Raw genomic sequence first — 57671 nt, 5'->3', positions numbered from 1 at the left:
CAACGCCCGGCTTAACTGGCTCTTCGTAGTTCACTTCCGCGTACATCTTTTGTGCCGCATCTGACGTCAGGTACTCCATCAGTTTCTGTGCGTTTTCTTTGTTTGGCGAGTATTTCGCCATTGCCATACCGCTGATGTTCACATGTGTGCCGTCAGCTTTTTGGCCAGGGTAGTTCAGGTATACGCTCTCTGCCCATGGGATTTGCTTCTCGTCGGCCAGCATTTTACCCAGGTAGTAGCTGTTACCCAGAGACACGTCACACAGACCTTCAGAGATCGCTTTGACTTGTGCACGGTCGTTACCCTGTGGTTTACGGGCCAGATTCGCTTTCACGCCTTCCAGCCATGCTTTTGCTTCTGCTTCGCCATGGTTAGCGATGATAGAGGCAACCAGGGAAACATTGTACGGATGCTTACCAGAGCGTGTACAGATTTTTCCTTTGAATTCAGGCTTCGCCAGATCCATGTAGTCAAAATCCGCACCCAGTTGACCTACACGGTCACGGGAAGAGTAAACCGCACGAGAACGCGTAGTCAGGGCAAACCAGCGGTCTTCACCATCACGGTATTGTGCAGGTACGTTTTCATCAATGATGTTGCTATCAACAGGTTGAACCAGATCTTTATTTACCAGCTCCATCAGACGAGAGATATCAACGGTCAGCAGAACGTCAGCCGGGCTGTATTCGCCTTCCTGCTCAACTTTCTCAGCCATACCTTTCTTAGCAAACTTCACGTTTACCTTGATACCTGTCTCCTTGGTGAACTGGTCAAGCATTGGCTCAATCAGAAACGGCTGACGGTAAGAGTATACGTTCACTTCCTCTGCAGCTTGCGCTACGCCTGTACCCATAACTCCAAACATCAGTGCTGATGCTGTCAACAGCTTTTTCATATCCTTGATTCCCTAAAGTGCAAATTCAAATGAGAACGTTTATCAATGCGATTAGTATACACACCAAATATGCGTATGCAATACGTTATGTAACCGATAAATAGCAAAAAGCCCCGCATCCAAAGGATGCAGGGCTTGGTAAGCACTTAGAAATGTTACATATTATTTCACGCTAACAAACTCTGGGTAAGCATCTACACCACAGTCGTGGAAGTCCATGCCTTCAAGTTCTTCTTCTTCACCTACACGGATACCCATGGTGGCTTTCAGCACTGCCCAAACCGCCAGGCTTGCACCGAATACCCAAGCAAAGATAACTGCTGCACCGAAGATTTGTGCGCCGAAAGTCGCGTCAGCGTTGCTGAAAGGTACTGCCAGCAGACCAAACAGACCACAAGTACCGTGCACAGAGATTGCACCTACTGGATCGTCAATCTTCAGTTTATCCAGACCAACGATACTGATAACAACCAGTGCACCAGACAGACCACCGATAGTCAGTGCCGCAACTGGAGATGGTGACAGTGGGTCAGCAGTAATCGCTACCAGACCAGCCAACGCGCCGTTCAACACCATTGTCAGGTCAGCTTTACCCCAAGTGGCTTTACACACTGCCAGTGCAACGATGGCACCCGCTGCTGCTGCCGCATTAGTGTTCAGGAAGATTTGACCAACTGCTGTTGCGTTTTCAAAGTCTGAAACCATCAGCTGCGAACCACCGTTGAAGCCGAACCAACCGAACCACAGGATGAAAGTACCCAGGGTTGCCAGTGGCAGGTTTGAACCTGGAATTGGGTAAATTTGACCGTTCTTGCCGTATTTGCCTTTACGTGCACCCAGCAGGAGAACACCCGCCAGTGCCGCTGCAGCACCCGCCATGTGAACGATACCTGAACCTGCGAAGTCGCTGAAACCTGCTTCTGACAGGAAGCCACCGCCCCACGTCCAGTAACCTTCCATTGGGTAGATAAACGCAGTCAGTACAACAGAGAACGCCAGGAAAGCCCAAAGCTTCATACGCTCAGCTACTGCACCAGAAACCACAGACATTGCAGTCGCTACGAAGACAACCTGGAAGAAAAAGTCAGATTCAAGAGAGTGGTCCGCGCCTTCGCTTTGAGTACCAATCAAGGCACCAAACGATGGCAGCCAGCCGCCTTCCGTGTTGTCAACATACATGATGTTGTAACCCACCAGCAGGTAAGTCGTACATGCAATTGCATACAGACAAACGTTCTTAGTGAGAATTTCCGTGGTGTTTTTAGAACGCACCAGACCAGCTTCCAGCATGGCAAAACCTGCCGCCATCCACATTACCAGTGCACCTGAAATTAAAAAGAAAAAGGTATCGAGCGCATAACGCAGCTCTGTCACAGTTGTAGTCAGTTCCATCTTTCTTACTCCCCTAAACCCTTAAATCGCTTCTGCGTCCATCTCGCCAGTACGAATACGTACAGCTTGCTGGAGGTCATAAACAAAAATCTTTCCATCGCCAATCTTGCCGGTCTGTGCCGCCTTGCTGATGGCTTCAATAATTTCGTCAACGTTTTCGCTGTGTGCTGCAATTTCCAGCTTCACTTTAGGCAGAAAATCCACTTGGTACTCCGCACCGCGATACAATTCGGTGTGGCCTTTCTGACGACCAAAACCTTTTACCTCTGACACTGTCATCCCATCTACGCCGACTTCAGCCAGTGCTTCACGCACATCGTCGAGCTTGAAGGGTTTGATAATTGCGTTGATCAATTTCATTACCGTCTCCTTGAACCAGAATTTAATTGTGTTCTGGTCAAGTAATAAACAAATGGCGTGCCAGTTTTTTATTTTATTATTATTCAGACACTTACTGTTAAATTGTAAATTCAATGATTTTTAGTGCACCATATTGGTGCGTATAATTCACCGCAATCAGGCAATACCGGGGAAAGTTGAGGGGTACGCACCAAAAAGTTGCGTCAGGAAAGTTAGACAAGGGAAGGATAAAAGATTGGGCTAACGGTCATCCATTACCGTTATCTATAAATATCAGATAGTTAGCGGCCGTAGCGACGAATAAAATCTTGCCAGGCTTCAAGCACCAAAAGGAGGTCTTCTGGTCCACAAAGCGACACGCTTTCCTCTTCATAGGTATGCAAATCAACATCTGGCATCTCTTCTTCGCTGTCTTCGAGCACGATATTGGCCTGCACCAGGGCTTCTTCCTGTGTCAGTTGCAAGTGGAACACTTTACCTGAGCGTGTCCATTCACCACCTTGTTCCATCACTAGCTTCAGATTTTCCAAAACTTCATCAATGGCATCATGGTCTGTCCCAAGTTCATCAACGAGCCAGCGCCCCAGTGCCTCATGCCCCATTGATAGCTCAGCATGAAAGCTATCGTCTAAAGTATTGCGTCGAAATTCGTAGTCCACGTGTACCCTCCGATCATTGAGAGGCCATTGTTTATATTCTCTAATAAGATGCAACGCGTTTTTTCACTTATGAAGTTCACATATTTCACCAACAATAAGCACGCTACTCATTGCGAAAAGTAATCTATGGGAAATATCAATATCCTTTCATAGCTATCCATGAAGATTACGCCAGACCTAGCCAACGCCATTGTCCAACGCGCGATAAAGATCATAAAAAATGCCCTGAATGTCATGGATGAGCATGGTTACATCATTGCCTCTACCGATCATTCTAGGCTTCATCAACGCCACGAAGGCGCGATTCTGGCACTATCCGAAAAGCGCACTATCGAAATCACTGACGAAATGCAGCACAACATGTGGGGCGTAAAACCCGGTGTTAATCTGCCCATATTTTTTAAGGATCAAGCCATCGGGGTAATTGGGATATCGGGAAGGTTGGAGGATGTCAGACAGTATGGTGAGCTGGTTAGAATGGCCGCCGAAATGACGGTTGAGCATGCACACGAATTGGAATTGTTAAGGTGGAGTGAAACCAGAAAAGAAGAATTTGTTCAGCAGTGGTTACAATACGAAACCAACGAAGATCATTTGCGTTCGATTGCCGCCAAACTTAACGTCAATATGGATACGTCATTCGGCATTGCACTATGCCAGCATCCGATTGACATTGACCAACGCACCATCACCAAACAGCTCTCCCAGATCAATCCACACATTCTCAAGGCCAGCTGCAACAGCATGACTTTGGTCATTCTTGTTCCCCTTCAAGGCAAGAAACAGGAAGCGCTGCACACACATTGGGAGAAAAGTAAGAAGCGCCTGCTAGAAGAGATGAAAAACACTGACAAATATCGCTGGGTATTCAGCACTCCAGCTCATTTCATTGGTGGAGTACGCAGCGCTTTTTCCGGATTATGTTCTTTGCTCAACGGTCTGCCGGAAACTGAGCATTTAGCCAATATGTCTGATTATCCGCTTGCCGCCCTGCTTAATCCGATTTCCGAAACTTGGCAACTTGAACAAGTCGACAATATTCTCCAAACCATTACCGATAAAAATCCGGTTCTGTTGAGCACACTGCAAACGTGGTTCCTCCAGAACAGTGATATAGATAAAGCTGCTTCTTCGCTTTCCATTCACCCTAATACGGTGCGCTATCGCCTGAGGCAGATCGAGGAATGTACCGGTTTTGTACTGACAAACTTTCAGCATAAAGGGCTTCTTTATGCTGCTTTGACTATCAGGCCGACCTCACAATGGATTGTTATATTAAACAAAAAATAACGAAAAACAGCTAAGTAATTTGTATTTAAAAACATAGTTTTCATCAATATCAGTCTGGAAAATACACACGATAACAACATAACAAATGCCATTACCCTACAAGGAGACTCACCCATGGAACTCGTTATCGTGTTATTGGTAGCCATCGCCTTTGTGGTGCTATCAACGTCCAAGTTTAAAATTCACCCCTTTCTCGCGTTACTTGGCGCCGCCTTTTTAACGGCCCTACTTTCAGGTTTGCCATTGAGTAGCATCGCTAAAACCATCAGTGGTGGCTTTGGCGGTATTCTGGGATACATCGGTCTGGTGATCATGCTGGGTACCATCATTGGTACCATCCTTGAGCGCTCTGGCGCTGCTATCACAATGGCAGATACCATTATCAAACTGCTTGGTGATCGCTTTCCCAGACTGACCATGTCACTGATAGGTTATCTGGTATCCATTCCCGTATTTTGTGATTCAGGGTATGTGATTCTGAACTCACTGAAACGCGCCATGACCAAGCGTATGGGCGTCTCAGCTGTCGGCATGAGTGTTGCGCTGGCAACCGGCCTGTATGCCACACACACTTTTGTTCCACCAACTCCAGGCCCTATTGCCGCAGCCGGTAACCTCGACCTGACAAACAATTTAGGGCTGGTCATTGGTTTAGGTCTGATTGTGGCCGCAGCAACTGCGTTGGCAGGCCTTGCTTGGGCAAATTATGCATCTTCACGCTACGAGTGTGGTGAAGATGACGAAGTAACAGAGAGTTACGAAACGCTCAAAGCCCGCTATGGGAAATTACCAACAGCTGCTCAGGCCTTCTCCCCTATCTTGATCCCTATAGTCCTCATCTGCCTCGGTTCGATCGCCAATTACCCAAGCGCTCCTCTTGGTGACGGCACATTAAAAACCGCACTGGCTTTCCTGGGGTCACCGCTTAATGCACTGGTTGTTGGTCTATTCATCGCCCTGCCACTGGTGAAAACATCGGAAGATAAACCAACGAAAGGTGAAGCACTGACTGCCCAGGTTTCCGATGCGATTTCTACTGCTGCTCCAATTCTGCTGATCACGGGTGCAGGTGGCGCATTCGGTGCCGTGCTTAAAGCAACAGGTGTGGGGCCTCAACTGGGCGAAACGCTCTCTACTCTGGGCATCGGTCTATTTATGCCATTTATCGTGGCCGCCGCTTTGAAAACAGCGCAAGGTTCATCAACTGTTGCTTTGGTCACCACATCTGCACTGGTTGCACCGATGCTAGGCGACCTAGGATTAGCGACCGAAATGGGACGCGTACTGACAGTGCTGGCAATTGGAGCTGGAGCAATGACAGTCTCACACGCCAATGACAGCTTCTTCTGGGTCGTCACCCAGTTCAGCAAAATGTCGGTGAGCACTGCATACCGCGCGCAAACCATAGCCACCCTGATACAAGGTCTGACGGGTATTGTCACCGTCTATATTCTTAGTTTAATACTTCTGTAATTTGTTTTCTGGAGCCCAAGAATGCATGTCGTCATTGCCCCTGACTCTTATAAAGAAAGCCTGAGTGCCGCAGAAGTCGCTCAGGCCATAGAAAACGGCTTCAAGACCGTTTTTCCTGCTTGGCGTTTCACCACACTGCCCATGGCAGACGGTGGCGAGGGTACCGTGCAATCACTGGTTGATGCCACAGGCGGCAGTATTATTCAAGTCAGTGTCACAGGCCCACTTGGTAAACCCGTTGAAGGCTTCTTTGGCCTACTGGGTGATAGCGAAACCGCTGTTATCGAAATGGCTGCAGCATCAGGTCTTCATTTGCTTCCATCCAAAGAGCGCAACCCTCTGGTAACCACCAGCTTCGGTACGGGTGAACTGATTAAAGCAGCCCTGAACAATGGCGCTAAGCACCTGATTGTCGGTATCGGCGGCAGCTCAACCAACGATGGTGGTGCAGGTATGGCTCAGGCACTTGGCGTTAAACTGTTGGACAAAGACGGACAAGCGATTGGCTTTGGTGGCGGCGCATTGGCAAGTCTTCACACCATCGATTGCAGCGATGTCGACCCCCGCCTCAAGAACGTAAAACTTGAAGTCGCTTGTGATGTCGACAACCCACTGTGCGGTGAAAAAGGCGCTTCGGCGGTTTTCGGTCCGCAGAAAGGTGCGACACCAGAGATGGTCAAAACGTTGGATGCCAACCTTGCTCTCTATGCTGACATAATGAAATCAGAGCTTGGCAGTGATGTAAAAAATAGCGCAGGTGCCGGTGCAGCAGGTGGTATGGGCGCTGCGTTGATGGGGATTTTCCATGCTGATCTGCGCCCAGGTATCGAAATCGTCATGGATGCCGTTAACCTGTCAGAGCAGCTGAAAGATGCAGATCTGGTCATCACAGGCGAAGGCCGTATCGACAGCCAAACCATTCACGGCAAAACCCCAATTGGTGTGGCGCGCTGTGCTAAGCAATTTAATCTGCCAGTCATCGGCATCGCAGGTAGCATCACTCAAGATAGCGTTGTGGTGTATGACCATGGGATTGATGTGTTGTTCAGCGTGGTATCAGGTGCATGTACCTTGGAAGATGCGCTGGCTAATGCCAAAGAGAATGTTGAACTGACCGCTCAGAATGTAGCGAGAACATTGAAGCTAGGCTCTAAGTCCTAATCTCAGGAAATCAGTATCCCCCATAACGAACAAAGCCTCCCAATTGGGAGGCTTTCTTTTATCAGTTATTCAAGCATTAAACCGCTGCTTGGATAATCACTTCGTCCGCTTTCTTGGTGTATTGATCCATGCGGTGGAAGTTCAGGTAACGGTAGGTATCTGCCGCTGTCGCATCAATTTGCTTCGCGTATTCCAGATACTCTTCAACCGTTGGGATACGACCCAGGATAGCACCCACAGATGCCAGCTCAGCAGAAGACAGGTAAACGTTCGCACCTGTACCCAGACGGTTCGGGAAGTTACGGGTAGAGGTAGACAGTACGGTTGCCTTATCAGCAACACGCGCTTGGTTACCCATACACAGTGAACAGCCCGGAGTTTCGATACGTACGCCAGCTCGGCCATAGATACCGTAGTAGCCTTCTTCAGTCAGCTGGTCGCGGTCCATCTTAGTCGGTGGAGCGACCCAAAGACGGGTTTCCAGCGTGCCACCGAATTTATCCAACAGTTTACCTGCTGCACGGAAGTGGCCGATGTTGGTCATACAAGAACCGATGAATACTTCATCGACCTTGTCGCCAGCAACGTCAGACAGCAGACGTGCATCATCTGGGTCATTTGGCGCACAAAGGATTGGCTCGTTGATTTCAGCCAGATCAATTTCGATCACTTCTGCATATTCTGCATCTGCGTCAGCTTCCATCAGCTCTGGGTTCGCCAGCCATGCTTCCATCGCAGAGATACGACGTTCGATGGTACGACGGTCGCCGTAGCCTTCGCTGATCATCCACTTCAGCATCACGATGTTAGAAGACAGGTACTCTGCCACTGACTCTTGAGACAGCTTCACAGTACAACCTGCAGCAGAACGCTCTGCTGATGCATCAGACAGTTCGAATGCCTGCTCAACCGTCAGGTGCTCAACACCTTCGATTTCAAGAATGCGGCCAGAGAATGCGTTGATCTTACCGGCTTTCTCTACGGTCAGCAGGCCTTGCTTGATGGCGTAGTAAGGGATCGCATGTACAAGGTCACGCAACGTGATACCTGGCTGCATTTCGCCTTTGAAACGAACAAGGATTGATTCAGGCATATCCAGAGGCATTACACCTGTCGCCGCTGCGAATGCAACCAGACCAGAACCTGCTGGGAATGAAATGCCCAGTGGGAAACGGGTGTGTGAGTCACCGCCGGTACCTACAGTATCTGGCAGCAACATACGGTTCAGCCATGAGTGGATAACACCATCACCCGGACGCAGGGAAACACCGCCGCGGTTCATGATGAAATCTGGCAGCGTGTGGTGAGTGTTCACATCAACTGGCTTAGGATACGCCGAAGTGTGACAGAAAGACTGCATAGTCAGGTCAGCAGAGAAGCCCAGACATGCCAGATCTTTCAGCTCATCACGGGTCATAGGACCGGTGGTGTCCTGAGAACCGACTGTAGTCATCTTAGGCTCACAGTAAGTACCTGGGCGGATACCTTCAACGCCACATGCCTTACCAACCATCTTCTGACCAAGGGTAAAGCCTTTGCCAGAGTCAGCCACTGGTTGTGGACGACGGAAAACGTCAGATGGCTCCAGACCCAGTGCTTCACGCGCACGGTCTGTCAGACCACGACCGATGATCAGAGGAATACGGCCACCTGCACGTACTTCATCGTAAAGTACGTCAGTTTTCAGGGAGAACGTAGACAGGACGTCGTCAGAGCCGTGGCTGCGAACTTCACCTTTGAACGGGTAGATATCAATCACATCGCCCATGTTCAGCTTGGAAACGTCCAGCTCGATTGGCAGTGCGCCAGCATCTTCCATGGTGTTGAAGAAGATTGGAGCAATTTTGCCACCCAAACAGAAACCGCCTGCGCGCTTGTTTGGAACGTTTGGAATGTCATCGCCCATGAACCAAAGTACAGAGTTGGTCGCAGACTTACGGGATGAACCCGTACCGACAACGTCACCCACGTAAACCAGTTGGTGACCTTTTTCTTTCAGCGCTTCGATTTGCTTGATAGGACCAACTACGCCTGCTTGGTCTGGATTGATACCGTCGCGTTCGTTTTTCAGCATCGCCAGTGCGTGCAGTGGGATGTCTGGACGAGACCAAGCATCCGGTGCTGGTGACAGGTCATCAGTGTTGGTTTCGCCCGTCACTTTAAATACGGTCAGGGTAACTTTTTCAGGAACATTCGGCTTGGAAAGGAACCACTCAGCTTCCGCCCAAGACTCCATCACCTGCTTCGCAAATGCGTTACCCGCTTTCGCTTTTTCTTCTACATCGTAGAAAGCATCGAACATCAGCAGAGTGTGAGAGAGCGCTTTAGCCGAAATTGGTGCCAGTGCATCATCATCCAGCAGAGCGACCAGGGATTCGATGTTGTAGCCGCCTTGCATGGTACCAAGCAGTTCAACAGCGCGCTCTTTGCTAATCAACGGAGAGCTATCTTCGCCCTTCGCGACAGCAGACAAGAAGCAAGCTTTGACATATGCCGCTTCGTCTACGCCTGGTGGGATTCGGTTTTCCAGCAAATCAACGATGGTGCTTTCTTCACCGGCAGGTGGGTTCTTGAGCAGTTCAATTAGGGCTGCGGTTTGCTCCGCATCAAGTGGTTTAGGGACGATGCCCTGAGCAGCACGTTCTTCGACGTGTTTACGATAGGCTTCAAGCACGACGTTTTCCTCATATTGCGGTCCGGCCGTCGCGGCCAGACATCCTTGGAATTAAGCTCGGCTAGCAGGCACCGAATGAAATGTAGGAGGTAACTATCTTTCTGTGGTGCCCTGCATAACGAAGCTGGCATGTTATCACTTTTTAACCAAATTTTAAATTCCAGGCATGGAATGAAACATTTGATTTATCAGTGAGAACGAAGCAGTCACTTCGCCCTCTGTGTCCTTTAGAAGTGGGACCCGACTATAAAATAGAACGAATCGAGATCATTTTCTGTACGACCATAGGCGACAATGATGGGTCCCAATGGTGAATCGACCCCAGCAAATATACTGCCTGCCGTGTAAAACGGTATATCTTTTAGTGAAAAATCTGGGTTGTTCCACACTCCACCGTACTCAAGGGAAGTCCCTAAATACACAGGAGATTTAAACAAACCAAAGTCGTTATCCAGCAGGCGATAGCGGTAAACCAACGCACTGTAAGCGATATTGTTCGCCCAGAGCGAATCCCTTGGAATACCTGACAGGTTCAGAAAGCCCCCAAGCTCGTGAGGTTCAATAAGCACATTCCCGACACGCGAGTTGATGGTGCCGTATTTTGCTTTGCCGTAAAGGGTATGTTTTCGCCAGGTCTGGGCGTAAATCCCTTCCACGTTCAACACTGCCGCTTCGCTTTCTTCGCGATCATCCTGATAATCGACCTTGTCCTTTGCATAACCCAGAGAGGCGTCGATATATCCACCGATGTTTGGAAACACCCTGTTATCCAAGGTATCTAGCGTAAAGGAGAGATAGGGCATCGAACGTTCATAATCGCTCGTCAGGGACAGGCTGTTCGCCAACTTCTCTTCACCATAAACGTGACGGTAACCAAGCTTGAACTCTCCCCAAAGTTTTGGCTGCCAACCTACGCTGGCGTCCCCAATCACTTCGCTGTAGCGAGTACCGATAGCAAAGCTATCACTACCCAATACTGGCTCTTGGTCACCACGGTAATAGGCATTGCGCTCTCTTACCTCCAATCCGCCGAGTATTTCAGCGAAGAAAGTCTGCTCCGCAGAAAACGGTATATACAGCTCGGCTTGGGCTTTCTTGTCAGAGCCCAACTCAAAGGTGGATCGCAGCTCTGCACCATAATCAGACAGCCCTGTGGTATTGATGCTGACACCCGCAGAGAAATTGGTGTCTGACTCGAAGTTATCTTCAAGAGCAAAGCGGAAGTCGACAAAATTCGGCCCCCAGCTCTTTTCGGCCACATCAACGACCAATACGTTTTCCTTGCCTTCCTGTTCAAGGTGGTAACGCACGGTTTCAAAACGGTCGAGGGCGTAAAGATTCTGCACCGATTTCTCGAGGTTTTCGGAATCCATTTTGCCCGTTTGTAGGTTTAGGCGAGCTTTAAGCACTTCGTCAGAAAAACTGGTGTCGTTATTAATCACGATGCGGTCAACGTCCAGCGTATCCCCATAAAGCATCAGTCTGCGGCGCTTTTGTTTCTCTTCCACATACTCCTGATACTCGCCAGAAGTCATGCTGATCCTTTCCAGAGCATCGCGGTTGACCATGGCAATCTCATAGCCTTTCTGCAGCGCTTCCGGCACACGATCAAATTCGGTGGTTTCCATGTCCCCGACATCAGGCGTCAGTAGGAAATCGCCTTTATCCATGTTAGAGATTTGCTTTTCCGTACTCTGGCGAACCATAAAGTTCACCAATTGGTTCATAACCTGAAGGTAAGAGCCAAGCTCTTCCGCTGGGTAATAGTCGGTACTGATATCAACGGCAATAACTATATCTGCGCCCAGTGCTTTTGCCACATCCACTGGCAGATTATTCACGGGACCGCCATCAACGAGATAGTGGCCTTCGAGCTCTACGGGAGGTAACGCCCCCGGAACCGCCATACTCGCCAGCATGGCTTCGGTCAGTTGACCATCACCGATCACCACAGGGATCAGGCGTTCAATGTCTGTGGCCACAGCGCGGTAAGGCACCACCATTTGGTCAAACGATTCAAAGGAAGGCAGATTGCCCGTCGACTCTCGAAGAATACGGATCATATTCTGACCCTGTACAACCCCTTGGGGTGTTTTTAGACTTTTAAAGTCGAAGCCAAGGTTAGTGGAGAGGTTGTAACGATCTTCATGTTCTTTGTCGCGGATGCGCCTATCACCCCGGTAAACCCTGTCTTGATAACCTTCATTCCAATCCAAGGATTCCATCATAGCGCCGATTTCATCCGCGCTCATGCCCGTGGCATAAAGTCCACCTACATAGGCACCCATACTGGTACCGGCAATGTAGTCGACAGGGATATGCATTTCTTCCAATGCCTTAAGCACACCCACGTGCGCCGCGCCTTTCGCGCCTCCCCCACCAAGCACTAATCCAACTGTTGGTCTTTGAGAATTATTTTCCGCAAACGCTAAAGATGCAGACAGCATGGCCGACAACAGAATCACTGCAGTAACCAACCTGCCCTTTAGAAGCCTAATCAACATTTTTTGCTGCCTTGCAATTTTGATGTTCCTTAAAAGCGACACATAACGCCGAGCTCATATCGGCACCACGGAGAAAAGTATGAATTTCACGCGGTTAACTATAAAACAGAAACTCATTTTCGCGATGATCTCAGCGGTTATCGCATCCACCACCCTCGTCAGTTTCCTGAGTCTCACCAAAGCCCACGATATGCTAGAGGCGCGTCTGCTCGACAATGAGCTGCCGCTACTTCTCACCAATATCCGTGAAGAAGTGGAGCAAAGTGTCACCCAACTGAAAGCCGCCGCAGAGCAACTGGCCAGCATGCCAATGATGGCAACCGCCGTTCAGGCTGCGGGAGACCCTCGCGCGAAATCAGATATCGTCGACACCCTTCAGTCACTTAAACAACAATACCAGTTAACGGATGCTTCTGTCGCCAATCGTGCAAACGGTGACTACTGGAACCAGGACGGCTTTCTACGCCAGCTGAAACCAGAAGACAGTTCCTGGTTCTTTAAACTGGTCAGCAGCGGCAAAGCACGCACCACCAGCGTATACCGGGAAGATAACGGCGACCTGAAGCTGTTTGTAAACTACCAACAGCTTAACGGCCCCCTATTGGCTGGTCTGTCCCGCTCGATGGATAAAATGGTCAGCTTTTTGAACCAGTTCAAAGTTGAGCAAAGCGGTTTTGTGTTTATGGTTTCTCGCGATGGTCGTGTGCAATTGCACCGCGACAGTGTCCACATGGGCAACAGTAACATCGCGCAGATGTATCAGGAAAATGTTCGCGACCTGTTAATTCAACGTGACTTTAACCTGATTGAAGCCTCAACTAATGAACGTAATGTTCTGTTGGCCTCCAGCTACATCCCATCTCTTGACTGGTTTGTCGTGGCGGAAGTACCTACCGATGAGGTTTACGATGAGCTTACCAGTACTGCCCAGCAAATTATCCTGCTGTCCGTCTTGGTGTGTGCGCTGATTGCCATAGCAGCCGTTTTCCTTGCATCAACCATCACCCGTCCTATCTCCGATCTGGCGAAAGTTTTCCGCGATATCGGTGAAGGTGAAGGCGACCTCCGCCAACGTCTTGAAGTCAAAGGCAACGACGAAATCGGTCAGCTTGCGCAGGGTTTCAATGGTTTCGTCAGCAAAATCCATCAGGTGGTGGGTGACGTAGCAGCTACCAGTCAATCACTGAACAACTCAGCATCTGTCGTGGCTGAACAAGCACAAATGACCCAGAATCAGAGCCAAAGTCAGCGTGACCGTACCATGTTGGTGGTTACTGCCATTAATGAAATGGGAGCGACGGTAAACGAAATCGCGGCCAATGCTGCCCATGCGGCGGATTCAGCCAACAATGCCGCGAATGAAACGGCGACGGGCCAGAGCGTGGTCATGTCGGCGCAAGATAATATTCAGCAGCTGGCCACTGACATGAACAACATGGCAGAAGTGATCCGCAAACTGGCAGGCAACACTCAGCAAATCGGCGGTATTCTGGACGTGATTCGTGGTGTTTCGGAACAAACCAATTTACTGGCGCTGAATGCAGCGATTGAAGCGGCACGCGCTGGCGAACAAGGACGTGGCTTTGCGGTTGTTGCGGATGAAGTGAGAAGCCTTGCCAGCCGCACTGCGGAATCCACCAATGAAATCCAGACCATGATCGATGATCTGCAGAAAGAAGCGCAATTTGCGGTTGAAGCGATGGAGAACAGTCAACAGCTGACTTTCCAAGGCGCGGATGCCTCACAGAATGCCTCTTCAGCGCTGATGCAAATCAACGAGCAAATCGTCCTGATTTCAGACATCAATACTCAGGTGGCGACAGCGACGGAAGAACAATCTACCGTTGTTGCAGACATCAATCGCAACATCGAAGACATTAACGAAACTACCCAGCAAACCGCAGATACTGCTGAGAACATGGCGCGTGCCAGCGATGAATTGCGCGAACTTTCGCATACACTCGATGAACTGGTAAAACGCTTTAAACTTTAAGCGTTGCCAACAAAAAGCAAAAAACGCCGCAATTGCGGCGTTTTTTTGTGCGTGAAAACTTAGACTCTGAAAGCGCCAACCACACTGTCGAGTTGTCGGCTTCTTTGCGCCAGATTCAGGCACACACCTTCCACTTCTTCCAGGTTATCGTGCACTTGCTTACCGTTTTCCACGATACCGTGAATGTTGCGGTTAATGTCTTCCGAGACTGTCTTTTGCTGAGAAGACGCTGCTGCAACCTGACTGTTCTGGTCATTGATGGTCACAATCATGGTGGATACCGCATCCAGGTATTCGGAGGTTTGCTGGATTTGAGAAACGGTCTTCTGACTCGCTTCGCTGCTCTCATCCATAGCTACCACGGCATTCTTGGTGCCTGTTTCAAGACGCTCAATCATTTCGCGGATCTCTTCCGTACTTTGCTGGGTCTTGTTCGCCAGCACACGCACTTCATCGGCAACAACGGCAAAACCTCTGCCCTGTTCTCCCGCACGTGCCGCTTCAATCGCTGCATTCAATGCCAGCAGGTTGGTTTGTTCCGCGATACCACGGATCACGTCGATGATTGACGCAATGCTGTCGACATCATTGTTCAAGGTACCAATGGTCGATTGTGACTGCTCAATACGCTCACGAAGAGACGCCATCGCGCTCACAGTGCTCGCAAGGCTATCCTGCGCTGCGCCCACTTCCTGCGTGGCAGTATGAGTCGCTTCTGCTGCTTCCGAAGCGTTTTCGCTGATCTGGAAGCTGCTGGCACTCATTTCCTGCACCGCAGCGGCGATCATGTCGCTTTCACGTTGTTGACTTTCTGTTTGTGTCACACTGCTTCGCATCGCCGTTTCAATCTGCTCTGTTTGAGCACGGACATCATGAGAAGCATCAACAACCTGCTTAATACTGGTTTGTATCTTGCTGACAAATTCGTTAAATGCGTTGCCAAGTTGTCCAATCTCATCCTGCGATTGCACCGACAGTCGCTGCGTCAGATCGCCGTCTCCAGAAGCAATGTTTCTCAGTGCTTCCAACATTTCATTCATTGGCTTCATCAGCATTCGGGACAGCACTATCCCGCCAACCAGGGCCAAAATAAGCGCAGCAAGCGTGCCACCAACAATCAAACGCTCAGCACTGATCGTGGACGTAGCAATCTCGCCGGATACGCGTTTGCTTGCCGATTCAATCGCTTTTTCAAGGATTTTTATGTCATTACGAAGGCTTGCAAAGTCACTTGAAAGCGCTTGGTGCTGTTGGGCATAGCGCGCTTTTACTGTTGAAGGATCACTGATGAGCAACTCAAGCTCATCTAGCCAACGCTCTGTATTCTGCGTTAGCCGATTGAGCACTGCCTGTAAGGAACGATCAACAATGCCCAAATCAATCAAAGATTGGAATGACTGCATACGCTTTACTGCTAGCGGAGCATTTTCAAAAAATTCAAACTGTTGCGATTTAACGGTTTCTGGCGATACGCCTCGCGCCAGTAAGCCTTCTAAGCTTCCCATTGATTGGTAAAGATCTCGATAAGCATCTTCGATGTCAGTGAATGTGGGTTGAAGCTGCCCATTAAGCTCTTCGTTGAGCGTAATTTGCCTTTCAAATGTCTGATAGGACGCCACTAGGACGCTGGTAAAAATGGTACTGACAAACGCAAGCGGTATAAATAGCTTGGTCTTGAACGAGAGTTGGCTAAACGCAAACATGGGGACCTCAAACTGCAAAAACGGTTGATAGATATTGTTGATAAAGCAAAAAGTAGGGCTGACAGAAAAGCTGTATTGAACACAACTCTGTCAAAAAGGGGAGCCAAAAGGCTTACGCTAAATCAGACAAGCACACGATCAATGTCCGCAATATTATGCGTTTTTTCAATTATTCAGAAACATTATCAAACACTTCTTTGACCTAATCGAAATAAAAGTACACTGACCTTTTAAAAGGTTCAAGGCTGGTTCAAAAAGGACTAACATCAAGTTGTTACAGGTGCATAGTAATATCAACACAAAGCCTATGTTACTGTTCACTAAGAATAAAAAAAGCGCCTCCTAAGAGACGCTCTTCAATTCAAGAATCAGAAATTATTTTTTCTTCTTCACCGCTTTCGCGTTTGGCAGGTCAGTAATCGTACCTTCAAACACTTCCGCAGCCAGACCAACAGACTCGTGCAGAGTCGGGTGAGCGTGAATGGTCAGTGCGATGTCTTCAGCATCACAACCCATCTCGATAGCCAGACCGATTTCGCCCAGCAGTTCGCCGCCGTTGGTACCAACAATCGCACCACCGATAACACGGTGAGTGTCTTTGTCGAAGATCATCTTTGTCATACCGTCTGAGCAGTCAGACGCGATTGCACGGCCAGATGCAGCCCATGGGAAGGTAGCAACTTCGTAGTTGATGCCTTGTGCTTTCGCTTCTTTCTCAGTCAGACCAACCCAAGCCACTTCTGGCTCAGTGTACGCAATAGATGGAATCACTTTCGGGTCGAAGTAGTGCTTCTTACCAGCGATAACTTCAGCTGCTACGTGACCTTCATGAACACCTTTGTGAGCCAGCATTGGCTGACCTACGATGTCACCGATCGCGTAGATGTGCGGTACGTTAGTACGCATTTGCTTATCAACGTTGATGAAGCCACGCTCATCAACTTCAACGCCAGATTTCTCAGCGTCCAGCAGTTTACCGTTAGGTACACGGCCGATAGCAACCAGTACTGCATCGTAACGCGTCGGCTCAGCAGGTGCTTTCTTGCCTTCCATCGTTACATAGATGCCGTCTTCCTTCGCTTCAACCGCAGTCACTTTGGTTTCCAGCATCAGGTTGAACTTCTTGCTGATACGCTTGGTGAAGACTTTAACGATGTCTTTATCTGCTGCTGGGATAACTTGGTCGAACATCTCAACCACGTCGATTTGAGAACCCAGCGAGTGATAAACAGTACCCATCTCCAGACCGATGATACCGCCACCCATAACCAGCATTTTCTCAGGAACTTCTTTCAGTTCCAGTGCATCGGTAGAGTCCCAGATGCGTGGATCTTCATGCGGGATAAATGGCAGTTCGATTGGGCGAGAACCCGCAGCGATGATTGCGTTGTCGAAGTTAACAGTGGTCGCGCCATCTGCACCTTCAACCACGATGGTGTTAGGGCCGGTAAATTTACCGTAGCCATTAACCACGTTCACTTTACGCATCTTAGCCATGCCGCCAAGACCGCCAGTCAGTTGGTTAACAACTTTCTCTTTCCATACGCGGATTTTGCTGATGTCTGTAGTTGGTTCGCCAAATACAACACCGTGATCAGCCATCGCTTTTGCTTCTTCGATAACTTTCGCTACGTGCAGCAGTGCTTTCGATGGGATACAACCCACGTTCAGACACACACCACCCAGCGTGCTGTATTTTTCTACCAGAACGGTGTCCAGACCCAGGTCTGCACAGCGAAACGCCGCTGAATAACCTGCAGGACCCGAACCCAGTACGACGACTTGGGCTTTGATTTCTTTACTCATTCTGACCTCGTTGTAGTCTTATATCCCTGACTAAGAGTTTTATTATCTTGGACCATTTGTTTCACTGCGCGGTACATCTAGCCTCGCATTTGGCCTGACAGTTTACAGCCCTGTTAAAAAGCTGAAAAATAAAAACCCATAGCCTGTGAGCTGTACATCAAATCAGCGTTCGCCATATGCAGACGAACGCTGATCGGGGGAGTGTTGCCTTACAGTACCAGACGGCGAATGTCTGACAGACACTCGTTCAGGTAAGTAATGAAACGTGCACCGTCTGCACCGTCGATCACGCGGTGATCATACGATAGAGACAATGGCAGCTGCAGGCGAGGCGCAAATTCTTTGCCGTTCCATACAGGTTTCATTTCTGACTTAGACACACCCAGGATTGCAACTTCAGGCGCATTCACGATTGGCGTGAATGCAGTACCACCGATGCCACCCAGGCTGGAAATAGTGAAACAGCCACCTTGCATGTCAGCTGCGGTCAGCTTGCCAGCACGTGCTTTCTTCGATACTTCCATCAGCTCAGAAGACAGCTCATAGATACCTTTCTTGTTCACATCTTTGAAGACTGGAACAACAAGGCCGTTTGGCGTGTCTACTGCGATACCAACGTTAACGAATTTCTTCAGGATCAGGCTCTCACCGTCTTCAGACAGCGAAGAGTTGAACGTTGGGAATGCTTCCAGCGCTTTCGCAACAGCTTTCATGATGAACACCAGTGGGGTGATCTTCATGCCAGTGTCTTTCTTCGCTTCGATAGCATTTTGTTCTTTACGGAATGCTTCCAGCTCAGTGATGTCAGCGTTGTCCCACTGAGTCACGTGAGGGATCATTACCCAGTTACGGTGCAGGTTCGCGCCAGAAATCTTCTTGATGCGAGAAAGAGGTTGAACCTCAGTTTCACCGAACTTGCTGAAATCAACTTTCGGCCAAGGCAGAAGACCCAATGCAGCGCCGTCACCTTTACCAGAAGCAGAAGCCGCCGCACCAGATTCCAGACGCTTAAGCGCATCTTTCACATAGTTCTGAACGTCTTCTTTCAGGATACGGCTCTTACGGCCTGTACCTTTCACTTTCGACAGGTTAACGCCAAACTCACGAGCCAGGCGACGAACAACTGGAGACGCGTGAGCGTACTCGTTGTTTTCCTGGAAATCACCGGTTGCTGCTGGCGCAGAAGCTGCTGCAGGTGCCGCCGCAGGAGCTGGAGCCGCTGCAGGTGCAGATGCTGCTGGCGCTGCCGCCGCTGGTGCTGCGCCAGCCACTTCAAACACCATGATCAACGAGCCAGTAGACACTTTATCGCCTGCTGCTACTTTGATTTCTTTCAGTACGCCTGCGAATGGTGCAGGGACTTCCATAGAAGCCTTGTCACCTTCGACAGTGATCAGTGACTGCTCTTCTTCGATGCTGTCGCCGATTGCTACCATGATTTCGGTCACTTCGACTTCGTCACCACCGATGTCCGGAACGTGAACTTCTTTCACGCCGCCAGCGACTGGTGCTGCCGCAGGAGCTTCTGCTGCTGGAGCCGCTGCAACTGGTGCTGCGCCTGAACCTGCAGTCTCGAAAACCATGATCAGTGAGCCGGTAGACACTTTGTCACCCGCTGCTACTTTGATTTCTTTCAGAACACCAGCGAAAGGAGCTGGTACTTCCATTGATGCTTTATCGCCTTCAACAGTGATCAGAGATTGCTCTTCTTCAATGCTGTCGCCAACCGCTACCATGATTTCAGTGACTTCTACTTCGTCGCCACCGATATCTGGTACGTGAACTTCTTTCAGCTCAGCCGCTGCTGCTGGAGCAGGTGCCGCTGCTGGAGCGGCTTCTGCTGCAGGAGCAGGTGCAGCTTCAGCTGCACCCTCGGCTTCGAAAATCATGATCAGAGAACCGGTAGAAACCTTGTCGCCTTCTGCGATTTTGATTTCTTTAACCACACCGGCCTGTGATGCAGGTACTTCCATCGACGCCTTGTCACCTTCAACGGTGATCAGCGACTGATCTTCTTCAACTTTGTCACCAACGCTAACGAGGATCTCAGTAACTTCAACCTCATCGGCACCGATGTCTGGTACGTTAATTTCGATTGCCATTTGATATATGCCTCTTACGCGTACAGTGGGTTCACTTTCTGAGTGTCGATACCGAACTTCTCAATGGCTTCAACAACCACTGATTTCTCGATGTCACCACGCTTCGCCAGTTCAGTCAGCGCAGCAACGACTACGTAGCCAGCGTTAACTTCGAAGTGACGACGCAGGTTCTCACGGCTGTCTGAACGACCGAAGCCATCAGTACCCAGCACGCGGTAAGACTCAGCAGGAATGAACGCACGAACTTGGTCCGCGTAGTTCTTCATGTAGTCAGTCGCAACGATAGCAGGCTCAGTACCCATCACTTGTGCAATGTATGGGACTTGCGCGTCTGCCATTGGGTTCAGCATGTTCTGACGATCACACGCCTGGCCATCACGTGCCAGTTCGTTGAAAGACGTCACGCTGAATACGTCAGATGCGATGCCGTAATCCTTGCTCAGGATGTCAGCCGCTGCACGTACTTCGTTCAGGATGGTGCCTGAGCCCATCAGCTGAACTTTCGCTTTGTCACCCGCGTAGGCTTCCAGCTTGTAGATACCCTTACGGATACCTTCTTCAGCGCCTTCTGGCATTGCTGGCTGCGCGTAGTTTTCGTTCATCAGCGTCAGGTAGTAGAACACGTTCTCTTGCTTTGGACCGTACATGCGACGGATACCGTCTTGCATGATCACTGCAACTTCGTAAGCGAAAGTTGGGTCATAAGAGATACAATTAGGAACGGTACCCGCCATGATGTGTGAGTGACCATCTTCGTGCTGAAGACCTTCACCGTTCAGCGTTGTACGACCTGCAGTTGCACCCAGCAGGAAGCCACGTGCTTGTTGGTCGCCAGCCATCCACGCCATGTCGCCAACACGTTGGAAGCCGAACATTGAGTAGTAGATGTAGAACGGGATCATTGGCAGATCGTTGGTGCTGTATGATGTTGCCGCAGCAACCCATGAAGACATTGCACCCAGTTCGTTGATACCTTCTTGCAGTACCTGACCTGACGTTGCTTCTTTGTAGTAAGAAACGATGTCGCGGTCTTGTGGGGTGTAGTTCTGGCCGTGCGGGTTGTAGATACCGATTTGACGGAACAGACCTTCCATACCAAAGGTACGCGCTTCGTCCGCAATGATTGGAACGATGTTCTTGCCCACGCCTTTGTCTTTCAGCAGCACGTTTAGTGCACGTACGAAAGCCATGGTGGTAGAGATGTCACGCTTTTGCTCTTCCAGCAGAGGTTGGAACGCGTCCAACTGAGGCAGAGTCAGTTCTTCAGTGAAGTTAGGCAGACGCTTAGGCGTGTAACCTTTCAGCGCTTGACGACGAGCGTGCAGGTACTGGTGCTCCGCAGAACCTTCTTCCAGTTTCAGGTAAGGCAGTGCAGCAACGTCTTCGTCAGACAGCAGGTCTTGCAGACCCAGGCGGTCACGCAGGTGCAGAACATGGGTCATATCCATTTTCTTAACCTGGTGCGCAATGTTCTTACCTTCAGCTGCTTCACCCATGCCGTAACCTTTAACGGTCTTAGCCAAGATCACTGTTGGGCGATCTGAAGTTTCTTGTGCGTTTTTGAATGCTGCGTACAGCTTCGACGGCTCGTGACCACCGCGCTTCAGCGCGAAGATCTCTTCGTCAGTCATGTCAGCAACCAGTGCTGCAGTCTCTGGGTATTTGCCGAAGAAGTGTTTACGAACGTAAGCACCATCTTTTGCTTTGAACGTCTGGTAGTCACCGTCAACGGTTTCATTCATCAGTTGAAGCAGTTTACCGGTGGTGTCTTTCGCCAGCAGTTTGTCCCAACCGCTACCCCAAACAACCTTAACAACGTTCCAGCCAGCACCTTTGAACAGACCTTCCAGTTCTTGGATGATCTTGCCGTTACCCATTACTGGGCCGTCCAGGCGCTGTAGGTTACAGTTGATCAGGAAGCACAGGTTATCCAGCTTCTCACGAGCTGCGAAAGAAATCGCGCCGCGTGATTCTGGCTCATCCATCTCACCATCACCCAGGAATGCGTATACGCGCTGGTTGGTAGTGTCTTTCAGACCACGACCGTTCAGGTACTTCAGGAAACGAGCTTGGTAGATAGCAGAGATTGGACCCAGACCCATAGATACGGTTGGGAACTGCCAGAACTCAGGCATCAGTTTAGGGTGTGGGTAAGAAGAGATACCTTTACCGTCTACTTCCTGACGGAAGTTATCCAGTTGCTCTTCAGTCAGACGACCTTCAACGAATGCACGCGAGTAGATACCCGGTGAGATGTGACCTTGGTAGTAAACCAGATCGCCACCGTCCACCTCGTTAGGTGCGCGGAAGAAATGGTTGAAACAGGTCTCGTAGAATGCAGCTGAAGATTGGAAAGACGCCATGTGGCCGCCCAGTTCCAGATCTTTCTTAGATGCGCGCAACACGATCATAATCGCGTTCCAACGAATGATAGAACGAATACGACGTTCCAGGTTTACATCACCCGGGTATGCAGGCTCTTTGTCTGCTGGGATGGTATTCACATAGTTGGTGGTGATGCCAGTTGGCATATCAACACCGTCAAGGCGCGCCTTTTCCATAACTTGCTCAAGCAGGAACTGGGCACGTTCTACACCTTCTTCACGAACGACTGATTCAAGAGCTGCTAGCCACTCTTGGGTCTCTAGTGCGTCCACGTCATTTTTCATGACTTCAGACATGGCGATCTATCCTTTCGTTGATTGACTCGTACAAAACTAATGTTGTCGCAGCTGAAAAAAACGGTTCCTGACAACTCCTCAAAGCTGTCGGGATCCGCTATTCCAACTCGTCCTTGCGTTGCTGTATCCGGCGAAGAGAACGTTCAATTCGACTCTCCTCACGGCCCAGATCCAGCAGGGTTTCCTCGATAAAGGCCAAATGTGCATGCGATGCCTGGCGGGCTTTTTCCGGCTCACCAGCGGTAATCGCCTGAACAATATTGGCTCTGTGCTTGGTTACTTTCGCGACGACATCTTCACGTCGGTTCAGTAACTCAAAGTTTTGCAAAATGTTTTGCTCCAGCAATGGCGCCAGACTGCGCATGATATGCAGTAGAACCACGTTATGTGATGCCTCGGTAACGGCAATCAGGTATTTCATAACGGCGGCGGCTTCGGCTTTTAAATCACCAAGCTGCTGGGCTTCGCGAATGCTGTCGTGGCATGCACACACTCGCTTTAAATCTTCATCAGTTCCACGTAACGCAGCGAAATACGAGGAGATACCTTCCAGCGCATGACGGGATTCCAGCAAATCAAGCTGGCTTTCAGGGTGGTCAGCCAGAAGGCCAATCAAAGGCTCGGAGAAACGCTGCCACAAGCGCTCACTCACAAAGGTGCCACCACCTTGTTTTCTATTAAGGAGTTTTTTGGCTTCTAATCGCTGAATCGCTTCTCGGACGGAGGGGCGGGAAACATCAAATTGCTTCGCCAACTCGCGCTCTGGCGGCAGTTTTTGCCCAGGCGAGAGGGTTCCTTCCAGAATTAGGCTTTCAAGCTCTTTCTCAATAACGTCAGATAGTTTGGGTTGACGAATCCGTTGTATAGCCATCGTTTTATTATTTATTTGGCGCCGGAGTTCCTGCGCGTCCTATCCCATTTCCTGGCCTTGTAAATTGGTAAGACCAATTACCAAACACATAAAAAGTTACCAGAATGCGGCTTTAGTGTCCACCGTAAACTTGATTTAAGTCATAGAAGTTACAATTAGATGTCGCGCATTTATTAATCAATGGAGATGTAATGGTCAGACCAATTATTTTGGTCACGGTTGGAATTCTGTGCGCTCAGTCTCAAAGTCGTTTCAGGTGGTGTAGCAAATCGTCAACACACCTTTACGCACATTCCCCCCACTTTTTGACCTAGAGGAGCGCTTTAAACTTCTTCCAATGAAATGCCTGACCGGGGTCGGTTTTTCTTCCTGGTGCAATGTTCTCATGGCCAGAAATACGCTCAGGAGTAATTGCGGGATAGTGCTTCATGATGGCGCGAGATATATCCGCTAATGAAACGTACTGCGCTTCTGTGTATGGCAAGTCATCTGTCCCTTCAAGCTCAATACCAATCGAAAAATCATTGCACTGCTCACGGCCTTCAAATGATGACACCCCAGCATGCCAAGCTCGTTGATTGAAAGGAACAAATTGCACCACCCTGCCATCACGTTTTATCAGGCAATGGGCTGAGACCTGAACATTGCGGATTTCATCAAAGAAGGGATGCGCTGTAGAGGTGAGTTTTCCCTGAAAGAAATCTTCGATATAGCTCCCACCAAATTCACCCGGCGGCAAGCTGATGTTATGTACCACCAGCAGCGAAATGTCTTCCTCGACCGGGCGCTCGTTAAAGTGAGGTGAAGGAACATAACTGGCACTATCCAACAAATGATTGGTGATGGTTAACATTGAAAACTCGCCAAAAACAGCAAACAAGAAACAGGTCTTTGACTATTTTAACTCGTCATCCGCCAAAACAGGCACAACTTTCTAACGAATCGACATACAGAGAACTCACCTCTTACCTCGCAAATTTCCCCTGCCGACGGTAAACTTGCATCCATCACTCAGGGCCAACCTGTATTAAACCGAACTCACTGTGATGGAACCACCATGTCCGATCTTTCAAATACTTCACGCGTCCACGATAGCCAAAGCCGTATCGCCTATCTCAAAACACACCTTGAAGAAGATGTGGTTCGCTGCGTTACCGATACCTTGAAAGAAGACTTGGGCGGTGAGATTAATGCGGACAATGATATTACAGCCAGCTTGATTGCTGCCGACACCCAAGGTGAAGCCACCATCATCACCCGTGAGGCTGGTGTATTTTGCGGCCGAGTATTCGCTGATGAAGTTTTCCGCCAGCTTGGCAGCACGGTCACTATCGACTGGAAAGTGGAAGACGGTGATAAGGTCGCGCCAAATCAGGTGCTTTGCGAACTGAAAGGCCCAGCCCGCACCCTGCTGACTGGCGAACGCAACGCGATGAACTTTATCCAGACACTTTCCGGCTGTGCCACAGAAACTGCCCGCTATGTAGCGAAAATTGCTGGCACCCAAACCCGCCTACTGGATACCCGTAAAACCATTCCAGGACTTCGCAACGCGCTGAAATATGCCGTTTCCTGCGGCGGCGGTTTTAATCACCGTATTGGTGTTTATGACGCCTACCTGATTAAAGAAAACCACATCATTGCCTGCGGCGGCATTCAGGGCGCGGTAGAAACGGCGAAGAAGTTAAACCCTGGTAAACCGGTTGAAGTGGAAACTGAATCGCTGGATGAGCTGCAGCAGGCGATTGATGCAGGAGCAGACATCGTGATGCTGGATAACTTCACCACCGACATGATGCGCCAAGCTGTGGAGCTCAACAAAGGGAAAGTCGCGCTTGAGGTTTCCGGCAATGTTACCCTTGATACCATCCGCGAGTTTGCAGAAACCGGAGTGGACTACATTTCAGTCGGTGCATTGACCAAACATATTCGCGCCATGGATTTATCGATGCGCCTTAAGTAACTTATTAATATCAAAACATTAATTGATAAAAGCAGGCATAACGCCTGCTTTTTTATTTCGCGCTTCACATTAAAGTAATTGATTAACAGGTCAATTACAGAAAAGACAATCCACCACTCGAAACCCGAATTTTATCTGCTGTTTTCCCCTCTCCATCCGCCGTATCTTGGAACCACTTTAAGCGCACAGTTGCGTATATGAATTAATCGGAGAGTAATGGACATGAAAAAGCAAAAGGGTTTTAGCTTAATTGAGCTTCTGATTGTGGTAGCGATTATTGGCGCACTGACAGCAATCGCTGTACCAGCCTATGAGAGCTACACGAAGAAATCAGATGCTACTGCTGGCGTTGCGACACTTAAGTCACTGCTAACAAACATTGACTTGTACACTCAGGAAAATACTTTCCCAACAAACGACACGGCTAATTGGAATGCACTAGGTGCTGCAACTGATATGACTGCGCTTGGAACCTTAGAGCTTGCTCAAGTAACAACTGGAACAGGTGACGACGCAAAACTCACAGGAGGAACTATTACCCTTGAGTTTGGTTCAAATACCTCTCTAAATGGTACAGAAGTACAATACGAAAAATCTGCTACTGGTTGGAAATGCGTTCACAATACTGGCGTTGAAGACCTGAAAAGTTGTACCGCTGGGACACCAAAATAATCATATGCTTCAAAACCTTGCTGTAACTCTGCGTAGGGCAAAATACCTTTCCCCTGCGCAAGAGCAAGATGTCACAGCAAAGATAGAAGCCGAAGGTGTAAGCACACCTTCGGCTTTGCTTGCTTTAAAAATCCTATCAAGCGAAGAACTAGCCAAAGCCGTTTCTGAAATTTTTGGCGAAACTTTACAGGACATTAAGCAGTTTTCCTGGGAAGCCACTAACGCGACACTGAATCAAAAAGACTTGGTGCTCTCTTCCCAGTGCATTCCGCTAGAAATGCGCAACCAGCAACTGCTGTTAGGAATTAGTGACCCCACCCGTATTGATATTCAGGATGATTTCCAGTTCGCCACAGGTTATTCAGTTAATCCCGTACTGTTGGAACATGCCCAAATTGAAGGGGCAATCCGACGGCTTTATGGTAAGAATGTCGCGGAGAGAATTCGGACCAACAGCGTCACAGACTCTGAACTAGAGGCGCTGAGTAACAGCATCGACGACATTGCTGAAAACGAAGACCTGTTTTCTGACGATGCACCTGTCAGTCGCTATATCCAACAAGTTTTGATGGATGCTGTCCGTAAACAAGCTTCCGATATCCACTTCGAACCTTTCGAGCAAAGCTACCAAATCCGTTTCCGTTTAGACGGCATTTTGCAAACCCACAGCACCCCACCAGCCGGTATTTCGCGGCGACTTTCGACACGGTTAAAAATCATCGCCAAGCTGAATATCGCTGAGCGTCGTCTTCCACAAGACGGACGGATAAAGCTGAACCTTTCCGAAGATAAGTCCATCGATATGCGCGTTTCTACCCTACCTACGCTCTGGGGCGAAAAGGTGGTGTTGCGGATTTTGGATGGTGGCAGTGTGGCGTTAGATATCAACTCTCTCGGTTATAGTGCGCAACAAAAACAAGATTATCTGAATGCGCTGAATCGCCCGCAAGGGATGATCTTGATGACAGGCCCTACAGGGAGCGGGAAAACCGTCTCTTTGTATACCGGCCTGAAGTATCTCAATACCGCTGATCGCAATATCTCTACCGCTGAAGACCCGGTTGAAATCAACCTGCCCGGGATCAATCAGGTCAACATCAACAACGATATCGGGTTGGATTTTGCCAAAGCGTTACGCGCCTTTCTCCGTCAGGATCCAGATGTGGTGATGGTCGGCGAGATCCGTGATTTGGAAACCGCAGAAATCGGTATCAAGGCTGCACAAACTGGTCACTTGGTATTGTCGACTTTGCACACTAATTCAGCGGCGGAAAGTGTCACCCGTTTGGCAAATATGGGCGTTGCTGCCTACAACCTTGCCGCTTCACTCACCTTGATTATCGCCCAACGCTTAGGGCGTCGACTTTGCCCACATTGTAAAGTGCCACATGACGCCGATGACCATCACCTGACAGCGCTTACCCAACACTACCCATCGCTCAAACCTGAGCTGGTTTATCAAGCCTCACCGGAAGGGTGCAATCACTGCAACCATGGCTATCTTGGCCGCGTCGGTATTTACGAAGTGATGCCAGTCAGCAGGGAATTGGCAGAAGCGATTGGTAACGGCGCGTCAGCTTCCCGCATAGAAACCCTTGCCATGGGCAATGGCATGTTAACGCTGCAATTATCCGGCATCGAAAAACTCAATGAAGGCATCACCAGCCTTGCAGAACTGCAACGCGTGATCAGTCTTTAAAAGGAAATATCATGGCCACCAGTCCCAATAAACTTTTCTCTTATCAGTGGCGCGGCGTCACCTCCAAAGGCGCCAAAGTAAAAGGTCAAACGCTGGCATTTTCAGAGCAGGAGGCCAGACAATCCCTCCAGGAGCAACACATCCGCTTGGAGAAAATTAAAAAACGCTCTCCGTCCTCTTGGGTTCGACGCAGAAACTCGGCGACGGCGAAAGATATCACCCTGTTTTCGCGCCAAATGGCAACCATGCTGGAAGCGGGTGTGCCACTGGGAGAAACGCTGAGACTGCTAAAAGCCAGCGCGAAGAAAGCGGAAATGAAGCTGATCATCAGCCAGATTTACAGCCACATTGAAGCGGGCTCCTCACTGGCGCAATCGATGAAAGCGAGCTCACCTCTGTTTGACCAGTTTTACTGCGATTTAGTTGCTACCGGTGAACAAACCGGTCGATTGGAGCAAATCTTTGCGCGCATTTGTGTCTATCGCGAGAAGAGCGAGGAAACGAGGGCGAAAGTGGTTAAAGCGATGATCTATCCTTCGATAGTCTGCGTTATCGCCATAGCCGTGACCATCGGCATGCTGATCTTCGTGATCCCAACTTTCAAAGATGTGTTTTCTTCTTTCGGGGCAGAACTCCCTTGGTTTACCCAAAAGGTGTTAAACGTATCAGATGCGATTCGGGACTACGGGCTTTATATGCTGGTTGTACTCATTCTGGTTGTTGCCGCCTTCAAAGGCTGCGTGAACAAAAGCTACAGTTTCCGGCTGAAAGTCAGCAAGTTCTCACTGCATATTCCTGTGATTGGGGATGTATTAACCAAAGCCACCATTTCTCGTTTTACCCGTACGTTGGCGACCACCTTCAGTGCAGGTATTCCTCTCCTCAATGGCTTGTCTGCCGCAGGGAAAACGGCCAATAACAGCCACTTTAAAATGGTTATCGAAGAAGTGCACAAGCAAACGTCTGGTGGCCGCCCTCTTCACCGCTCCATCAAGGAAACCGGAGAGTTCCCGGACATGATGATCCAGATGGTGATGATCGGAGAAGAGTCTGGTGCGCTAGATGACATGTTGAACAAGGTTGCCGGCATCTATGAGGCCGACGTCGATAACACGGTCGACAATCTCGGTAAGATTCTCGAGCCGATGATCATTGTCACTTTGGGCCTGCTTATCGGCTCACTGGTGGTGGCGATGTATCTTCCGATGTTCAATCTAATGAGTGTGATGGGCTAACGCCTCCGACCCTTCTCTGTTTTGTGCCGCTAACTGCTTCATTTCACATGGAGCGAAGCGGCACAAGTCGTTATCATACCCAGGGTCTGTTGACCTTTAATGATGGTCAACCACCAAAGCTCAACAGACCCTACCACCGTTTACACAGGATTGATTGATGGACTGGCTTTTTGACTCCCAAGGTCTGTATGTTTTTCTCGCCTCGCTGTTTGGCCTGATCGTGGGCAGTTTTCTCAATGTGGTGATTTACCGCTTTCCCAAAATGATGGAAAGCCAGTGGCGGCAGGAGTGCCATGAGTGCTTTCCTGATGACATGCCGGCTCCAAAGGAAAGCGACATCTTCAACCTGAGCTTGCCACGCTCTCATTGCCCTTCTTGCCAAGCGCCGGTTCGCGCTATCGACAACATTCCTGTGTTGAGCTGGCTGATCCTTGGCGGTAAATGCCGCTCATGCAAAACTAGAATCAGCGTTCGCTACCCTCTTATCGAAATCCTGACAGCGGTCCTTTCAGGTTTTGTGGCATTCACCTTGACTGGGTATTGGTCATTAGCAGTAATTGGCGCGACTTTCACACTTGTCGCCCTTTGCTTTATCGACCTCGACACCATGCTGCTGCCGGATCAAATGACACTTCCTCTGATGTGGGCAGGTCTTTTGCTCGCGCTTGTTGGCGTTTCTCCGGTGTCGCTGCAAGATGCCGTTATCGGTGCGATGGCGGGTTATCTCTCTCTTTGGACTGTATTCCAACTGTTTAAGATCCTGACAGGCAAGGAAGGAATGGGATATGGTGACTTTAAGCTATTAGCGGCTCTTGGCGCCTGGCTTGGCTGGCAAGCGCTGCCGATGGTGGTGCTGATGGCCTCGTTTGTCGGCGCCATTGGCGGCATCATTATGATGCGTGTCAAAGGCACCGGAAAAGAAACACCTTTCTCATTTGGCCCTTATCTCGCGATTGCGGGGTGGATCAGTTTACTCTGGGGCAATAAGATCATCGACTGGTACTTAACTTCTTATCTGGGTTACTGATTCATGGCATACGTGGTAGGCGTCACAGGCGGCATTGGTAGTGGAAAAACCACGGTTGCCAACCTGTTCGCGGAAAAAGGCATTGAAGTGATTGATGCCGATGTGATTGCCAGACAAGTGGTTGAACCTGGCTCTGAAGGCTTGAAAGCCATTTCAGAGAAGTTTGGCGCTTCCATGCTCAATGACGACGGCACGCTGAACCGAGGTGCACTGCGCGGGCATGTTTTCTCTCATCCAGAAGACAAGGAATGGCTCAATGGTCTGTTGCATCCCAAAATCAGACAAGAGATGATGACCCAAACCGCTCAGGCCAAGTCACCATATTGCCTGCTGGTCATTCCCCTTTTAGTGGAAAACGGTCTTCAATCACTTTGCCAGCGTGTACTGGTTGTCGATGTCAGCGAAGCCACGCAGGTGACCCGGACCACCCAACGGGACCAAGTGCCAGAAGAGCAGGTCAAAAATATCCTCGCCGCGCAGGCTACTCGTCAACAGCGACTCGAAGCAGCTGACGATATCATCTTTAATGAAAATGACAGCAAACCGTTGTCAGAACAGATTGAAACACTGCACCACCAGTATCTCGCTCTGGCGGCGCAATAAACGGGAAGCAAGATGAGCAGTGACACCCTTTACGAGCATCCCCTGACTGAGCAGGTTCGTGTATACCTGCGTCTTGAGTACCTTCTCGATCAAATCAACCAATCTTCCACGCTGACTGATGACGGCCAGTGGCGCGTCTTTTTTCGCAGCCTGTTCGACTTGGTTGAGATTCTTGAGCAGGTACAGGTAAAGGGCGACCTTGCCAAGGATTTAGAGAAACAGCGCGCCAAGCTAGAAACTTGGCTCGACGTCCCGAATGTCGATACTGAACAACTAAAAGCGTTGCTACTTGAAAGCCGCCAGATCCAGCAAACATTGCTGCAGGGTTCGCGCCTTGGCCAGAAGCTTCGTGAAGATAAGTTTCTGTCATCTATCCGCCAGCGCTTTTCCATTCCTGGTGGTACCTGCAGTTTTGATTTGCCGTCTCTGCACCACTGGCTGAATCTGCCGCTGGCACACAAGCAATCTAATGCGGAGCAATGGAAGCAGACTCTGGCTCCGCTGGATAACGCGCTAAGCTTTTGGCTGCGTCTGACCCGCGGCAGTGCAGGTCTTCAGCCATGTACGGTGGTGAATGGGTTTTATCAGCAGGATGTAGAAGGGGCGAATTTACTGCGCATTCAAGTCTCTACCGAATACAATGCTTTTCCGCTGGTATCCGGCCATAAGTCGCGCTTTGCCATCCGTTTTATGCCATTTGATGAGAGTCAGCCTGTCCCAGACATGATGGCTTTATCTCTGGCAGTTTGTTAATTAATGAGGTTTTTGTGAGTCAAGAAAAGCCAACCATCGTCAATTGCCCACAATGTGGTATTCCTGTGGTTTGGGGCGATGTCAGCCCATTTCGTCCGTTTTGCAGCAAGAAATGCCAACTGATTGATCTTGGCGAATGGGCCGATGAAGAAAAGCGTATTGCCGGTGCACCGGATATGTCTGACAGTGACGGCTGGTCAGAAGATAACTAAAGATCAGGTTTCTAAGGACCTAGGTCCTAGGTCCTAGGTCCTAGGTCCTAGGTCCTAGGAGCCCATTTTCCACACTAAAACATTCAACCCAGTATCTCGCGGATTTTGTCTAGCACCGGATCATTTGCTTCGGGGAAGGTGTAGTTTGCTAGCTCGCTGATAGCCACCCATTCCCCTGGTTGACCTTCTTTACCAAACGGTTCGCCATCAAACTCTCTGACAAGAAAGAAATCGAAAGCCAACGCTTTGTCTGGATAGTCATGCGCCAGTGAAATAAACGGCTCAATAGTCTTAGCGGTAATCCCCACTTCTTCTTCAAGCTCTCGCTTAACCGCTTCCAGAGCAGATTCGCCGTCTTCGACTTTACCACCGGCAAATTCCCAAAAGCCGCCTTTGTGAGCCTTAGCTGGACGCTGGGTGATGAAAATCGCATTGGCTTCAGGGTTCAAAATGATCCCTGCAGCGATATGAAGTCGTTTCTTTTCCATTTAATTGTCTCACTTCCATAAAAAAGGCCGCTGAGCGGCCTTTTCTTTTGCGTGCTTAGGGGCTGTTGACCTTTGGTGGTTAAATTTTGTTCTCGCTATAAGCGTTTTAGGCGCGGCGAGGTGTGTGCCGCCTAGTCATTCTAAGCAAATACACCTCAACAAAGCATAAAACGCTTAGAGCAGAACCCTTCGGGCAGCGTTTGTGGGGAATTTCTGCGGCGTTATCGGCTTCTCATGTAGGCCAGCTACACATCGAAGCCTCTGCCTTGCATAAAATCCCCCACAAACTGCTGCAAAAATCATCACCAAGGGTCAACAGCCCCTAGGGTTTAATCAATCTTACCGTGGCACTGCTTGAACTTCTTACCGGAACCACAAGGGCAAGGCTCGTTACGACCGACTTTACGGCCATCACGAACCACAGTTTCTGACGAAGCGCTTTGTGATTCGCCGTCAGCCAATTGGTTTTCCGCTTCGGCATGGTTCATTTGCTGGCGGCGCGCTGCTGCTTCTGCCTGCGCGCGGCGCTGCTCTTCCATGCGATCCACTTCTTCAGGCTGCTGAACACGCACTTTACTCAGTGTCATGATTACGTCTGATTTCAGCGACTCAAGCAAGCCTTCGAACAGTTCAAACGATTCGCGCTTGTATTCCTGTTTCGGGTTCTTCTGCGCATAACCACGCAGGTGGATACCCTGACGCAGGTGGTCCATTGCCGCCAGGTGCTCTTTCCAAAGCGTATCCAGCGTTTGCAGCATGACCGCTTTTTCGAAGTTGCGTAGGGTTTCAGCCCCCACAGCCGCTTCTTTCGATTGGTATACATCAACGATGTTGTTCAGGATCTGCTCACGCAGTTGCTCTTCATACAACTTGTCGTCGTTGTCCAACCACTGCTGCAAAGGAAGCTCAACGTCGAAGTCAGCTTTCAAGCGACCTTCAAGTCCTGCGATATCCCACATCTCTTCCAGAGATTGTGGCGGGATGTACTGATCAATCACCGCATTGACGATGTCTTCACGGTTTTGCTCAATCATTTCGCTGATATCGCTGTTTTCCATCAGCTCATCACGTAGCTCGTAAACCACCTTACGCTGGTCGTTAGCGACGTCATCGAATTCCAGCAGCTGCTTACGAATATCGAAGTTACGGCCTTCCACTTTACGCTGGGCGTTTTCAATCGCCTTGTTCACCCATGGGTGCTCAATCGCTTCGCCTTCTTCCATACCCAGCTTCTTCATCATGTTCGACACACGCTCAGAAGCAAAGATACGCATCAGTGAATCTTCCATCGACAGGTAGAAACGGCTTGAGCCTGGGTCACCCTGACGACCAGAACGGCCACGTAGCTGGTTATCGATACGGCGAGATTCATGACGCTCGGTACCAATGATGTGAAGGCCACCCGCCGCTTTCACTGCGTCATGACGCTCACGCCATTTCGCTTTGATATCGTCAATTTGTTGCTCTGAAGGGTTTTCCAGCTTAGCAACTTCAGTCTGCCAGCTACCACCCAACACGATATCGGTACCACGACCCGCCATGTTGGTCGCGATGGTCACCGCGCCCGGCGCACCCGCTTCAGCAACAATGTCTGCTTCTGATGCGTGGAATTTTGCGTTCAGTACTGAGTGTTTAACACCCGCTTTCTTCAGTGCATTCGAAAGCAGCTCTGATTTTTCAATCGACACCGTACCCACCAGTGAAGGCTGGCCTTTCTCGCTGCGTTCTTTGATATCTTCGATGATCGCGTTGAATTTCTCGCGTTCAGTCATGTAAACCTGATCCGCCATATCATCACGGACCATTGGTTTGTTGGTTGGAATAACCACGGTATCCAGACCATAAATTGACTGGAATTCGAACGCTTCGGTATCTGCGGTACCTGTCATACCTGACAGACGATCGTAGAGACGGAAGAAGTTCTGGAAAGTGATCGATGCCAGCGTCTGGTTTTCATTCTGGATCTTCACGCCTTCTTTAGCTTCGACAGCCTGGTGTAGACCTTCAGACCAACGACGGCCAAGCATAGTACGGCCTGTGTGTTCGTCAACGATGATGACTTCATCGTCTTTCACGATGTAATCAACGTCTTTCTCAAACAGTACATGTGCACGCAATGCGGCATTGATGTGGTGAAGCAAAGTGATATTGGCTGGAGAGTACAGGGTGTCGTGCTCTTCCATCAGGCCATTTTTCTTCAGCAGCTCTTCAACAAACTCCTGACCGGTTTCTGTCAGGTGAGCTTGCTTGCCCTTTTCGTCGACAGTGAAATGGCCGTCACCACGGTACTCTTCGCTGTCTTCTTTGTCCTGGCGAACCAGTTGAGGGATCAGCGCGTTGATACGGGTGTACATATCAGAGCTGTCTTCTGCAGGGCCAGAAATAATAAGAGGAGTACGCGCTTCATCGATAAGGATGGAGTCAACTTCATCCACTACTGCAAAGTAGCGGGAGCGCTGAACGCGGTCTTCGGCACGGAATGCCATGTTGTCGCGAAGGTAATCGAAACCAAACTCGTTGTTCGTTCCGTAAAGAATGTCTGCAAGGTAGGCTTGCTTTTTCTCTTGCGGATGCATGTTCGGCACGTTCACGCCAACCGTCATATCCAGGAATTCAAACAGCGGACGGTTGGTTTCGGCATCACGCTTCGCCAGATAGTCATTCACTGTGACGATGTGAACGCCTTTGCCCGTCAGGGCGTGCAGATAAGCTGGCAGGGTAGCCGTAAGGGTTTTACCTTCACCGGTACGCATCTCTGCGATTTGGCCATTGTTCAATACCATGCCGCCAATCATCTGAACGTCGAAGTGACGCATGCCGTAAACACGCTTAGACGCTTCACGCACGGTAGCAAAGGCTTCCGGCAGAATAGCGTCCAGTGATTCACCTTGCTCGATACGTTGGCGATATTCAGCAGTTTTGGCTTTCAGCTCTTCATCGCTGAGCGCTTCAAATTGCGGTTCAAGGTTGTTGATTTCATTTACAACTTTGCGAAGGCGACGCAGTGTGCGGTCATTGCGGCTTCCGATTACTTTGGTAATTAGTTTCGATAACATGGCTTTGCCGTTTCTCTCATTTTGTCGCTTTAGCGTATTGGCCAAAGCCTGGATCCAGTGCGGCAGAGAACAATCAGCATATCCCTCTGCCAAAATTCTTTCGGAAGAATTAACGATGCGTTATAGCGTTGATCTGGTGCCTTTGGAGTCAGATTTCAAGGCCTGAGAATCAGTTAATCACGCTAAGGTACTTCAAGGCTGATTATAATAAGGCATATCTATCGCTCATCCCACCTGTAATGCGGGTTCATCGACTTTCGTTGACAAAAATTAGAACCCGTTCATTGACTAGAACCTTTTTAGTGCAGTTTATGTTCAGTTGTGGTGCAAAGTTATTACTCCATATCAAGGTTTATGCAGGGATGACATGGAGAGAACAGCCGGGAATTGATACTCTTTAACTAAGCCAATTTGGGATAACAGACATCAATGCGAGACCATCGACCACAAGCCGCCCAGGAGCTGCTGGAAAACTCATTGACCGGACAGGTGCGTCAACGAGCCATGGCGCTATCCCAGCTCAATGAGCAGGTTCAGGCTTTGCTTCCTGCCCAGTCGGCAAAACAATGCCGCGTGGCGAATTACCGTGATGGTATTTTGATTCTGGAATGCGGATCTTCTTCATGGGCAACAAGGCTCAACTATGACAGACATACCCTGATGTCAGCGCTTCGACGAGACACTCTCCCGTCTCTAATGACGATTGAGATTAAGGTAAACCCTGCGCTGGCTGTTGACCTTGTCAGAAAGGAAGAGACTGAAGAAGCGGAGAAAAAGTGGCGTAAAGTGAGTCCAATGGCTGCAGAATATCTCAAGGCTATTGCGGAAAGCGCGCCAGATAAGGTCAAAAAGCGGCTTGAAGCCATCGCAGCGATGTCGAACCGAGAAGACTAATCACCTTCCCGCAGCCATAAAAAAACCGAAGCCAAGGCTTCGGTTTTTTCGCTGTTCTTTTGCTTACGCCAGAACCATACCTGGTTGTGCGAATGTCACTGGGAGCGTCTGCTCATCTTCAAATGTCGCCCATTCCCATGCTTCCTGATCAGCCAGTACTGCACGCAGCAACTGGTTATTCAGTGCATGGCCTGACTTATAAGCGCGCATTTCACCAATGATGTTGTGGCCGCACATGTAAAGGTCACCAATGGCATCCAATACTTTGTGTTTCACCAACTCATTGTCAAAACGCAGGCCTTCTTCGTTCAGGATGCGGTAATCATCAAGGACAATGGCACAATCAAAGCTACCACCAAGGCACAGGTTGCGCGACTGGAGGTACTCGATATCACGCATGAAGCCAAAGGTACGTGCGCGGCTGATGTCTTTGATGAAAGACTGAGAAGAGAAGTCCAACACCAGATTTTGCTGTTCAGCTTCAATTGCCGGGTGATTGAAATCGATGGCGAAGTCGAGGCGGAAGCCGTCATACGGCAGCAGCTCTGCCCACTTGTCGCCGTCTTCGATGCGAACAGGTTTCTTAATGCGTACAAAACGTTTTGGCGCATTAAGTGTTTCAATACCCGCAGATTGCAGCAGATAAATGAACGGGCTAGCACTGCCGTCCATGATTGGAATCTCTGGTGCATCTACTTCGATAATCACGTTATCGATACCCATACCAGCCAGAGCAGCATTAAGGTGCTCGACGGTTGAGATACGTACGCCATCATCATTAACCAGTGCAGTACACAGCATGGTATCGCGTACAGACGCTGGATCCGCCGGAAAATCTACCGGTGGGTTCAGGTCAGTACGGCGATAAATCACGCCTGTGTTCGCTGCAGCCGGGCGCAGGATCAAGGTGACCTTACGGCCAGAGTGCAAACCAACTCCGGTCGTCTGAACAATAGTTTTTAATGTTCTTTGTCTAATCATCTGCCATTCCCAACTGAATACTTGTTTTTGCGCCCCAAATCACTCATTACAGTGTCACACTAGGGCAAAACGGGCAGCATGATACCATGCTGCTGTATACAAACCAAGCACTGCCTATTGTTAATCCGCTTGTTTACGTAAAAACGCAGGGATATCTAGGTAGTCTTGTTCCTGTTTCGGCTTCGGTGCAACGTTAGAAGTCTGTGGTTGAACAGACGGTTCTGCAGGACGTCCACCTTGCACAGGCGTTGCCGCCTTTGGTGTTTCTTGCAAAGGTTGTGCCTTATTTTCTACAGGTGCTGGTTTTTGCTGTGTGCCTGGCACCAAAGTGATGTCCGGCTTACGCTCGTTACCAATACCTGTAGCGACCACAGTCACACGAAGTTCGTCACTCATTTCTGGATCCATGGACGAACCGATAACCACAGTGGCGTTATCTGAGGCGAACGCTTTAACAGTGTTGCCCACAGTTTCAAATTCATCCAGTCGCATATCAAAACCTGCCGTAATGTTCACCAGAACACCACGTGCGCCTGCCAGATCAATATCTTCCAGCAGTGGGCTTGAAATTGCCATTTCAGCCGCTTCTTCTGCACGGTCTTCACCGGTTGCTACGCCGCTACCCATCATGGCATGACCCATTTCAGACATCACAGTGCGGACGTCCGCAAAGTCGACGTTGATAAGGCCAGGACGGGTGATCAGCTCTGCGATGCCCTGTACTGCGTTACGCAATACATCATTTGCTTTCGCAAACGCATCCAGCAAGGTGATACCGCGCCCCAAAACTTTCAGCAACTTCTCGTTAGGGATAGTGATCAGAGAATCGACGTGCTTGGAAAGCTCTTCGATACCCTGTTCTGCAAACGCCATACGCTTCTTACCTTCGAAGCTGAATGGCTTGGTCACTACCGCTACGGTCAGAATGCCCAGCTCTTTCGCTACCTCAGCAATCACAGGAGCTGCACCGGTACCAGTACCACCGCCCATGCCTGCTGCGATAAATACCATATCGGCACCTTCGAGCTCAGCTTTAATCGCTTCGCGATCTTCCATTGCAGATTCACGGCCTACCTGTGGGTTTGCACCCGCACCCAGACCTTTTGTGATATCGCCACCAATTTGGATAACGGTGCTTACCGCTGTCTTGCGCAGAGCCTGTGCATCAGTATTGACAGTGATGAACTCCACCCCTTCAATTGACTCACGCACCATGTGCTCGACTGCATTACCACCGCCGCCGCCAACACCAACGACTTTAATTACTGCATCGTTGGACATTTCCATCATCGGTTCAAACATGTGTTCTCTCCGTCTTTCCTGTTCGCATCAGGTTTAAAATTCTTTCTTAAGCCAGCCACTAAGTTTACTGAACATGCCTGATACAGTTCTTTTAGGCTCCGGCTCGCTCGATTCGTTCAATAGGTTTTCTTTGCCGTAATGCAGTAACCCAACTGCAGTGGCGTGATAGGTTGCATTGACATAGTCAGTCAGCCCTGTCACACCATCAGGAAGCCCCACGCGTACCTGGTTCTGGAAGACGCGCTCAGCGCATTCCACCAGCCCATGCATTTGCGCAGCACCGCCCGTAAGGACGATACCTGCGGCCAATTGGTGTTTTACACCCTGTCCGCGCAGACGTTCCTGAACACGTTCCAACTCTTGCTGCACCAACCCCAGCAATTCGCTGCAACGCGGTTCAATGACTTCGGCCAGTGTTTGACGCTGCAGGCTCCGAGAAGGACGACCTCCAACGCTTGGCACATTGACCTTGGCATCTTTGTTCACCAACTCACTTAACGCACACCCATGCTTCACTTTGATTTTCTCAGCGTCGCTAAGAGGTGTACCGAAGGCATAAGCAATGTCGCTGGTGATGACATTTCCAGCGTAAGGAATCACGGCTGCATGACGCAAAGCGCCGCCAGTCCATACGGCAATGTCCATGGTTCCGCCGCCAATATCGACGACGCATACCCCCAACTCTCTCTCGTCGGCAGTGATAACTGCATGGCTTGCCGCCAGACCAGAGAAAATTAATTGGTCCACTTTCAGGCCACAACGTTCCACCGCTTTTTCGATATTTCGCGCGGTATCATTGTGGCAAGTGATAAGGTGCACGCTGGCTTCCATACGCACACCGGAAAGACCAACAGGATTTTTGATCCCTTCCTGATAGTCGATTTTGTATTCCTGCGGGATAACGTGCAGCACGCGCTGCTCGTCGCTGATCTTCACCGACTTCGCCGTGTGAATCACCATGTCGACATCATCCTGCGTGACCTCCTCATCGGAAATCGTTCCCATACCACGTTCGGTCTGGCAATGAATATGCTTTCCTGATAGCGACAGATAGACTGAACGAATCTTGCAATCAGACATCAGCTCTGCGTCGTTAACCGCGCGCTCCACTGATTTAACAACAGACTCAAGATCGTTGACACCGCCTTTATCCATGCCTTGTGAAGGCGTAGAGCCCACACCCAGCACATTGATCGCACCGTCAGGCAAAATCTCACTGACCAGAACAGAAACCTTGGAGGTTCCGATATCCAATCCAACAATCAGCGGTCTGTCAGTTGTTTGTTTCATTCCACCTACTCTCAGGTATTCTCGTCACTGGCTTCTACTTCCGGAGCTTTCCAGCCCACCGCAGCACCAGTGTCATAGCGCAAGTCCACATATTGAATCGCTCTGTCGGTCGACTTGAAATCATCAAGTAGTGCGACAAAGCGTTTTAATCGCTCGTTGCGGGACTCACGTCCTAACTCAATGCGCACCCCATCCCGGGTGACAATTCGCCACGAGCGGCGCTCATTGAGCGCCAAGGCAGCAATTTCTAATTTTGTTGGAGCCAGAATGCCACGCATTTCGCGCCACGCTTCCAGCACTTCTTTTTCGCTACCATCTGGGCCATGTAATGAAACTAAGCCCAAATTTTTTACCTCAGCAGGATCCGCGCCAAACACGTCCCCGCCAACATCCAAAAGAAACGATCCATTCCAGACTGCCTGAGGCTGGTATTCAGTCACATTGACTTTGATCGTATCCGGCCATTGCTTTCGCACGGCGACATTCGCGACCCAAGGCAGTGCAGAAATTGCACTGTGGATATCATCCACATCCTGAATCATAAAGCTGTTCAAACCACCGAGTTGTAGCACCGCATTGCGCACTTCCAATGGTGTTAAGTGTTCCAGCTCACCTTGTACAATAATCTGGGACAACGGCAATTGCTCTTCGTCCCCCATCCAGGTGATGACACGGAGCAATGACCAGAGGATAGCCAGAATGACAAATACTAAAAACACCAGCCCCCCCCAATGTTCTTTCAACATTGAAGGCTGAGCCGGCATGTCCTCTACGGTCACATTTGTCATATCAGGCTATTGCCTCTCTATCGTCAGGCAACCTGCGGCTTTGCCTAAGCAAAGCCGACCGATTATAACGGTCAGTTTGACAGGTCACCAACCCTTCTTGGCGTTGAAGTGATGAAGCTGAGATCAAATACATGCAAAACAACCAAAAATAGGTTAAAAGTTAGACATCACTCTGCCCAAGCTCAGTCATTCCGCATGTATTCAGGTTTATCCCTGCTCGCTCAACGCCTTTTTATCCAGCTTTAATTCGGCCAGTTTTCTAGCCACTTTACCAATATCACCTGCACCTTGTGTCAGCACCAGGTCGCCTGGTTGAATCACTGCGGCCAACGCTGCAGGTAAAGCATCCACATCCGGTACAAAGATCGGATCGATTTTTCCTCGGCCACGAATAGTGCGACAAAGACTTCGGCCATCGGCACCCGCAATTGGCGCTTCACCAGCAGAATACACATCCAGCATCAGCAGTACGTCAACCTGTTCAAGCACATTGGCGAAATCGTCATACAAATCTCGGGTGCGGCTGTAACGGTGTGGCTGGAACACCATGACCAGACGGTTATCTTCCCAACCCGCACGCGCAGCTTGAATGGTGACATCCACTTCGCTGGGGTGGTGACCGTAATCATCCACCAGCAGTGCATGGCCGTCTTCCACCGGGAACAAACCCAGTTGGTCAAAGCGACGGCCAGTGCCTTCAAAGCTCGCCAGTGCACGCAAAATAGCGTCATCTTCCACACCATCCTCCGTTGCCACTGCAACGGCAGCTGCCGCATTCAATGCATTGTGTCGGCCTGGAATATTCAGTTCAATATGAATCTCCGGTTTGCCAGCACGCAAAATGGTGAAAATACCTTTCTGGCCTTCCTGACGGTAATCTTTCAGGCGCACGTCAGCATCTTCCGAGAAACCATAAGTGATCACCTGACGTCCAATGCTTGGGATCAACTCACGCACCACAGGATCGTCAACACACATCACTGCCTGACCGTAGAAAGGCAACTTGTGCAGAAAATCGATAAAAGTCTGCTTCAGGTTGTCGAAGTTACCGCCATAGGTATCCATATGATCCGCTTCGATGTTGGTGACAATCGCCACCATCGGCTGCAAGTGCAGGAATGAAGCATCACTTTCATCGGCTTCTGCAATCAGGTAGCGGCTACAGCCCAAACGCGCATTGGTACCAGCACTTTTTACCAGACCACCGTTCACAAACGTCGGATCCAGACCTGCTTCCTGATAAATCAGCGTGGTCAAAGCTGTAGTGGTGGTTTTACCGTGCGTACCTGCAACGGCAATGCCGTGGCGGTAACGCATCAACTCGGCCAACATCTCTGCACGGCGAACCACTGGGATACGTGCAGCCTTCGCGGCAACCAGCTCTGGGTTGTCGTGACGGATAGCCGTAGAAACCACAACGACGCTAGCGCCATCGACATTGGTCTCAGCATGACCAAAGAATACTTTGGCACCTTTGCTTTCCAAGCGTTGGGTCACGGCGTTTTCTGACAGATCAGAGCCTGTGATCTCATACCCTTCGTTGATCAGCACTTCCGCAATACCGCACATACCGGCACCGCCAATACCCACAAAGTGAATGCGCTTCACACGGCGCATTTCCGGCACCATGGTTCGAATTTTTTCTAATTGATGACTATCAAATTTGCCCATCACTTTGTTCTCTACTTCGCTACGTCTTTGATGACACTGGCCACACGCTCAGCAGCATTGGTAATTGCTGCGGCTTTAGCAGCCTTCGACATCGCCACCAATGACGATGAATCTTTATCTTCCAGTGCCGCCGCCAAAGCGTCAGCACTCAAATCCGGTTGTTCTATCATTAGGGCCGCGCCACTCTCGACGAGGTGCTCAGCATTCAGTGCCTGCTGGCGATCTTTATGCTGGAAAGGCACGAAGATCGACGGCACACCTGCAGCAGACACTTCCGATACCGTCAAAGCGCCAGAGCGACAAATCAGGATATCTGCCCAATCGTAGGCTTCAGCGACATCATCAATAAACTCGGTGACTTCGGCATTTACCACGCCCGCTTTTTGGAAGCGCTCTGCCGTATCAGCCTGATTGCCTTTACCGGCCTGATGACGAATCACCACTTCTCTGTTCAGCTTCGCTATCGCTTCCGGCACTGTGTGGTTTAAGATTCGAGCCCCCTGGCTTCCTCCCATCACCAACACTTTCAGCGGTGTGCCATCTACATAAGCATTATGCTCGGGCAAGGCACAAACATCCTTTCTTACCGGATTGCCAACGACTTCTTTGTCAGCAAACGCACCGGGAAAAGCCTGCAACACACGCTTGGCAATCTTTGCCAGCCACTGGTTGGTTAACCCTGCGACGGCATTTTGCTCGTGGAGAACAACGGGAATGCCGCTTAGCCATGCAGCCAAACCACCCGGTCCACTCACATATCCGCCCATGCCCAGCACAGCATTCGGTTTCCAGTTTTTGATATGGCGCTTTGCCTGAACAACAGCATTAAGTACCATCCAAGGGGCGAGAAGTTTACGCGCAAAGCCCGAACCACGCAGCCCTTTTACTTCAATAAAGTCGATCTCAATGCCATGTTTTGGCACCAAATCCGCTTCCATCCTGTCTGCCGTTCCCAGCCAGCGAATTTCCCAACCTTGTTCCTGCAGCTCTTTCGCTACCGCAAGTCCAGGGAAAACGTGACCGCCGGTTCCACCAGCCATCACCAATAATCGTTTATGCTTTTGTTCGTTTTCGTTTTTCATGAGAGACAATTCGTTGGTGCGCCTGCGCCGTTTCCAAACGGTATTCGTGGTCAATGCGAAGAAGTAGCGCCACCGCCGTCGACATAATAAATAAACTGGAACCGCCATAACTGACCAGCGGTAACGTCAAACCTTTAGTCGGCATAATACCTGCCGCTGCACCGACATTCACCAGCGCCTGAAAAGCAAACCAAATGCCAATACCAAATGCCAGAAAACCACCGAAAAGCTGGTTCGCTTCAAGGCAACGCTTCCCGATAAAGAGTGCACGGAAAACCAATGCGAATACCATCAGCAAAACGACAGTGACGCCAATCAGGCCGAGCTCTTCTGCCAACACCGCAATAACAAAGTCCGTATGGGCTTCCGGTAGGTATTCGAGTTTCTGGATAGAATTCCCCAGCCCCTGACCCCACCAGCTGCCACGGCCAAAGGCCATCAAAGATTGCGTCAGCTGATAGCCACTGCCAAACGGGTCTTGCCAAGGATCTAAGAAGGAGGTCACACGAGCGACACGGTAGGGCTCAGCAATAATCAAAAGACCCACCAGCCCAAGACCGGTAAACAGCAGAACACCGAACTGCCATAGCTTGGCGCCAGCAATAAATAGCATGCCCACCGTCGTGACAAACATGACGACAACAGAGCCAAGGTCAGGCTGAAGCAGCAAAAGACCAGCAATCACCACCAGCACTGCCAGTGGTTTCAAAAAACCGGTGACGCTTTCTCTGACTTCACCATGGCGACGAACAAGATAACCTGCAATAAACAGGAAGAGTGATAATTTGGCCACTTCTGCTGGCTGCAGGTTAAAAAAGCCCATTGGCAGCCAACGGGATGCACCGTTTACCGATTTACCGACCAGCAGAACCGCCAGCAAAAGCGCGAGCGAAATAAAAAGCAAAGGAATGCTGAGTTGTTGCCAACGCGACAAAGGTATCTGCATAGCCACGCCGGCAATGATGAGTGCGCCTACCAGATAGACGCCCTGACGCATGGCGAAATAAAACGGCTCATCAACCAGACGGACAGAAACAGGAATGGAAGCAGAGGACACCATGATGAGACCGACCATCATCAGGCCGAATGACAGCCACACCAGTTGGCGGTCATACAATGCCGTTGGCGCTGGATTCGAGAACCAGCGCATCAGACGGTTGTCTTCCCACTTCGCACTCATCATTCCGTCACGCTCTCCTCAGCGCTTCGCTGTGCAATCTCTTGCGCGTATGCAGCAAAGGTATCGCCTCGCACCATAAAGTTGGTGAACTGATCGAAGCTAGCGCATGCTGGAGACAACAACACCATGTCGCCAGGTTTCGCGGTCGATGCCGCGATATCCATGGCTTCCTGCATGGTTTCAATCACCACGGGCGACTCAACCAGATTTGTAAAAGCATGACCATCTCGGCCATAGCAGTACAAAGTCACGTTCAGCTTGCCGAGGATAGGTTTTAGCGAAGAAAAATCTGCGCCTTTGCCATCACCACCGACCAAAAGGTGCAGACGCCCCGCTAGTTGCAGGCCATCAAGCGCCGCTTCAGTGCTCGCCGGATTGGTCGCTTTCGAGTCATTCACCCAAAGCACGCCGTTGTGTTCAATCACTTGCTGACAACGATGAGGCAAACCTCTGTATTCACGCATCGCCTGACATTGCGCTTCACGGCTGACACCCACCGCATCAGCCTGCGCCATCGCCGCCAGACAGTTAGCCACGTTGTGACGGCCCACCAGCGCGATATCAGACACCGCCATCACTGGTTCGCCTTTTGCTGTCAGCCACTCTGCGCCGTCTTTCTCGGTGAGTGTGTATTCACCTGACGTGAAACCGAAGCTGATAGCAGGCACATTGTCGCCTTTGGTCTGTGTATTTTTGGTCTGGAGATCGTCTTGGTTCCAGACCGACAGTTTGGTTTGGTCGAAAATGCGCAATTTGGCATCGCGGTAGTCATCCATCCCTTCATAGCGATCCATATGATCTTCTGAAAGATTGAGGAACACTGCCGCTTCTAAATTCAGGGAGGAGGTGGTTTCAAGCTGGAAGCTCGACAGTTCCAGTACATAAAGCTCGTGCTCATTGGCCAGCATATCCAAAGCTGCAAAGCCGATATTGCCGCCAACACCGACATTAATGCCTGCCGCTTTTGCCATCTCGCCAACCAGACTGGTCACAGTGCTTTTACCGTTTGAGCCGGTAATACCAATGACAGGCGCTTTTACATCGCGGGCGAAAAGTTCAATGTCACCGACAATCTCAATGCCTTTCGCAGCCGACTCTCTAAGCTCTGGCGTTGCCAGCGCAATGCCTGGGCTTGCCACAATCTGATCAGCTGAAAGCAACCAATCCATATTCCAGCCACCAGCGTGCAATGCCACATTTTTCGGTAACTGCTCTGCGCCCGGCGGGTTTGCACGGGTATCAATCACTTTCACGGTCGCGCCGTCATCTTTTCTCACAAGATGATTAACGACAGAGAGCCCGGTCATACCGAGCCCAATCACCACAATGTTTTTCGCGGCGTCTGTCTTCATTTAGCGCACCTTCAATGTTGCCAGTCCTGCAAGAACCAGCATCAGGGTAATAATCCAGAATCGTACAATCACGCGCGGCTCTGGCCAGCCTTTCAATTCGTAGTGGTGGTGGATAGGCGCCATGCGGAAAATACGCTGACCACGCAGTTTGTAAGAGCCCACTTGCAGGATCACTGACAAGGTTTCCATCACGAACACACCGCCCATGATGACCAACAGGAACTCCTGACGCACCAGCACGGCAATCGTGCCCAGTGCACCACCCAGTGCCAGTGAGCCCACATCACCCATAAATACTTGTGCCGGATAGGTGTTAAACCACAAGAAGCCCAGACCTGCGCCGACAATCGCCGCACAGACAATCACCAATTCATCGGCATCTTTGATATAAGGGATGTGCAGGTATTCAGCAAAGTTCACGTTACCTGTCGCCCAGGCAATAAAGGCAAAACCACTGGCCACCATCACGGTTGGCATGATGGCCAAACCATCAAGACCGTCAGTGAGGTTCACCGCGTTACTCGAGCCAACAATCACGAAATAGGTGAAGACGATGTAGAACAGGCCAAGCTGAGGCATCACGTCTTTGAAGAAAGGCACCACAAGTTGGGTGGCTGCTGTATCTTTACCGTGGATATAGAGAGCGAAGGCCACCACCAGTGCAATAGCGGATTGCCAGAAATACTTCCAGCGGGCAATCAGGCCGTCTGTGTTCTTGCGTACCACTTTACGGTAGTCATCGACAAAACCGACAGCACCGTAACCCAGAGTCACGAACAATACCGCCCAAACGTAAGGGTTGGAAAGGTCAGCCCACAGCAGCACGGTGACCGTAATCGCTGTTAGGATCATGATGCCGCCCATGGTTGGCGTACCACGTTTGCTGAAGTGGGATTCCGGACCTTCGTTACGTACGACCTGACCGATTTGCAGCATCTGCAAGCGAGCGATCAAGCGCGGTCCCATCCAGAGTGACAACGTCAATGCAGTCAACACGCTCAGGATTGCGCGGAATGTCAGATAATCAAACAGTCGGAAAAACGGAATGTGTTGGGTTAGGATATCTGATAGCCAATCTAGCATTTGGCTGCCTCCTCTATTGCTGCAACCACTTCAGACATCTTCATTCCGTTGGCCCCTTTGACCAAAACGGATACTTCGCGTTTTGTTTTCATCAGTTCTACTACATGCGCAATCAATGCGCTTTTATCTTCAAAGTGCTGACCCCCGCAACGTTCGCTAATCGCGGCGCTGGCAGGTCCATAAGTAATCACGGTTTGGATAGAGGCTTTGCTGAGGTGCTCTGCAACTTCTCCATGCACCGATTCGGAATGTTCGCCCATCTCACCCATATCAGCTAAGACGATGACTTTGTCTCCGTCGAAGCCATCCAGCAAATCCACTGCGGCTTTCATTGCTGCAAGGCTGGCATTGTAGCTGTCATCAATCAGGCGAAGACCTGGGCGCGGGAAGCTTATCGCACCGCGGCCTTTAACAGGCGACACAGAAGCGAGACCTCGGACCACATCGTCCATCGTCACCTTACTATCGATTCTGGTCGCAGCAATGGCAGCAAGAATCGCGTTCGCAACGTTGTGTTCACCGGGAAGGCTGAGTGTCACCGGATAGGTGCCTTGCGGTGAAACCAGATCGAAGGCATAACAGCCGTTGTCGACCTGATGAATATTCTCGGCACGATAGTCTGCAGGCTTGTCAGTCACTGTCATGGTAAGTACTTGCTTACTTTTCAGTATTTCATCCCAGAAAGCCCCACCATTGCTGTCCTGATTAACGATCGCAAGCTCGCCGTCAGCAAGCCCCTGGAAGATTTCACCTTTAGCTTTTGCCACCCCATCAAGGGAACCAAAACCTTCCAAATGCGCGGCCGCCAGATTAGTGACCATCGCGAGATCCGGCTTAACCAAAGACGTGGTATATGCAATTTCACCAATATGGTTAGCGCCCAGTTCCATCACCGCGTACTCATCGGAAGGTTGTAGGCGAAGCAAAGTCAGCGGTACACCGATGTCATTGTTGAAGTTGCCGGCGGTATAAAGCGTCTGACCTTTTGGAGACAAAATGGCAGCCAGCATTTCTTTGACTGTGGTTTTACCGCAACTGCCTGTGAGCGCAATCGTCTTCACGTCACATTGAGATTTCACCCATGCGCCCAGTTGCCCCAAAGCCAGCTTGGTGTCTTTCACAATCAGTTGTGGCAGTGCGACATCGACAGGTTTGGAAACCAAAAGCGCTGACGCGCCATTTTCATACGCAGTTTCTACAAAATCATGGGCATCGAATCGCTCGCCCACCAGCGCGACAAACAAAGCACCATTGCCAAGCGTTCGCGTGTCGGTGGAAACGGCATCAATCACCACATCTTCGCCGACCAGATCAGCGTCTAAAACAGTCTGCAGTGATTTCAATGAAACTGGGATCATGCCTCTTCCTCCAACAAACGGCGTACGGTCTCACGATCGGAATAGTGAACAGTACCTGATGCCAGCACTTGATAGTCTTCGTGTCCTTTTCCTGCGACCAGAATCACGTCTTTTTCTGACGCATTTTCAAATGCATAGCTACACGCTTCCGCGCGGTCGTGAAGGATAATAGCCTGATCGGGATCGACCATGCCTTTAAGCATGTCAGCCACAATCGCTTCCGGAGATTCAGAGCGGGGATTGTCGTCGGTCAGAATAGCGACATCAGCCAATCTTTCAGCAATGTCTGCCATCATTGGGCGTTTACCTGTATCCCTGTCGCCACCACAACCGAAAATACACCAAAGCTTACCGTCGCAATGACGGCGAAGAGCCATCAGCGCCTTTTCAAGAGCATCGGGGGTGTGAGCATAATCCACCACCAACATAGGTTTGTCAGCACGATGAAAAACTTCCATGCGTCCAATCACCGCCTGCAACTTGCTGGCAGCTGCCATCAGAGTTTCTTTTTCGTAGCCAAGTCCCAGAAGCGTGGTCAGGCTAACCAGAAGGTTCATGACGTTGAATTCGCCAACCAGCGGCGCAGTAAATTGACCCACGCCCCATGAAGAGTCAAAGCTGATGGTCACACCGCTTGTCGCGTAGTCGACAGATGTTAGCCAAAGTTTTCGGCCTTGATGCGCGTGGACATTGCTTTCAGATAGTGAAACTGCCACCGCTTCCGGCATATTGCTCACCCAGTTTGCACCGACCGGGTCGTCAACGTTAATCACGGAAACCGGTGAGCCATAGTGGGTAAACAGGCGAAGCTTGGCTTCGGCGTACGCTTCCATGGTGCCATGGTAATCAAGGTGGTCACGACTGAGGTTTGTGAAGATCGCAGCATCAAAAGCCACGGCCTTCACGCGATCCTGCACCAAACCATGCGAAGACACTTCCATCGCCACGTGAGTCGCACCCTGATGGTTAAACGCTGCCAGTTGCTGCTGAATATCCAACGCGCTGCCCGTGGTGTTCAAAGCTGGCTCCAATGCATCAAGGAAGCCGTTACCTGTGGTTCCCATCACTGCCGCTTTACCTTCAAGCAGGTCAATCCACTGCGCAACCAACTGGCTCACCGTGGTTTTACCATTGGTGCCTGTCACACCAATCACCTTCATCATTTTGCTGGGCGATTGGTAGAAACGGTCAGCAATTTCCGACAGGGTGGATTTCAAGTGAGGGAAGGCAACAACGGGCACACCATTTTGCAAGGTGACATCAAACTGGCCGTTAGTATCACCATCGTCGGCAATCACTGCTGCCGCGCCGGCTTCAATGGCCGCAGGGATAAAACGGCGCGCGTCCAGGGAGTGACCCTGAACGGCAATAAATACATCACCCGGTTGGATCTGGCGGTTATCCAGCGTCAAACCGGTAATAGGTGTTTCTGGGATGGCGTCATACCAAGGCGCCAATAATTCTTTAAAGCTCGTGTTCGGCATCAGTTCCGATTGTCCGTATTAGCAATCTGTAAAAATGGCTGCTGAGCGTCCGGTGCGATATTGAGGATCTGCAACGCGCTCTTCATCACGTCAGAAAACACGGGGGCCGCAACCTGACCACCGTAGTATTTGTCGCCTTGGGGTTCATTGATCACCACCACCATGGCAATGCGCGGCTCGCTTAAAGGTGCGATCCCCGCCGTATAACCGATATATTCATCACCGTAGCCACCGGCCACCGCAACTTTCGCTGTACCTGTTTTTGCCCCGACACGGTAACCGTCAACCGCTGCACGGCGGGCACTGCCGCCTTCCTGCGTCACAGACTCCAGCATGTCGAGAACTTTTCGGGTGTTTTCTTGTGATGCCACTTGTTTACCCGGTACCACGGATTCTGTTTTCAAAATCGACAGCGGGCGGTTCACACCTTCCGCGCCAAGTACTGCGTAAGCGCGGGCAAGCTGAGCCGGCGTGATAGAAAGGCCATAACCAAAGGAGAGTGTTGCGCGTTCAAAATCAGACCAACGACGACGGTTCGGATAGAGTCCATAAGACTCACCAACCAGGTTCACACCTGTTGCGTCGCCGATGCCAAAGCTGCTGTACAGGCCAAGCAGTGCTTCAACAGGCATAGAAAGAGACAGCTTACTGACACCGATGTTACTGGATTTTTGGAGAATTTTACGGAGGTTTGCTTCACCGACTTTGGAAACATCTCGGACACGCGCGCCGCCGATACTCATCACGCCGTTGCCGGTATCAATGATGGTCGACTCATCCGCCACGCCATTTTCCAATGCTGCCAACACCACCAAAGGCTTGATGGTGGAACCGGGCTCGAAAACGTCAGTGATGGCGCGGTTGCGCATTTTAAAGCTTTTCAGATCGGCGCGGTTATTCGGATTGTAAGACGGTGCATTCACCATCGCCAATACTTCACCAGTACGCACATCGACCATGACCAATGAGCCAGAGGTCGCACGGTAGTCCGCGACTGCTTGCTTGATAGCACGATAAGAAATCGCCTGAAGGCGCTGATCGATACTGAGCTGAAGTGGTTTGCCTTCTTCCTTGGCCTCTTTGGAGATCACTTCCACGACGCGGCCATAGCGGTCTTTGCGCACAGTACGGCGGCCCGGTTCACCACTCAGCCAACCATCATAGCCACGTTCGATCCCCTCAAGGCCACGGCCATCAATGCCCGTTACGCCCACAAGGTGAGCACTGACTTCACCGGCTGGATAGAAACGACGGGACTCGTCATTCATGCCAATTCCCGGTAAGCGAAGACCGGAAACATAGTCAGCCACAGCAGGGCCAACCTGACGTTGCAGGTAGATAAAGCGTTTGGTTTTATTACGCTCGATACGGTTTACCATCGCCTGACGGTCGATACCCAATACATCAGCCAGCGCGTACCAGCGGTCAATGTCTTTCAGGCCGCCGTTCTTAAACACAGTCACCGGATCCACGTATACCGCTTCAACCGGGACACTGACGGCCAGCGACTCGCCGTTACGGTCAGTGATAATGCCGCGTGCGGAATGAAGAGCTTTGACACGGACAGAACGCATATCGCCTTCCTGAAGAAGGCGATCCGGCTCGATGACCTGAATAAATGCGGCGCGGGCAATCAACGCGACCATGGCAAGGGAAATACAGAAACAGACCGTGACAAAGCGCCACCGAATCAAATTCGGTGTTGGCTTTTTCGCTCGCTGATTGGTCGGTTTCGTTTTTCCCTTCACGCTATTGGCTCACTATGACTTCACGTCGACTGTCTGGACGGATCATGTCCTGATCCTGCCGTGCCATGGCTTCGACACGGCTGTGTTCTGATAACGCATGCTCCTCAAGCAACTGGTTACGCCATTCGACTTCCAGTTGCTCGCGCTCCATCAATAGTTGGTCATGATGGGCTATCGCAGCGCGCGTTTGCTGGGTGATGTAAACCACGCCCAATGCAGAAAGCAGTACCAGAACCAAAAGCACCATAGGAACCCGACCGATACTGGTCAGGTCCTGCAGAATTTGCCTTGTCAGCCCTGGATTTTCTGCCGACATCAGTCACCCAATTTTTCTGCCACACGCAGCACCGAGCTTCGGGAGCGAGTGTTGTCTGAGACTTCCACGTCAGACGGTTTCAATGCTTTGCCCACCAGCTTCATCTTTGCCTGGCCCAGTGCACGGATTTGATCTTCGGTCAGTGGCACGCCATGCGGTACATCCGGCCCTTTGCTCTGCTTGCGCATAAAGCGTTTCACCAAACGGTCTTCCAATGAGTGGAAGCTGATGATGGAAAGTCGCCCACCCGGCGCCAGCACTTCAAGCGCACCTTGCATCGCCGTTTCAATCTCTTCCAGCTCACTGTTGATGTAAATGCGAATCGCTTGAAAACAGCGGGTCGCTGGGTGCTTTTTACGATCACGGGAAGGTGATACCGCGGCAATCAAGTTGGCCAGCTGCAAAGTCCGGGTCAACGGCTCTTTGGTTTCATCTTCGCGGTGCGCAACAATCGCGCGGGCAATACGCTTGGCAAATCGCTCTTCGCCAAACTCTTTCAACACCCAGGCAATGTCGTCCGCTTCCGCTTCGGCAAGCCATTGAGAAGCTGGAATACCTGAAGTCGGATCCATGCGCATGTCCAAAGGACCATCGCGCATAAAGCTAAAGCCACGCTCTGGATCGTCTAATTGCGGCGAAGACACCCCAAGGTCCAGCAACACACCATCAATCTTGCCACTCAGACCACGTTCTTCGATGTATTGTTGGATGCCGGAAAATGGGCCATGAATAATGTTGAAGCGCGGGTCATCAATTGTGCCTGCCTCTTCAATCGCCTGCGGATCGCGGTCAATACTGTAAAGCTGACCACCGTCACCCAGACGACGTAAAATTTCTCGGGTATGTCCACCACGGCCAAACGTACCATCGACATAAATGCCGTCAGGTTTAAGTGCGAGACCTTCGATGGATTCGTGGAGGAGGACGGAAATGTGTGAAAACTGCTCTGACATAATCTTGATTACCTAAAGCGATAAGTTACTGAGCCTGTCGCTCAGCGCTTCCGCTGATTCGGCTTGATGTTGAATATCCTGGTCGATCTGTTGCTGCCACTTATCGCTGTTCCAAATCTCAAACTTGTTGAGCTGTCCCACCAGCATGGCTTTACCATTCAAACCGGCGTAATCGCGCAGTGTTGGTGCAATCAGAATTCGCCCCTGTCCGTCCATCTCACACTCAAACGCATGACCAAGCAGCAATCGCTGTAAACGACGCTCGGCTGGATTGAGGCTGGATAAGCGGGATAGCTTGGCTTCGATGCGCTCCCATTCAGGCAAGGGGTAAAGCAGCAGGCATGGTAACTGATGATCAATGGTGCAGACAAACACGCCATCGCACAACGCATCGAGTTCTTCCCGATAACGCTTTGGCAATGCGACGCGACCTTTCGCGTCGGGCGATATGGCGCTGACGCCCCTCAACATGTCACTGACTACCCTTTTTCACCAGAATAACCCACTTTATTCCACATTTTCCCACTAGGAAGTGTAAGTATCAGGCAAAAAGAAAGTCAAGCAAGCATCGAGCGCGACAAAGATCACGTAATCGCGAAGCGCATTCTATTTCAACAGCTTGAACACCTTGCTGAGCCGTGCATTTTTTAACCGCACGGCATTCCCCGTCGGGGCCTGTTGACTTTTATTGAAGCCAAAACAAAAGAAGGCGAGCTAATGCTCGCCTTCTCTGGGGCAAGTTTATTGCTAAACTCGCCCATTTTATTTAGTGAGTCGGCCTATAAGCCGGGTTCTGTACCGTAAAAACGGTGGTAGCCATTCGTCTAGGCCTGCAATCGCTCACAGGCTCCAGCAACCTACCCGTCCCCAACGCGGGCCGCGCCAAAGGGGACCTATTTGGTCTTGCTCCGGGTGGAGTTTACCGTGCCACGAACTGTTGCCAGTCGCGCGGTGCGCTCTTACCGCACCCTTTCACCCTTACCTGTTCTCCGAAGAGTCATCGGCGGTTTGCTCTCTGTTGCACTGGTCGTAGGCTTGCGCCCCCCAGGCGTTACCTGGCACCCTGCCCTGTGGAGCCCGGACTTTCCTCCCCCTCGTCAGTCTCCCAAAGGACATCAACGAAGCAGCGGCTACCCGGCCAACTCAGGCGGCGGATTATATAGAGTTCACCGCCATGGATCCAGCGAAAACACCGGACTTCTTACTCTAGGTTTTCTAAACCCCACTTATAGAGGGCATTTTTTTTCACGTTATACAGCTCAGCCGCAATCGCAGACGCCTTCTTCAGTGGCAGTTCCTTCGCCAGCAAAGTAACCGCTTTGGTTGCTTCCAATGGCAAATCCTCTTTCTCGGCGCGGTGACCTGCAATCAAAAGCACCATCTCACCGCGGATACGGTTGCTGTCTTCATTCAGCCATTCAATCAACTCACCCAGCGGCGCGCCATGAATGGTTTCATAGGTTTTGGTCAGCTCCCGTGCCAGTACGACCTGACGCTCCGCACCCAATACCGCCAGCATATCGTCGAGCGTATCGAGAATACGGTGTGGTGATTCGTAAAAAATCAGGGTTCGTGGGTCTTCTGCAATGTCAGAAAACTTATCACGGCGGCCTTTGCTTTTTGGCGGCAGGAAGCCTTCGAAGCTGAAGCGATCAGAAGGTAAGCCAGATGCACTCAACGCGGTGATCACTGCACAAGGCCCCGGCAAAGGAACAACTTTGACACCCGCCTGACGACAACGGGTCACCAAATGGTAGCCTGGATCGGATATCAACGGCGTGCCCGCATCAGACACCAGCGCGATGTTTTGCCCACTGACTAATTTTTCAATCAGAAAATCTGCTTTCTGTTGTTCATTATGGTCATGCAGCGCGAAAGTTCGGGTGGTGATTCCAAAATGGGACAGTAGTTTACCAGTGTGGCGGGTATCCTCGGCAGCGATGATGTCGACCTGCTGCAAAATCTCCAAAGCACGCTGGGTGATATCTCCCAGGTTTCCGATCGGTGTCGGCACGATATATAAAGTTGAGACGTCAACCATGGTTGAAGTTTCATCAGTCATTTGTTTCACAACCCTTCGGCGATTAATATAGAGGGCAACAAGTTACGGACAGAAGATGTTCATGCGTAAAATAACCCATAAGTGCAAAAGTGTATCACGAGTTCTTCCACCAATCGCGCTGGCATTGGTGCTTTCGGCGTGTACCACCACACCACCTGTTGAGCAAGGACCGCAATATGACATCACAGCGCCGGCGCTGGAGTCATCGACTTTCTATTTGCTAAAAGCAGAAACCGAAACCGGAGAAGCAAAAGCTGACTGGTATCTGTTGGCGTTAAAAGCACTGATTGCTGAAAAACAGTACGCACAAGCAGACGTTTTAGTCAGTCGTTTGGCAAAACTGCCACTGACCCCACTGCAACTTTCCGAATGGCAACTGAACCGCGCCTTGTTATCTCAGCAAAAAGGCGATCTGCAGACCGCGGTTGATAACCTGAACTTCCAGCCATCTTGGGGTATTCCGGCTATTCAATACCAGCGCTATTACCTGTTGAAAGGTGAACTTTATGAAGCACTGGGCAACATGCCAGGTGCTGTGCTCTCTTATGCCGAAGGCTCTCCTTACATTACGGACAACTACGATAAGCAGCAGAACTGGGAAAACGTTTGGACACTGCTGGTGAAAATGCCACCTTCAGAGCTGAGCTCTCTGTCTGCAACCACCAATCCAGTCCTGAATGGCTGGGTCGAGCTGGTGAACCTCTTGCGCCGTTACTCAGGTCGTCCTGCTCAGCAACAAGAAGCGCTGAACCAATGGCTGGCAGCCAACCCATCTCACCCGGCTAACCGCTACCTACCGAACGATCTGACTGCACTTCAGTCGATGGAGATCCTTCGCCCTGACCGCATCGGTGTGATGCTGCCTCTGAGCGACAAGTTCGCGGCACAGGGTGAAGCAATTCGTAATGGTTTGGTACAAGCGCTGCTGGATGATGATTCGGGCAATACTGCGCCTTCAGTGATGTTCTACGACACCAACGGACTGTCAATGACTGACATCGTCAACCAAATGCGTACTGATGGCATTCAGTTTGCTATCGGCCCTCTTCGCAAAGACAAAGTGGAAGAGTTTCTGACAGTGAGCCAGAACGCGATTCCAACGCTTGCTCTGAATATCCCTAGAGAGGAAGACGGCGCAGCAAACACCTGCTTCTTCACACTCTCACCAGAGCAGGAAGCTGAGCAAGCAGCATTGCATATTGAACAGAACAAGCACCAATACCCATTGGTGATTGCCCCGGACAATGGCTTTGGTCGACGCGTCAGTGAAGCCTTCTCTAAACAGTGGGAAGAGCAAACCGGCGAGCCTGCAGAAATTGAGTTTTTCAAAAACCGTGCAGCCATGCAGAAGACCGTCCAACGCGTATTTGGCTTAACAGAGAGCCAAGGGCGTATTCAGCAGATGCAACAACTTCTGGGAATGGAAATGGAATCAGAGCAGCGCAGCCGCCGCGATGTTGATGCCGTTTACCTTGTTGCCAACGCAGGCGAACTCACGCTGCTTAAGCCATTCATTGAAGTCGCCATCAACCCAGACGTTCAACCGCCGAAATTGTACTCAAGCTCACGCTCTAACAACCGTGTGAACGGTGTTGGCGAAATTGGGGAGCTTCGCGGTATCGAATTCAGTGACGTTCCACTTCTGGTTGAGCCCAACAATCCTACCGCCGCGCGCTTCAACCAACTCTGGCCAGGGCTGGATAATGGCATGACTCGCCTTTACGCACTGGGGATGGACGCGTATGCGTTGATTGAAGCACTTCCTCAGATGCAAGCATTGCCGGAATACCGCTTTGAAGGGTTGTCAGGTGAATTGTCACTGGGTGATTACTGTACCGTCAACCGTAGTGTTTCCTGGGCAATGTTTGGGGATCAGGGGATTGTTTCGGTTAAGTAAAAAGCAAACCGGCGATCACTACGAAACACAAGCCTGCCGCTTTCTCGAGCGGCAGGGTCTTAAGACCATCGAAAAGAATGCCCGCTTCAAGGGCGGCGAATTGGATATCATCATGCGGGAGCAAAACTGCCTCGTTTTCGTTGAGGTCAAATACCGCAACCAAACCACCTATGGTGGCGCCGCAGCCAGTATTTCTCCACAAAAACAACAGCGCATGCTCAAGGCGGCCTATTTGTGGCTGGCGAAAAATGGCCTGTCCGCGACACATACCGAGTTTAGATTTGATGCCGTGACTTTTGAAGGCAACGTAAACTCGGTAAACTGGATGAAAAATATCGTATTTGAAGGGTAATCAATGCTAGATAGCATCAAAGAGAGTTTCACCGAGAGTATCCAAACACAGATCGCTGCAGCAGAAGCCTTGCCAGAGCAGATTTCCAAAGCCGCGATGGTCATGGTGCAGTGTCTGCTTAACGGCAACAAAATCCTGTGTTGTGGTAACGGTGGCTCCGCGGCGAATGCCCAGCATTTCGCTTCCTGTCTACTCAACCGCTTCGAAACTGAACGCCCTAGCCTGCCTGCATTGGCGTTGACAGCGGATACCGTCACCCTGACTGCGGTCGCGAACGATTACCACCACGATGAAGTCTTCTCCAAGCAAGTGCGTGCTTTCGGACAAGGCGGAGACGTGCTATTGGCACTGTCTACCAGCGGTAACAGCAAAGACATCATCAAGGCAATGGAAGCCGCGGTTACCCGTGACATGACCATTGTTGCGCTTACCGGCAAAGATGGCGGTGAAATGGCAGGCCTCTTGGGTGAGCAGGATGTGGAAATCCGTATCCCTTCCCAGCGCACATCCCGCGTACAGGAAGTTCACCTGATCACCTTGCATACCCTCTGCGATCTTATCGATCAATACCTGTTCCCGACGCACGGAGAATAGCCATGAAAAAGG

Annotated in this window: 47 protein-coding genes and 1 other RNA gene (2 of these 48 cut by a window edge); 17 read left to right on the top strand and 31 right to left on the bottom strand. The window is 50.4% G+C overall.

All coding sequences use genetic code 11. From position 1 onward, the window contains the following. The 4 genes from D515_RS07175 to D515_RS07160 all read right to left on the bottom strand — a co-directional run. Positions 1-895 carry the 5' portion of a Fe(3+) ABC transporter substrate-binding protein gene (locus D515_RS07175; RefSeq protein ID WP_002537424.1) on the bottom strand. The gene continues 122 nt to the left of window position 1, outside the view, so the window shows 895 of its 1017 coding nt (coding positions 1-895); its start codon is at positions 893-895; its stop codon lies beyond the left edge, outside the window. Between the two features lie 162 nt (positions 896-1057). After that, positions 1058-2287 carry an ammonium transporter gene (locus tag D515_RS07170; protein ID WP_002537422.1) on the bottom strand — a complete coding sequence of 410 codons (1230 nt, stop codon included), beginning with the start codon at positions 2285-2287 and terminating at the stop codon, positions 1058-1060. A gap of 21 nt (positions 2288-2308) precedes the next feature. After that, the gene (glnK, locus tag D515_RS07165; protein WP_002537421.1) at positions 2309-2647 is read right to left on the bottom strand and encodes a P-II family nitrogen regulator; all 339 of its coding nucleotides are present in this window, start codon (positions 2645-2647) and stop codon (positions 2309-2311) included. Positions 2648-2928: 281 nt separating this feature from the next. After that, positions 2929-3306 (bottom strand): YacL family protein, encoded by a 378-nt coding sequence (locus D515_RS07160; RefSeq protein WP_002537419.1) that lies wholly within the window; start codon positions 3304-3306, stop codon positions 2929-2931. A gap of 159 nt (positions 3307-3465) precedes the next feature. Here D515_RS07160 and D515_RS07155 point away from each other — a divergent pair, with 159 nt between their 5' ends. The 3 genes from D515_RS07155 (at position 3466) to D515_RS07145 (ending at position 7230) form a co-directional block, all read left to right on the top strand. Next, a complete protein-coding gene (locus D515_RS07155; protein ID WP_002537418.1) occupies positions 3466-4596 on the top strand; it encodes a sugar diacid recognition domain-containing protein in 1131 nt (376 codons plus the stop codon). Between the two features lie 114 nt (positions 4597-4710). Beyond that, the gene (locus tag D515_RS07150; RefSeq protein ID WP_002537416.1) at positions 4711-6069 is read left to right on the top strand and encodes a GntP family permease; all 1359 of its coding nucleotides are present in this window, start codon (positions 4711-4713) and stop codon (positions 6067-6069) included. A 21-nt stretch (positions 6070-6090) separates the two neighbouring features. Next, positions 6091-7230 carry a glycerate kinase gene (locus D515_RS07145; RefSeq protein WP_002537414.1) on the top strand — a complete coding sequence of 380 codons (1140 nt, stop codon included), beginning with the start codon at positions 6091-6093 and terminating at the stop codon, positions 7228-7230. A gap of 76 nt (positions 7231-7306) precedes the next feature. On the opposite strand, the gene acnB is transcribed toward D515_RS07145, so the two are convergent. After that, on the bottom strand, positions 7307-9904 hold the full coding sequence (gene acnB / locus D515_RS07140; protein WP_002537413.1) for a bifunctional aconitate hydratase 2/2-methylisocitrate dehydratase: 2598 nt from the start codon (positions 9902-9904) through the stop codon (positions 7307-7309). A 227-nt stretch (positions 9905-10131) separates the two neighbouring features. Further along, the gene (locus D515_RS07135; RefSeq protein WP_002537412.1) at positions 10132-12408 is read right to left on the bottom strand and encodes a patatin-like phospholipase family protein; all 2277 of its coding nucleotides are present in this window, start codon (positions 12406-12408) and stop codon (positions 10132-10134) included. Between the two features lie 79 nt (positions 12409-12487). Here D515_RS07135 and D515_RS07130 point away from each other — a divergent pair, with 79 nt between their 5' ends. After that, positions 12488-14401 (top strand): methyl-accepting chemotaxis protein, encoded by a 1914-nt coding sequence (locus tag D515_RS07130; RefSeq protein WP_002537410.1) that lies wholly within the window; start codon positions 12488-12490, stop codon positions 14399-14401. A gap of 59 nt (positions 14402-14460) precedes the next feature. On the opposite strand, the gene D515_RS07125 is transcribed toward D515_RS07130, so the two are convergent. From D515_RS07125 to ampD, 6 genes are all read right to left on the bottom strand, one after another. Then, positions 14461-16104, bottom strand: coding sequence for a methyl-accepting chemotaxis protein (locus D515_RS07125; protein ID WP_002537409.1), 1644 nt, complete (start codon positions 16102-16104; stop codon positions 14461-14463). Positions 16105-16479: 375 nt separating this feature from the next. Continuing rightward, a complete protein-coding gene (lpdA, locus tag D515_RS07120; RefSeq protein WP_002537408.1) occupies positions 16480-17910 on the bottom strand; it encodes a dihydrolipoyl dehydrogenase in 1431 nt (476 codons plus the stop codon). Positions 17911-18119: 209 nt separating this feature from the next. Beyond that, positions 18120-20012 carry a pyruvate dehydrogenase complex dihydrolipoyllysine-residue acetyltransferase gene (gene aceF, locus D515_RS07115; protein ID WP_002537406.1) on the bottom strand — a complete coding sequence of 631 codons (1893 nt, stop codon included), beginning with the start codon at positions 20010-20012 and terminating at the stop codon, positions 18120-18122. 14 nt (positions 20013-20026) lie between these two features. Beyond that, positions 20027-22693 carry a pyruvate dehydrogenase (acetyl-transferring), homodimeric type gene (gene aceE, locus D515_RS07110; RefSeq protein WP_002537405.1) on the bottom strand — a complete coding sequence of 889 codons (2667 nt, stop codon included), beginning with the start codon at positions 22691-22693 and terminating at the stop codon, positions 20027-20029. 97 nt (positions 22694-22790) lie between these two features. Beyond that, the gene (gene pdhR, locus D515_RS07105) at positions 22791-23564 is read right to left on the bottom strand and encodes a pyruvate dehydrogenase complex transcriptional repressor PdhR (protein WP_002537403.1); all 774 of its coding nucleotides are present in this window, start codon (positions 23562-23564) and stop codon (positions 22791-22793) included. 310 nt (positions 23565-23874) lie between these two features. Then, positions 23875-24417, bottom strand: a complete 543-nt coding sequence (gene ampD, locus D515_RS07100; protein ID WP_039849752.1) for a 1,6-anhydro-N-acetylmuramyl-L-alanine amidase AmpD — start codon at positions 24415-24417, stop codon at positions 23875-23877. A gap of 204 nt (positions 24418-24621) precedes the next feature. On the opposite strand from ampD, the gene nadC reads away from it, so the two are divergent. The 8 genes from nadC (at position 24622) to yacG (ending at position 31728) form a co-directional block, all read left to right on the top strand. Further along, complete coding sequence (gene nadC, locus D515_RS07095) at positions 24622-25527, top strand: carboxylating nicotinate-nucleotide diphosphorylase (RefSeq protein WP_002537400.1); 906 nt, start codon at positions 24622-24624, stop codon at positions 25525-25527. A 222-nt stretch (positions 25528-25749) separates the two neighbouring features. Then, positions 25750-26199, top strand: coding sequence for a pilin (locus tag D515_RS26345; protein WP_192815498.1), 450 nt, complete (start codon positions 25750-25752; stop codon positions 26197-26199). A gap of 4 nt (positions 26200-26203) precedes the next feature. After that, positions 26204-27898: a type IV-A pilus assembly ATPase PilB gene (gene pilB, locus D515_RS07085; protein WP_002537397.1), complete on the top strand. Its 1695-nt coding sequence runs from the start codon at positions 26204-26206 to the stop codon at positions 27896-27898. Between the two features lie 11 nt (positions 27899-27909). Further along, positions 27910-29133: a type II secretion system F family protein gene (locus tag D515_RS07080; protein ID WP_002537396.1), complete on the top strand. Its 1224-nt coding sequence runs from the start codon at positions 27910-27912 to the stop codon at positions 29131-29133. 157 nt (positions 29134-29290) lie between these two features. Beyond that, a complete protein-coding gene (locus tag D515_RS07075; RefSeq protein ID WP_002537394.1) occupies positions 29291-30160 on the top strand; it encodes a prepilin peptidase in 870 nt (289 codons plus the stop codon). Between the two features lie 3 nt (positions 30161-30163). Beyond that, positions 30164-30763 (top strand): dephospho-CoA kinase, encoded by a 600-nt coding sequence (coaE, locus tag D515_RS07070; protein ID WP_002537392.1) that lies wholly within the window; start codon positions 30164-30166, stop codon positions 30761-30763. A 12-nt stretch (positions 30764-30775) separates the two neighbouring features. Continuing rightward, positions 30776-31516, top strand: coding sequence for a cell division protein ZapD (gene zapD, locus D515_RS07065; RefSeq protein WP_002537391.1), 741 nt, complete (start codon positions 30776-30778; stop codon positions 31514-31516). 14 nt (positions 31517-31530) lie between these two features. Next, on the top strand, positions 31531-31728 hold the full coding sequence (gene yacG, locus D515_RS07060) for a DNA gyrase inhibitor YacG (protein WP_002537389.1): 198 nt from the start codon (positions 31531-31533) through the stop codon (positions 31726-31728). A gap of 83 nt (positions 31729-31811) precedes the next feature. Here yacG and mutT read toward each other — a convergent pair whose 3' ends face one another. Further along, positions 31812-32216, bottom strand: a complete 405-nt coding sequence (mutT, locus tag D515_RS07055) for an 8-oxo-dGTP diphosphatase MutT (protein ID WP_002537388.1) — start codon at positions 32214-32216, stop codon at positions 31812-31814. Positions 32217-32545: 329 nt separating this feature from the next. Further along, positions 32546-35272, bottom strand: a complete 2727-nt coding sequence (secA, locus tag D515_RS07050) for a preprotein translocase subunit SecA (RefSeq protein ID WP_039849732.1) — start codon at positions 35270-35272, stop codon at positions 32546-32548. A 429-nt stretch (positions 35273-35701) separates the two neighbouring features. Here secA and D515_RS07045 point away from each other — a divergent pair, with 429 nt between their 5' ends. Then, the gene (locus D515_RS07045) at positions 35702-36166 is read left to right on the top strand and encodes a DUF721 domain-containing protein (RefSeq protein WP_002537384.1); all 465 of its coding nucleotides are present in this window, start codon (positions 35702-35704) and stop codon (positions 36164-36166) included. Positions 36167-36229: 63 nt separating this feature from the next. On the opposite strand, the gene lpxC is transcribed toward D515_RS07045, so the two are convergent. From lpxC to rsmI, 17 genes are all read right to left on the bottom strand, one after another. Continuing rightward, complete coding sequence (gene lpxC, locus D515_RS07040; RefSeq protein WP_039849731.1) at positions 36230-37147, bottom strand: UDP-3-O-acyl-N-acetylglucosamine deacetylase; 918 nt, start codon at positions 37145-37147, stop codon at positions 36230-36232. Positions 37148-37267: 120 nt separating this feature from the next. Further along, the gene (gene ftsZ / locus D515_RS07035) at positions 37268-38449 is read right to left on the bottom strand and encodes a cell division protein FtsZ (RefSeq protein ID WP_002537380.1); all 1182 of its coding nucleotides are present in this window, start codon (positions 38447-38449) and stop codon (positions 37268-37270) included. A gap of 33 nt (positions 38450-38482) precedes the next feature. After that, a complete protein-coding gene (gene ftsA / locus D515_RS07030) occupies positions 38483-39739 on the bottom strand; it encodes a cell division protein FtsA (RefSeq protein ID WP_002537378.1) in 1257 nt (418 codons plus the stop codon). Positions 39740-39750: 11 nt separating this feature from the next. Next, complete coding sequence (locus D515_RS07025; protein WP_002537377.1) at positions 39751-40527, bottom strand: cell division protein FtsQ/DivIB; 777 nt, start codon at positions 40525-40527, stop codon at positions 39751-39753. Between the two features lie 207 nt (positions 40528-40734). Beyond that, the gene (gene murC / locus D515_RS07020; protein WP_002537375.1) at positions 40735-42198 is read right to left on the bottom strand and encodes a UDP-N-acetylmuramate--L-alanine ligase; all 1464 of its coding nucleotides are present in this window, start codon (positions 42196-42198) and stop codon (positions 40735-40737) included. Between the two features lie 11 nt (positions 42199-42209). Beyond that, on the bottom strand, positions 42210-43280 hold the full coding sequence (gene murG / locus D515_RS07015; protein WP_039849730.1) for an undecaprenyldiphospho-muramoylpentapeptide beta-N-acetylglucosaminyltransferase: 1071 nt from the start codon (positions 43278-43280) through the stop codon (positions 42210-42212). Next, entirely contained in the window at positions 43252-44463 is a 1212-nt protein-coding gene (gene ftsW, locus D515_RS07010; RefSeq protein WP_002537371.1) for a cell division protein FtsW, read from the bottom strand. The genes murG and ftsW overlap by 29 nt, the downstream gene beginning before the upstream one ends. Continuing rightward, positions 44460-45812 carry a UDP-N-acetylmuramoyl-L-alanine--D-glutamate ligase gene (murD, locus tag D515_RS07005; RefSeq protein ID WP_002537370.1) on the bottom strand — a complete coding sequence of 451 codons (1353 nt, stop codon included), beginning with the start codon at positions 45810-45812 and terminating at the stop codon, positions 44460-44462. The genes ftsW and murD overlap by 4 nt, the downstream gene beginning before the upstream one ends. Next, positions 45813-46895: a phospho-N-acetylmuramoyl-pentapeptide-transferase gene (mraY, locus tag D515_RS07000; protein ID WP_002537368.1), complete on the bottom strand. Its 1083-nt coding sequence runs from the start codon at positions 46893-46895 to the stop codon at positions 45813-45815. Then, on the bottom strand, positions 46889-48253 hold the full coding sequence (locus D515_RS06995; protein ID WP_002537366.1) for a UDP-N-acetylmuramoyl-tripeptide--D-alanyl-D-alanine ligase: 1365 nt from the start codon (positions 48251-48253) through the stop codon (positions 46889-46891). Before D515_RS06995 ends, mraY begins: the two co-directional genes overlap by 7 nt. After that, positions 48250-49737: a UDP-N-acetylmuramoyl-L-alanyl-D-glutamate--2,6-diaminopimelate ligase gene (gene murE / locus D515_RS06990; protein WP_002537365.1), complete on the bottom strand. Its 1488-nt coding sequence runs from the start codon at positions 49735-49737 to the stop codon at positions 48250-48252. The genes D515_RS06995 and murE overlap by 4 nt, the downstream gene beginning before the upstream one ends. After that, on the bottom strand, positions 49737-51485 hold the full coding sequence (locus D515_RS06985; protein ID WP_002537362.1) for a peptidoglycan glycosyltransferase FtsI: 1749 nt from the start codon (positions 51483-51485) through the stop codon (positions 49737-49739). The genes murE and D515_RS06985 overlap by 1 nt, the downstream gene beginning before the upstream one ends. A gap of 1 nt (position 51486) precedes the next feature. Further along, positions 51487-51801, bottom strand: a complete 315-nt coding sequence (gene ftsL / locus D515_RS06980) for a cell division protein FtsL (RefSeq protein WP_002537361.1) — start codon at positions 51799-51801, stop codon at positions 51487-51489. Beyond that, positions 51801-52754 carry a 16S rRNA (cytosine(1402)-N(4))-methyltransferase RsmH gene (gene rsmH / locus D515_RS06975; protein ID WP_002537359.1) on the bottom strand — a complete coding sequence of 318 codons (954 nt, stop codon included), beginning with the start codon at positions 52752-52754 and terminating at the stop codon, positions 51801-51803. The genes ftsL and rsmH overlap by 1 nt, the downstream gene beginning before the upstream one ends. Before the next feature lie 12 nt (positions 52755-52766). Further along, positions 52767-53225: a division/cell wall cluster transcriptional repressor MraZ gene (gene mraZ / locus D515_RS06970; protein ID WP_002537357.1), complete on the bottom strand. Its 459-nt coding sequence runs from the start codon at positions 53223-53225 to the stop codon at positions 52767-52769. 295 nt (positions 53226-53520) lie between these two features. After that, positions 53521-53900: RNase P RNA component class A (gene rnpB, locus D515_RS24990), an RNA gene on the bottom strand. Between the two features lie 55 nt (positions 53901-53955). After that, positions 53956-54816 carry a 16S rRNA (cytidine(1402)-2'-O)-methyltransferase gene (gene rsmI / locus D515_RS06965; protein WP_002537354.1) on the bottom strand — a complete coding sequence of 287 codons (861 nt, stop codon included), beginning with the start codon at positions 54814-54816 and terminating at the stop codon, positions 53956-53958. Positions 54817-54871: 55 nt separating this feature from the next. Between rsmI and D515_RS06960 the strand changes: the two genes are divergently transcribed. The 4 genes in view from D515_RS06960 to D515_RS06945 are tightly spaced (at most 3 nt apart) and all read left to right on the top strand, a layout consistent with a single transcriptional unit that may run on beyond the window. Continuing rightward, positions 54872-56713 (top strand): penicillin-binding protein activator, encoded by a 1842-nt coding sequence (locus D515_RS06960; RefSeq protein ID WP_002537352.1) that lies wholly within the window; start codon positions 54872-54874, stop codon positions 56711-56713. Then, positions 56697-57065: a YraN family protein gene (locus D515_RS06955; RefSeq protein WP_002537350.1), complete on the top strand. Its 369-nt coding sequence runs from the start codon at positions 56697-56699 to the stop codon at positions 57063-57065. Before D515_RS06960 ends, D515_RS06955 begins: the two co-directional genes overlap by 17 nt. A gap of 3 nt (positions 57066-57068) precedes the next feature. Then, complete coding sequence (locus D515_RS06950) at positions 57069-57659, top strand: phosphoheptose isomerase (protein ID WP_002537348.1); 591 nt, start codon at positions 57069-57071, stop codon at positions 57657-57659. A 2-nt stretch (positions 57660-57661) separates the two neighbouring features. Further along, on the top strand, positions 57662-57671 hold the 5' end (the start) of the coding sequence (locus D515_RS06945; RefSeq protein WP_002537346.1) for a BON domain-containing protein. Its footprint extends 539 nt past the window's final position; the window shows 10 of its 549 coding nt (coding positions 1-10); its start codon is at positions 57662-57664; the stop codon falls past the right edge of the window.

The organism is Grimontia indica (assembly GCF_000333895.2).
Classification (GTDB): Bacteria; Pseudomonadota; Gammaproteobacteria; order Enterobacterales; family Vibrionaceae; genus Enterovibrio; species Enterovibrio indicus.
This window is presented reverse-complemented; position numbering and strand designations above follow the sequence as displayed.

Excerpts from the sequence above, each read along its gene's own strand:
- D515_RS07170 (WP_002537422.1), bottom strand. The coding sequence starts at position 2,287 with ATGGAACTGACTACAACTGTGACAGAGCTGCGTTATGCGCTCGATACC.
- glnK (WP_002537421.1), bottom strand. The coding sequence starts at position 2,647 with ATGAAATTGATCAACGCAATTATCAAACCCTTCAAGCTCGACGATGTG.
- D515_RS07155 (WP_002537418.1), top strand. The coding sequence starts at position 3,466 with ATGAAGATTACGCCAGACCTAGCCAACGCCATTGTCCAACGCGCGATA.
- D515_RS07150 (WP_002537416.1), top strand. The coding sequence starts at position 4,711 with ATGGAACTCGTTATCGTGTTATTGGTAGCCATCGCCTTTGTGGTGCTA.
- D515_RS07145 (WP_002537414.1), top strand. The coding sequence starts at position 6,091 with ATGCATGTCGTCATTGCCCCTGACTCTTATAAAGAAAGCCTGAGTGCC.
- D515_RS07135 (WP_002537412.1), bottom strand. The coding sequence starts at position 12,408 with ATGTTGATTAGGCTTCTAAAGGGCAGGTTGGTTACTGCAGTGATTCTG.
- D515_RS07130 (WP_002537410.1), top strand. The coding sequence starts at position 12,488 with ATGAATTTCACGCGGTTAACTATAAAACAGAAACTCATTTTCGCGATG.
- D515_RS07125 (WP_002537409.1), bottom strand. The coding sequence starts at position 16,104 with ATGTTTGCGTTTAGCCAACTCTCGTTCAAGACCAAGCTATTTATACCG.
- lpdA (WP_002537408.1), bottom strand. The coding sequence starts at position 17,910 with ATGAGTAAAGAAATCAAAGCCCAAGTCGTCGTACTGGGTTCGGGTCCT.
- aceF (WP_002537406.1), bottom strand. The coding sequence starts at position 20,012 with ATGGCAATCGAAATTAACGTACCAGACATCGGTGCCGATGAGGTTGAA.
- aceE (WP_002537405.1), bottom strand. The coding sequence starts at position 22,693 with ATGTCTGAAGTCATGAAAAATGACGTGGACGCACTAGAGACCCAAGAG.
- pdhR (WP_002537403.1), bottom strand. The coding sequence starts at position 23,564 with ATGGCTATACAACGGATTCGTCAACCCAAACTATCTGACGTTATTGAG.
- ampD (WP_039849752.1), bottom strand. The coding sequence starts at position 24,417 with ATGTTAACCATCACCAATCATTTGTTGGATAGTGCCAGTTATGTTCCT.
- nadC (WP_002537400.1), top strand. The coding sequence starts at position 24,622 with ATGTCCGATCTTTCAAATACTTCACGCGTCCACGATAGCCAAAGCCGT.
- D515_RS26345 (WP_192815498.1), top strand. The coding sequence starts at position 25,750 with ATGAAAAAGCAAAAGGGTTTTAGCTTAATTGAGCTTCTGATTGTGGTA.
- pilB (WP_002537397.1), top strand. The coding sequence starts at position 26,204 with ATGCTTCAAAACCTTGCTGTAACTCTGCGTAGGGCAAAATACCTTTCC.
- D515_RS07080 (WP_002537396.1), top strand. The coding sequence starts at position 27,910 with ATGGCCACCAGTCCCAATAAACTTTTCTCTTATCAGTGGCGCGGCGTC.
- D515_RS07075 (WP_002537394.1), top strand. The coding sequence starts at position 29,291 with ATGGACTGGCTTTTTGACTCCCAAGGTCTGTATGTTTTTCTCGCCTCG.
- coaE (WP_002537392.1), top strand. The coding sequence starts at position 30,164 with ATGGCATACGTGGTAGGCGTCACAGGCGGCATTGGTAGTGGAAAAACC.
- zapD (WP_002537391.1), top strand. The coding sequence starts at position 30,776 with ATGAGCAGTGACACCCTTTACGAGCATCCCCTGACTGAGCAGGTTCGT.
- mutT (WP_002537388.1), bottom strand. The coding sequence starts at position 32,216 with ATGGAAAAGAAACGACTTCATATCGCTGCAGGGATCATTTTGAACCCT.
- secA (WP_039849732.1), bottom strand. The coding sequence starts at position 35,272 with ATGTTATCGAAACTAATTACCAAAGTAATCGGAAGCCGCAATGACCGC.
- D515_RS07045 (WP_002537384.1), top strand. The coding sequence starts at position 35,702 with ATGCGAGACCATCGACCACAAGCCGCCCAGGAGCTGCTGGAAAACTCA.
- lpxC (WP_039849731.1), bottom strand. The coding sequence starts at position 37,147 with ATGATTAGACAAAGAACATTAAAAACTATTGTTCAGACGACCGGAGTT.
- ftsZ (WP_002537380.1), bottom strand. The coding sequence starts at position 38,449 with ATGTTTGAACCGATGATGGAAATGTCCAACGATGCAGTAATTAAAGTC.
- ftsA (WP_002537378.1), bottom strand. The coding sequence starts at position 39,739 with ATGAAACAAACAACTGACAGACCGCTGATTGTTGGATTGGATATCGGA.
- D515_RS07025 (WP_002537377.1), bottom strand. The coding sequence starts at position 40,527 with ATGACAAATGTGACCGTAGAGGACATGCCGGCTCAGCCTTCAATGTTG.
- murC (WP_002537375.1), bottom strand. The coding sequence starts at position 42,198 with ATGGGCAAATTTGATAGTCATCAATTAGAAAAAATTCGAACCATGGTG.
- murG (WP_039849730.1), bottom strand. The coding sequence starts at position 43,280 with ATGAAAAACGAAAACGAACAAAAGCATAAACGATTATTGGTGATGGCT.
- ftsW (WP_002537371.1), bottom strand. The coding sequence starts at position 44,463 with ATGATGAGTGCGAAGTGGGAAGACAACCGTCTGATGCGCTGGTTCTCG.
- murD (WP_002537370.1), bottom strand. The coding sequence starts at position 45,812 with ATGAAGACAGACGCCGCGAAAAACATTGTGGTGATTGGGCTCGGTATG.
- mraY (WP_002537368.1), bottom strand. The coding sequence starts at position 46,895 with ATGCTAGATTGGCTATCAGATATCCTAACCCAACACATTCCGTTTTTC.
- D515_RS06995 (WP_002537366.1), bottom strand. The coding sequence starts at position 48,253 with ATGATCCCAGTTTCATTGAAATCACTGCAGACTGTTTTAGACGCTGAT.
- murE (WP_002537365.1), bottom strand. The coding sequence starts at position 49,737 with ATGCCGAACACGAGCTTTAAAGAATTATTGGCGCCTTGGTATGACGCC.
- ftsL (WP_002537361.1), bottom strand. The coding sequence starts at position 51,801 with ATGTCGGCAGAAAATCCAGGGCTGACAAGGCAAATTCTGCAGGACCTG.
- rsmH (WP_002537359.1), bottom strand. The coding sequence starts at position 52,754 with ATGTCAGAGCAGTTTTCACACATTTCCGTCCTCCTCCACGAATCCATC.
- mraZ (WP_002537357.1), bottom strand. The coding sequence starts at position 53,225 with ATGTTGAGGGGCGTCAGCGCCATATCGCCCGACGCGAAAGGTCGCGTC.
- rsmI (WP_002537354.1), bottom strand. The coding sequence starts at position 54,816 with ATGACTGATGAAACTTCAACCATGGTTGACGTCTCAACTTTATATATC.
- D515_RS06960 (WP_002537352.1), top strand. The coding sequence starts at position 54,872 with ATGTTCATGCGTAAAATAACCCATAAGTGCAAAAGTGTATCACGAGTT.
- D515_RS06950 (WP_002537348.1), top strand. The coding sequence starts at position 57,069 with ATGCTAGATAGCATCAAAGAGAGTTTCACCGAGAGTATCCAAACACAG.